The sequence below is a fragment of the Streptomyces sp. NPDC100445 genome, from assembly GCF_044759735.1.
Lineage (GTDB): Bacteria > Actinomycetota > Actinomycetes > Streptomycetales > Streptomycetaceae > Streptomyces.
In genome coordinates this window covers 259,774-314,789 of the sequence record NZ_JBIVZV010000005.1, presented here as the reverse complement: position 1 = coordinate 314,789, position 55,016 = coordinate 259,774, and the positions used below count along the sequence as shown (strand labels likewise).

56 protein-coding genes, 2 tRNA genes and 1 pseudogene (1 of these 59 running past the window's edge) are annotated in these 55,016 nt (G+C 72.4%); 28 read left to right on the top strand and 31 right to left on the bottom strand.

The genetic code is table 11. The features are described 5' to 3' along the window. Positions 1–472: the end of a S41 family peptidase gene (locus tag ACIQVT_RS15575; RefSeq protein WP_403752572.1), read on the top strand. The gene continues 2,819 nt to the left of window position 1, outside the view; 472 of the gene's 3,291 nt are visible here — the last part of the coding sequence; its start codon lies beyond the left edge, outside the window; it ends in the stop codon at positions 470–472. A gap of 85 nt (positions 473–557) precedes the next feature. On the opposite strand, the gene ACIQVT_RS15570 is transcribed toward ACIQVT_RS15575, so the two are convergent. The 4 genes from ACIQVT_RS15570 to ACIQVT_RS15555 all read right to left on the bottom strand — a co-directional run bounded on the left by ACIQVT_RS15570 (position 558) and on the right by ACIQVT_RS15555 (position 4,243). Then, positions 558–761, bottom strand: coding sequence for a hypothetical protein (locus tag ACIQVT_RS15570; RefSeq protein ID WP_403752569.1), 204 nt, complete (start codon positions 759–761; stop codon positions 558–560). Between the two features lie 88 nt (positions 762–849). Next, positions 850–1,734: an SDR family oxidoreductase gene (locus ACIQVT_RS15565; RefSeq protein ID WP_403752566.1), complete on the bottom strand. Its 885-nt coding sequence runs from the start codon at positions 1,732–1,734 to the stop codon at positions 850–852. Beyond that, positions 1,731–2,711 (bottom strand): alpha/beta fold hydrolase, encoded by a 981-nt coding sequence (locus tag ACIQVT_RS15560; protein ID WP_403752563.1) that lies wholly within the window; start codon positions 2,709–2,711, stop codon positions 1,731–1,733. The genes ACIQVT_RS15565 and ACIQVT_RS15560 overlap by 4 nt, the downstream gene beginning before the upstream one ends. Further along, entirely contained in the window at positions 2,708–4,243 is a 1,536-nt protein-coding gene (locus tag ACIQVT_RS15555; protein WP_403752560.1) for a flavin-containing monooxygenase, read from the bottom strand. Before ACIQVT_RS15555 ends, ACIQVT_RS15560 begins: the two co-directional genes overlap by 4 nt. Before the next feature lie 132 nt (positions 4,244–4,375). On the opposite strand from ACIQVT_RS15555, the gene ACIQVT_RS15550 reads away from it, so the two are divergent. Then, complete coding sequence (locus tag ACIQVT_RS15550; protein ID WP_403752557.1) at positions 4,376–5,089, top strand: MerR family transcriptional regulator; 714 nt, start codon at positions 4,376–4,378, stop codon at positions 5,087–5,089. Here ACIQVT_RS15550 and ACIQVT_RS15545 read toward each other — a convergent pair. Further along, positions 5,086–5,889, bottom strand: a complete 804-nt coding sequence (locus tag ACIQVT_RS15545) for an exodeoxyribonuclease III (RefSeq protein ID WP_403752554.1) — start codon at positions 5,887–5,889, stop codon at positions 5,086–5,088. The two genes, ACIQVT_RS15550 and ACIQVT_RS15545, sit on opposite strands and share 4 nt — an antisense overlap. Before the next feature lie 81 nt (positions 5,890–5,970). On the opposite strand from ACIQVT_RS15545, the gene ACIQVT_RS15540 reads away from it, so the two are divergent. Continuing rightward, on the top strand, positions 5,971–6,447 hold the full coding sequence (locus ACIQVT_RS15540) for a GNAT family N-acetyltransferase (RefSeq protein ID WP_403752551.1): 477 nt from the start codon (positions 5,971–5,973) through the stop codon (positions 6,445–6,447). Positions 6,448–6,617: 170 nt separating this feature from the next. On the opposite strand, the gene ACIQVT_RS15535 is transcribed toward ACIQVT_RS15540, so the two are convergent. The 8 genes from ACIQVT_RS15535 to galU form a co-directional block, all read right to left on the bottom strand. Continuing rightward, positions 6,618–7,022: a hypothetical protein gene (locus ACIQVT_RS15535; protein WP_403752548.1), complete on the bottom strand. Its 405-nt coding sequence runs from the start codon at positions 7,020–7,022 to the stop codon at positions 6,618–6,620. A 110-nt stretch (positions 7,023–7,132) separates the two neighbouring features. After that, a tRNA-Ala gene (locus ACIQVT_RS15530) sits at positions 7,133–7,206 on the bottom strand. 97 nt (positions 7,207–7,303) lie between these two features. Then, entirely contained in the window at positions 7,304–8,542 is a 1,239-nt protein-coding gene (glpR, locus tag ACIQVT_RS15525; protein ID WP_403752545.1) for a gephyrin-like molybdotransferase receptor GlpR, read from the bottom strand. Positions 8,543–8,715: 173 nt separating this feature from the next. Further along, on the bottom strand, positions 8,716–9,369 hold the full coding sequence (locus ACIQVT_RS15520; RefSeq protein ID WP_403752542.1) for a GNAT family N-acetyltransferase: 654 nt from the start codon (positions 9,367–9,369) through the stop codon (positions 8,716–8,718). 20 nt (positions 9,370–9,389) lie between these two features. Continuing rightward, entirely contained in the window at positions 9,390–9,929 is a 540-nt protein-coding gene (locus ACIQVT_RS15515; RefSeq protein WP_403752539.1) for a molybdenum cofactor biosynthesis protein B, read from the bottom strand. Next, positions 9,926–10,438 carry a cyclic pyranopterin monophosphate synthase MoaC gene (gene moaC, locus ACIQVT_RS15510; RefSeq protein WP_403752536.1) on the bottom strand — a complete coding sequence of 171 codons (513 nt, stop codon included), beginning with the start codon at positions 10,436–10,438 and terminating at the stop codon, positions 9,926–9,928. Before moaC ends, ACIQVT_RS15515 begins: the two co-directional genes overlap by 4 nt. A gap of 124 nt (positions 10,439–10,562) precedes the next feature. Continuing rightward, positions 10,563–11,885, bottom strand: a complete 1,323-nt coding sequence (glp, locus tag ACIQVT_RS15505; protein ID WP_403752533.1) for a gephyrin-like molybdotransferase Glp — start codon at positions 11,883–11,885, stop codon at positions 10,563–10,565. After that, positions 11,882–12,793 carry a UTP--glucose-1-phosphate uridylyltransferase GalU gene (galU, locus tag ACIQVT_RS15500; protein ID WP_403752530.1) on the bottom strand — a complete coding sequence of 304 codons (912 nt, stop codon included), beginning with the start codon at positions 12,791–12,793 and terminating at the stop codon, positions 11,882–11,884. Before galU ends, glp begins: the two co-directional genes overlap by 4 nt. Positions 12,794–12,890: 97 nt before the next feature. Between galU and ACIQVT_RS15495 the strand changes: the two genes are divergently transcribed. Beyond that, positions 12,891–13,511: a 5-formyltetrahydrofolate cyclo-ligase gene (locus ACIQVT_RS15495; RefSeq protein WP_403752527.1), complete on the top strand. Its 621-nt coding sequence runs from the start codon at positions 12,891–12,893 to the stop codon at positions 13,509–13,511. Positions 13,512–13,605: 94 nt separating this feature from the next. Here the strand turns inward: ACIQVT_RS15495 and ACIQVT_RS15490 are convergent, their stop codons facing one another. Then, the gene (locus ACIQVT_RS15490; RefSeq protein WP_403752524.1) at positions 13,606–16,518 is read right to left on the bottom strand and encodes a penicillin acylase family protein; all 2,913 of its coding nucleotides are present in this window, start codon (positions 16,516–16,518) and stop codon (positions 13,606–13,608) included. A 192-nt stretch (positions 16,519–16,710) separates the two neighbouring features. Here ACIQVT_RS15490 and ACIQVT_RS15485 point away from each other — a divergent pair, with 192 nt between their 5' ends. The 6 genes from ACIQVT_RS15485 (at position 16,711) to mscL (ending at position 22,743) form a co-directional block, all read left to right on the top strand. Further along, positions 16,711–18,237, top strand: coding sequence for a potassium/proton antiporter (locus ACIQVT_RS15485; RefSeq protein ID WP_403752995.1), 1,527 nt, complete (start codon positions 16,711–16,713; stop codon positions 18,235–18,237). A gap of 308 nt (positions 18,238–18,545) precedes the next feature. Continuing rightward, positions 18,546–19,841, top strand: a complete 1,296-nt coding sequence (locus ACIQVT_RS15480; protein WP_403752521.1) for an MFS transporter — start codon at positions 18,546–18,548, stop codon at positions 19,839–19,841. Positions 19,842–19,908: 67 nt separating this feature from the next. Further along, positions 19,909–20,241: an FmdB family zinc ribbon protein gene (locus ACIQVT_RS15475; RefSeq protein ID WP_403752517.1), complete on the top strand. Its 333-nt coding sequence runs from the start codon at positions 19,909–19,911 to the stop codon at positions 20,239–20,241. 100 nt (positions 20,242–20,341) lie between these two features. Further along, positions 20,342–21,175, top strand: a complete 834-nt coding sequence (locus ACIQVT_RS15470; RefSeq protein ID WP_403752514.1) for an S-methyl-5'-thioadenosine phosphorylase — start codon at positions 20,342–20,344, stop codon at positions 21,173–21,175. A gap of 470 nt (positions 21,176–21,645) precedes the next feature. Continuing rightward, the gene (locus ACIQVT_RS15465; RefSeq protein ID WP_403752511.1) at positions 21,646–22,104 is read left to right on the top strand and encodes a hypothetical protein; all 459 of its coding nucleotides are present in this window, start codon (positions 21,646–21,648) and stop codon (positions 22,102–22,104) included. A gap of 162 nt (positions 22,105–22,266) precedes the next feature. After that, positions 22,267–22,743 carry a large conductance mechanosensitive channel protein MscL gene (mscL, locus tag ACIQVT_RS15460; RefSeq protein WP_403752508.1) on the top strand — a complete coding sequence of 159 codons (477 nt, stop codon included), beginning with the start codon at positions 22,267–22,269 and terminating at the stop codon, positions 22,741–22,743. An 18-nt stretch (positions 22,744–22,761) separates the two neighbouring features. On the opposite strand, the gene ACIQVT_RS15455 is transcribed toward mscL, so the two are convergent. Next, positions 22,762–22,938, bottom strand: coding sequence for a hypothetical protein (locus ACIQVT_RS15455; RefSeq protein WP_403752505.1), 177 nt, complete (start codon positions 22,936–22,938; stop codon positions 22,762–22,764). Positions 22,939–23,096: 158 nt separating this feature from the next. Here ACIQVT_RS15455 and ACIQVT_RS15450 point away from each other — a divergent pair, with 158 nt between their 5' ends. The 3 genes from ACIQVT_RS15450 (at position 23,097) to ACIQVT_RS15440 (ending at position 26,439) form a co-directional block, all read left to right on the top strand. Continuing rightward, a complete protein-coding gene (locus tag ACIQVT_RS15450; protein WP_403752502.1) occupies positions 23,097–24,122 on the top strand; it encodes a P1 family peptidase in 1,026 nt (341 codons plus the stop codon). 189 nt (positions 24,123–24,311) lie between these two features. After that, positions 24,312–25,535, top strand: a complete 1,224-nt coding sequence (locus ACIQVT_RS15445) for an Ig-like domain-containing protein (protein ID WP_403752499.1) — start codon at positions 24,312–24,314, stop codon at positions 25,533–25,535. A gap of 157 nt (positions 25,536–25,692) precedes the next feature. Then, positions 25,693–26,439 (top strand): DUF6227 family protein, encoded by a 747-nt coding sequence (locus ACIQVT_RS15440; protein WP_403752496.1) that lies wholly within the window; start codon positions 25,693–25,695, stop codon positions 26,437–26,439. Between the two features lie 26 nt (positions 26,440–26,465). Here ACIQVT_RS15440 and ACIQVT_RS15435 read toward each other — a convergent pair whose 3' ends face one another. The 5 genes from ACIQVT_RS15435 to ACIQVT_RS15415 all read right to left on the bottom strand — a co-directional run bounded on the left by ACIQVT_RS15435 (position 26,466) and on the right by ACIQVT_RS15415 (position 32,761). Beyond that, a complete protein-coding gene (locus ACIQVT_RS15435; RefSeq protein ID WP_403752493.1) occupies positions 26,466–26,741 on the bottom strand; it encodes a hypothetical protein in 276 nt (91 codons plus the stop codon). A gap of 175 nt (positions 26,742–26,916) precedes the next feature. Continuing rightward, positions 26,917–29,085, bottom strand: coding sequence for a fructose-specific PTS transporter subunit EIIC (locus ACIQVT_RS15430; RefSeq protein ID WP_403752490.1), 2,169 nt, complete (start codon positions 29,083–29,085; stop codon positions 26,917–26,919). A 102-nt stretch (positions 29,086–29,187) separates the two neighbouring features. Further along, positions 29,188–30,135 (bottom strand): 1-phosphofructokinase, encoded by a 948-nt coding sequence (pfkB, locus tag ACIQVT_RS15425; protein WP_403752487.1) that lies wholly within the window; start codon positions 30,133–30,135, stop codon positions 29,188–29,190. Then, the gene (locus ACIQVT_RS15420; protein WP_403752484.1) at positions 30,132–30,893 is read right to left on the bottom strand and encodes a DeoR/GlpR family DNA-binding transcription regulator; all 762 of its coding nucleotides are present in this window, start codon (positions 30,891–30,893) and stop codon (positions 30,132–30,134) included. Before ACIQVT_RS15420 ends, pfkB begins: the two co-directional genes overlap by 4 nt. Positions 30,894–31,174: 281 nt before the next feature. After that, on the bottom strand, positions 31,175–32,761 hold the full coding sequence (locus ACIQVT_RS15415; RefSeq protein WP_403752481.1) for an MFS transporter: 1,587 nt from the start codon (positions 32,759–32,761) through the stop codon (positions 31,175–31,177). A gap of 61 nt (positions 32,762–32,822) precedes the next feature. Between ACIQVT_RS15415 and ACIQVT_RS15410 the strand changes: the two genes are divergently transcribed. Beyond that, a complete protein-coding gene (locus ACIQVT_RS15410; protein WP_403752478.1) occupies positions 32,823–33,839 on the top strand; it encodes a helix-turn-helix transcriptional regulator in 1,017 nt (338 codons plus the stop codon). Between the two features lie 23 nt (positions 33,840–33,862). Here ACIQVT_RS15410 and ACIQVT_RS15405 read toward each other — a convergent pair whose 3' ends face one another. Both ACIQVT_RS15405 and ACIQVT_RS15400 read right to left on the bottom strand, forming a co-directional pair. Beyond that, a complete protein-coding gene (locus ACIQVT_RS15405) occupies positions 33,863–34,609 on the bottom strand; it encodes a TetR/AcrR family transcriptional regulator (protein ID WP_403752475.1) in 747 nt (248 codons plus the stop codon). A 653-nt stretch (positions 34,610–35,262) separates the two neighbouring features. After that, positions 35,263–36,261 carry an RNA polymerase sigma factor RpoD/SigA gene (locus tag ACIQVT_RS15400; protein ID WP_403752472.1) on the bottom strand — a complete coding sequence of 333 codons (999 nt, stop codon included), beginning with the start codon at positions 36,259–36,261 and terminating at the stop codon, positions 35,263–35,265. 193 nt (positions 36,262–36,454) lie between these two features. Here ACIQVT_RS15400 and ACIQVT_RS15395 point away from each other — a divergent pair, with 193 nt between their 5' ends. After that, complete coding sequence (locus ACIQVT_RS15395; RefSeq protein WP_403752469.1) at positions 36,455–36,991, top strand: GNAT family N-acetyltransferase; 537 nt, start codon at positions 36,455–36,457, stop codon at positions 36,989–36,991. A 35-nt stretch (positions 36,992–37,026) separates the two neighbouring features. On the opposite strand, the gene ACIQVT_RS15390 is transcribed toward ACIQVT_RS15395, so the two are convergent. After that, positions 37,027–37,818: a dioxygenase gene (locus tag ACIQVT_RS15390; RefSeq protein WP_403752466.1), complete on the bottom strand. Its 792-nt coding sequence runs from the start codon at positions 37,816–37,818 to the stop codon at positions 37,027–37,029. Between the two features lie 152 nt (positions 37,819–37,970). Between ACIQVT_RS15390 and ACIQVT_RS15385 the strand changes: the two genes are divergently transcribed. Continuing rightward, positions 37,971–38,480 carry a MarR family winged helix-turn-helix transcriptional regulator gene (locus ACIQVT_RS15385; protein ID WP_403752463.1) on the top strand — a complete coding sequence of 170 codons (510 nt, stop codon included), beginning with the start codon at positions 37,971–37,973 and terminating at the stop codon, positions 38,478–38,480. A gap of 89 nt (positions 38,481–38,569) precedes the next feature. Here the strand turns inward: ACIQVT_RS15385 and ACIQVT_RS15380 are convergent, their stop codons facing one another. Further along, a complete protein-coding gene (locus ACIQVT_RS15380) occupies positions 38,570–40,108 on the bottom strand; it encodes an MFS transporter (protein ID WP_403752459.1) in 1,539 nt (512 codons plus the stop codon). A 186-nt stretch (positions 40,109–40,294) separates the two neighbouring features. Further along, the gene (locus ACIQVT_RS15375; protein WP_403752456.1) at positions 40,295–40,963 is read right to left on the bottom strand and encodes a TetR/AcrR family transcriptional regulator; all 669 of its coding nucleotides are present in this window, start codon (positions 40,961–40,963) and stop codon (positions 40,295–40,297) included. 388 nt (positions 40,964–41,351) lie between these two features. Here ACIQVT_RS15375 and ACIQVT_RS15370 point away from each other — a divergent pair, with 388 nt between their 5' ends. The 4 genes from ACIQVT_RS15370 (at position 41,352) to ACIQVT_RS15355 (ending at position 43,831) form a co-directional block, all read left to right on the top strand. Further along, on the top strand, positions 41,352–42,629 hold the full coding sequence (locus ACIQVT_RS15370) for a M6 family metalloprotease domain-containing protein (RefSeq protein ID WP_403752453.1): 1,278 nt from the start codon (positions 41,352–41,354) through the stop codon (positions 42,627–42,629). Between the two features lie 137 nt (positions 42,630–42,766). Next, positions 42,767–42,839: transfer RNA gene (locus ACIQVT_RS15365), tRNA-Arg, on the top strand. A gap of 282 nt (positions 42,840–43,121) precedes the next feature. Then, positions 43,122–43,388: a hypothetical protein gene (locus ACIQVT_RS15360; RefSeq protein ID WP_403752450.1), complete on the top strand. Its 267-nt coding sequence runs from the start codon at positions 43,122–43,124 to the stop codon at positions 43,386–43,388. Further along, entirely contained in the window at positions 43,385–43,831 is a 447-nt protein-coding gene (locus ACIQVT_RS15355) for a hypothetical protein (RefSeq protein WP_403752447.1), read from the top strand. The genes ACIQVT_RS15360 and ACIQVT_RS15355 overlap by 4 nt, the downstream gene beginning before the upstream one ends. 229 nt (positions 43,832–44,060) lie before the next feature. On the opposite strand, the gene ACIQVT_RS15350 is transcribed toward ACIQVT_RS15355, so the two are convergent. Beyond that, on the bottom strand, positions 44,061–44,222 hold the full coding sequence (locus tag ACIQVT_RS15350; protein WP_403752444.1) for a transcriptional regulator: 162 nt from the start codon (positions 44,220–44,222) through the stop codon (positions 44,061–44,063). 57 nt (positions 44,223–44,279) lie between these two features. Between ACIQVT_RS15350 and ACIQVT_RS15345 the strand changes: the two genes are divergently transcribed. Then, a complete protein-coding gene (locus tag ACIQVT_RS15345) occupies positions 44,280–44,504 on the top strand; it encodes a cold-shock protein (RefSeq protein ID WP_403752441.1) in 225 nt (74 codons plus the stop codon). 331 nt (positions 44,505–44,835) lie between these two features. Here ACIQVT_RS15345 and ACIQVT_RS15340 read toward each other — a convergent pair whose 3' ends face one another. Then, on the bottom strand, positions 44,836–45,678 hold the full coding sequence (locus ACIQVT_RS15340) for a hypothetical protein (RefSeq protein ID WP_403752438.1): 843 nt from the start codon (positions 45,676–45,678) through the stop codon (positions 44,836–44,838). Positions 45,679–46,347: 669 nt separating this feature from the next. On the opposite strand from ACIQVT_RS15340, the gene ACIQVT_RS15335 reads away from it, so the two are divergent. Both ACIQVT_RS15335 and ACIQVT_RS15330 read left to right on the top strand, forming a co-directional pair. Next, positions 46,348–46,599, top strand: coding sequence for a hypothetical protein (locus ACIQVT_RS15335; RefSeq protein WP_403752435.1), 252 nt, complete (start codon positions 46,348–46,350; stop codon positions 46,597–46,599). A gap of 11 nt (positions 46,600–46,610) precedes the next feature. Beyond that, the gene (locus ACIQVT_RS15330) at positions 46,611–47,795 is read left to right on the top strand and encodes an SPFH domain-containing protein (protein ID WP_403752432.1); all 1,185 of its coding nucleotides are present in this window, start codon (positions 46,611–46,613) and stop codon (positions 47,793–47,795) included. Between the two features lie 153 nt (positions 47,796–47,948). Here ACIQVT_RS15330 and ACIQVT_RS15325 read toward each other — a convergent pair whose 3' ends face one another. Beyond that, the gene (locus ACIQVT_RS15325) at positions 47,949–49,088 is read right to left on the bottom strand and encodes a glutathione-independent formaldehyde dehydrogenase (protein ID WP_403752429.1); all 1,140 of its coding nucleotides are present in this window, start codon (positions 49,086–49,088) and stop codon (positions 47,949–47,951) included. Between the two features lie 214 nt (positions 49,089–49,302). On the opposite strand from ACIQVT_RS15325, the gene ACIQVT_RS15320 reads away from it, so the two are divergent. The 4 genes from ACIQVT_RS15320 to ACIQVT_RS15305 all read left to right on the top strand — a co-directional run bounded on the left by ACIQVT_RS15320 (position 49,303) and on the right by ACIQVT_RS15305 (position 51,260). Next, a complete protein-coding gene (locus ACIQVT_RS15320) occupies positions 49,303–49,491 on the top strand; it encodes a hypothetical protein (protein ID WP_403752426.1) in 189 nt (62 codons plus the stop codon). Positions 49,492–49,597: 106 nt separating this feature from the next. Beyond that, on the top strand, positions 49,598–50,503 hold the full coding sequence (locus tag ACIQVT_RS15315) for a slipin family protein (RefSeq protein WP_403752423.1): 906 nt from the start codon (positions 49,598–49,600) through the stop codon (positions 50,501–50,503). A gap of 21 nt (positions 50,504–50,524) precedes the next feature. Next, the gene (locus ACIQVT_RS15310) at positions 50,525–51,031 is read left to right on the top strand and encodes a glutathione peroxidase (protein ID WP_403752421.1); all 507 of its coding nucleotides are present in this window, start codon (positions 50,525–50,527) and stop codon (positions 51,029–51,031) included. Between the two features lie 88 nt (positions 51,032–51,119). After that, positions 51,120–51,260 carry a hypothetical protein gene (locus ACIQVT_RS15305; RefSeq protein WP_403752418.1) on the top strand — a complete coding sequence of 47 codons (141 nt, stop codon included), beginning with the start codon at positions 51,120–51,122 and terminating at the stop codon, positions 51,258–51,260. Between the two features lie 86 nt (positions 51,261–51,346). Here ACIQVT_RS15305 and ACIQVT_RS15300 read toward each other — a convergent pair whose 3' ends face one another. The 3 genes from ACIQVT_RS15300 to ACIQVT_RS15290 form a co-directional block, all read right to left on the bottom strand. Beyond that, entirely contained in the window at positions 51,347–51,538 is a 192-nt protein-coding gene (locus tag ACIQVT_RS15300; RefSeq protein WP_121788261.1) for a DUF397 domain-containing protein, read from the bottom strand. Positions 51,539–51,730: 192 nt separating this feature from the next. After that, positions 51,731–52,588: a helix-turn-helix domain-containing protein gene (locus ACIQVT_RS15295; RefSeq protein ID WP_403752414.1), complete on the bottom strand. Its 858-nt coding sequence runs from the start codon at positions 52,586–52,588 to the stop codon at positions 51,731–51,733. A 228-nt stretch (positions 52,589–52,816) separates the two neighbouring features. Then, positions 52,817–53,572 (bottom strand): GPP34 family phosphoprotein, encoded by a 756-nt coding sequence (locus tag ACIQVT_RS15290; RefSeq protein ID WP_403752411.1) that lies wholly within the window; start codon positions 53,570–53,572, stop codon positions 52,817–52,819. 336 nt (positions 53,573–53,908) lie between these two features. On the opposite strand from ACIQVT_RS15290, the pseudogene ACIQVT_RS15285 reads away from it, so the two are divergent. After that, a pseudogene (locus ACIQVT_RS15285) lies at positions 53,909–55,016 on the top strand (hypothetical protein); the annotation flags it as partial.

Genomic DNA, 55,016 nt, shown 5'->3' with positions numbered 1-55,016 from the left:
GATCCTCGGCTGGGACCTGACCCGGGACGCGCAGCCGGTGTCGTACACCTCGAACGCCCCCCGGGGTCCGGTGGTGGCCCTGGCCGACGAGTCGACATCCTCCGACGGGGACATGATCACGGCGGCCTTCAAGCTGCTGGGGCTCGGCCCGGTGGTCGGCAAGCGCACCTGGGGCGGGGTAGTCGGCATGACCGGCCGGCACCGGCTGGGCGACGGCACGGTCATCACCGTCCCGATGAACGCGGCCTGGTTCGACGCCTACGGCTGGTCCGTCGAGAACCACGGCGTCGCCCCGGACCTCGACATCACCCGCACCCCGCTGGACTGGGCCGAGGGCCGCCACGCCCAGCTCGCCGACGCCGTCGCACTGGCGCTGGACCTGCTGGCGGCCTCCCCCGCGGCGACACCGCCGGGCCTGCGCGACGTCCCCGACCGGTCCCGCCCCGAACTGCCGCCCCGGACGGCACCCTGACGAACCCTCTCCCCGCACAGCGGCGCGGGGCGCCCCTCCGGAGAGGGACACCCCACGTCGGTCCGGCCGGGGCCGGACTCGTCGACTAGGCGTCGTAGTCCTGGTCGAAACGGTCCTGCTGCTCCGTGTCGGGGATGTCACGGTGCTCGCGGCCGGTCCGCTCGGGCTGCTGTCCCGGGCGCTCCTGCGGACCGCGCCGGCCGGTCCTCTCACGGGGCTGACCGGCCTTCTCCTCGGTCTGCCCCGGCCGCCGGCCCGACTTCTCCTGGAACTGGTCCTTCATACCCATGTGGGTTCACTCCCGTGGTGGGTGGGGATTCGGCCCCTCGGTGGGGCCTCGACCAGATTCACACGGGCGAACACGGAGTGCATGTCGATCAGTTACGGTGCGTGGCGCGCGCCGTCTCGTCGGCCGCCCCACCTGCGCCGACGAGCCCGGAACGCATGCCCTGGAGCCGCGGCCCGAACCGCTTCATCTCGCGCTGGCCGACCGTGCCGATGAGCGCCGGCAGGTAGCCGCGCACGCCCTGCATGCCGCGCAGCCACCACTGTCCGTACACGTGCGCCGAGCGCCGCTCGATCCCGGCGACCAGCCGGTCCACGGCGGGGCCCAGCGGGTAGGTCTTGTTCGACGGCCACGGCAGCCGCTGGCGCAACTCGCGCATCACGTCGTCCTGGTCCGCGCCGCGGACCATGTCGGTGTCGGTCCAGGACAGGTAGGCGACGCCCACCCGCACGCCCTGGTGGCCCACCTCGGCGCGCAGGCTGTGCGCGTACGCCTCCACGCCCGACTTGGACGCGCAGTACGCCGTCATCATCGGCGCCGGCGTGATCGCGGCGAGCGAGGCGATCTGGAGCAGGTAGCCGCGGCTCTCGGCCAGCACCGGCAGGAACGCCCGGGCGGTCACCGCCGACCCGATGAGGTTCACCTCGATGACCCGCCGCCACGCCTGGGGGTCGGAGTCGGCGAACGGACCGCCGGTCGCCACACCGGCGTTGGCGACCACGATGTCGACCTTCCCGAAGCGCTCCTTCACCTCCCGCGCCACCCGGCTCATCGCCTCGTGGTCGGTGACGTCGGCGTACCAGTGGCCGCTCTCGCCGTGCATGCGCCCGGCGACCTCCTTGAGCACCTCCTCCTCCAGCCCGACCAGCGCGACCTTCGCCCCGCGGGCGGAGAGCCTGCGCGCCAGCAGCTCACCGACGCCGCGCGCCGCTCCGGTGACGACCGCGACCTGTCCTTCGAGGCTGACCCTGCTCATGCGCCCTCCTTGACCTGCTGCACGGATGTGGCAGGGGAACCTGCCGGGGACTGCGGGGAGTCGGTGCCGGTGACGTACGCGCCGACCAGTTCCCGGATGCGGCCGGTCACCGCTCCGGGCGCCTCGATCGGGGTCATGTGGCCGATGCCGGGCAGCTCGGTGAGGCCGGCGCAGTGCGGCAGCGCGGCGACCAGCGCGCGGGCGTGCGACGGCGGCGTGAGCCGGTCGGACCCGCCGTGCAGGACGGCGGTCGGCACGCGCAACTCCCGTACGCCGTGGTCGAGGTCGAGGGCGCCCAGCACCCCGGCCCAGGCGTGGCGCACGGCGCGCGGGCAGCCGTGCACGATGTGCGCGCACGCCTCCACCATGTGCCGGGCCGCGCCGGCGCCCATGGTCCCGTACTTGAGGACGCGCAGGGCGAGAGGGGTGACCGGCCCGAGGGGCGCGCGCGAGCCGAGGACGCGCCCGGTGAGCCAGGTGCGCACGCGTCCGGCGCGCATCGGCACCACCCGCGACTCGGCGATCAGGCGTGAACTGCCGGTGCTGCACAGCAGGACGGCGGCGGCGTGTTCGTGGAAGCGGGGGCGTCCGGCGGCGGCCATGACGGTCATGCCGCCCATGGAGTGGCCGACGACGAGCGCCCGTTCGCCGCGGGCGAGGGTCCGCGCGAGCACCGCCTCCAGGTCGTCCGCGAGCGCGTCGGTGGTGCAGGCGGGGCTCGACGGACTGCGCCCGTGGCCCCGCTGGTCGTAGGCGATGACCCGGTGGTCGGCCGCCAGGTCGCGTATCTGGGCCGCCCAGAACGCTGTCGAGCAGGTCCAGCCGTGGGAGAGGACGACCGGGGGCGCGTCCTGCGGGCCGTGCACCTCGACGTGCAGCCGGGCGCCGTCGGCGGAGGTGACGGTGAGGGTGCGGGCGGGGACCGGCGGGGCGTACGGGCCGGAGGTCACGGAGGTGACCCGGGCGCGGCGGCTCATGCGGCGGCCTCGCTGCGCCGGGTCCCGTCGGTGTGCGCCGGCGCGGGCCCGTCGGTGGCACGCGCGGCGCGGACCACCTCGTACTCCGCGAGGTCCACCCGCCGGGTCGCGCGCCGGAACTCGGTGGTGGTGCCGGGCCAGATGGTGGTGTTGCGGCCGCTCGCGTCCAGGTACCAGCTGGTGCAACCGCCCGTGTTCCACACCGTCCGCCTCATGCGCTCCTGCACCCGCTCGTTCCAGGCCTCGACGGCGGCGGGCCGGGCGTCCAGGGCGGTGCCGTCGCCGAGGACGTCGAGCTGGCGCAGGTAGTCGGCCAGGTAGTTCAGCTGCGACTCGATCATGAGGATCATCGAGGAGTTGCCGAGCCCGGTGTTGGGACCGATCACCGTCAGGAAGTTGGGGAACCCGGCTGCCGCCGCGCCGCGCAGTGCCCGCATGCCGTTCTTCCAGGACTCGGCGAGCGTGCTGCCGTCGGCGCCGACCACCCGCTCGGCGATGGGCATGTCCGTGACGTGGAAGCCGGTGCCGAAGATGATCGCGTCGACCTCGGCCTCGGTGCCGTCGGCCGCGACGACCGTGGAGCCGCGGACCTCGTCCAGCCCGCTGGCGACGACGTCCACATTGGGCCGGGCGAGCGCCGGGTAGTACGTGCTGGAGAGCAGGATGCGCTTGCAGCCGATGCGGTAGTCGGGGGTGAGCCGGGCGCGCAGGGCCGGGTCCTTGACGGCGCGGGCCATGTTGCGCTTGGCGAGCTGCTCGACGAGGCCGAGTTCGTCGGGGCGCTTGGTGAACGCCTGGACCTGGAGCTCGCGGATGCCCCACAGCAGCCCGCGGCGGACCTGGGCGGTGACGGGCAGCCGGCGGTGCAGCCAGCGCTCGGGGCCGCTGATGGCCCGGTCGACGCGGGGCATCACCCACGGCGGGGTGCGCTGGAAGAGGGTGAGCCGGCCGACCTGGGGCTGGATGGCGGGCACGATCTGGATGGCGGAGGCGCCGGTGCCGACCATGGCGACCCGCTTGCCGCGCAGGTCGTAGTCGTGGTCCCAGCGCGCGGAGTGGAAGACCTTGCCCGGGAAGGACTCCAGGCCCGGGATCCGGGGGATCTTGGGGTCGGACAGGGGGCCGGTGGCGGAGACGACGACGTCGGCGGTGAGCGTGCCGCGGGTCGTCTCGACGGTCCACCGCAGCTTCTCGGTGTCCCAGGTCATCAGCTTCACCTCGGAGCCGAGGCGCAGGTGCGGGCGCAGTCCGAACAGGTCGGTGACGTGCTCCAGGTAGGCGCGGATGTGCCGCTGCCCGGAGAAGGTGCGCGGCCAGTCGGGGTGCGGCGCGAAGGAGAAGGAGTACAGGTGGGAGGGCACGTCGCAGGCGCACCCGGGGTAACTGTTGTCCCGCCAGGTGCCACCGACGCTGTCGGCCCGTTCCAGGACGACGAAGTCGGTGATCCCTTCGCGGCGCAGCCGCACGGCGGCCCCGAGACCGCCGAAGCCGGACCCGATCACCGCCACCCGTACATGCTCGTGCTCGGCCATCCCGAAGCCTCCACGCATCACCTAGGAACTCTGCCAGTGAACACTGGCGCAATGGGACTGTAGAACAGCTCCGTACCGAGCGGTAGGGGGCGGAGGAAGGAAGTTACCGGCGGTACGCCATAGGCTGCGGTCGTGGCTGAGGACGCAGAGCACTTCGAGGCCGGCCCCGGGGCGGCACACCCGCCGGCGCCGCGCGAGTACCGCACGCAGGAGCTGGCCGGGCTGGCCGGCATCACCGTGCGCACCCTGCGCTTCTACCGCGAGCGCAGACTGCTGCCACCGCCCCGCCGCGAGGGCCGCATCGCCTGGTACGACGACCACCACCTGGCCCGGCTGCGCACCATCGCGGCCCTCCTGGAGCGCGGCCACACCCTGAACGGCATCGCGGAGCTGGCCGAGGCCTTCGACCACGGACGCGACGTCGCCGACCTGCTCGGCGTCGGCACCCCCAGCGAGGAGGAGCCGGTCCGCCTCACCCCCGAGGAACTCGCCGCCCGCTTCGAGGGCGAGGTCACCCCCGACAACCTCGCCGCCGCCATGGAACTGGGCTACCTCGGCACCGACGGCGACGAGATCGTGCACATCAGCCGGCGCCTGCTCGACGTCTCCTCCGCCCTGGTCCGCGAGGGCATACCCCTCGCCGAGGTGCTGGCGGCCGGCGCCCGCGTCCGCGAACACGCCGACACCCTGGCCGCCCTCTTCACCGACCTGATCCTGCGCCACGCCCCCGAGGAGGACCTCCAGCGCCTGCGCCCGCTGGCCCGCAGCGTCGTGGAGGCGGAACTCTCCCTGGCCCTGGACCGCCGCATCGACCAGCGGACCGAGGACGGCGGACAGTCTTCCTAGAGGTCGTACACCACGGTGACCGGCGCGTGGTCCGACCACCGCTCGGCGTGCGTGGCGGCGCGCTCGACGAAGCCCTTGACCGCCCGTCCGGCCAGCCCCGGGGTGGCGACGTGGTAGTCGATGCGCCAGCCCGTGTCGTTGTCGAAGGCGCGCCCCCGGTACGACCACCAGGAGTAGGGGCCCTCGGTGTCCGGGTGGAGGGCGCGGACGACGTCGACGTAACCGCCGTCCGCCGGCTCCAGGACCCGGCCGAGCCACTCCCGCTCCTCGGGCAGGAAGCCGGAGTTCTTGGTGTTGCCGCGCCAGTTCCGCAGGTCGGCCGGGTGGTGGGCGATGTTCCAGTCGCCGCAGACCAGCACCTCGCGCCCGTCGGCGGCGGCCCGCACCCGCAGCTCCTTCAGGTGGGCGAGGAACGCGTCCATGAAGCGGACCTTCTCGTCCTGCCGTTCGGTGCCGGCCTCGCCGGAGGGCAGGTAGAGGGAGGCGACGGTGACGCCGGGCAGGTCCGCCTCGACGTAGCGGCCGGAGCCGTCGAACTCGGCCGAGCCGAAGCCGACCCGGACCCGGTCGGGTTCGCGGCGCGTGTAGAGGGAGACGCCCGCGCGGCCCTTGGCGGCGGCCGGGGCGTGGGTGACGTGCCAGCCGTCGGGGCCGCGGACCTCCTCGGGCAGCTGGTGCGGCTCGGCGCGGACCTCCTGGAGGCAGACGACGTCCGCCCCGGTTCCGGCGAGCCACTCCACGAAGCCCTTCTTGGCGGCGGCACGCAGCCCGTTCACGTTCACGGAGGTCACAGTCAGCACCCGGGCACCTTACCGGCACACTGGTCGGGGTCCGCAAAACCCGGGCCCCTGCCGCCGACCGCACAGAATCCGATACCCAGAATGAATCTAAGACGCGTACGGTTCGACCACCCCGACGCCACCAAGCTCAACGACGAGGTCCAGGCCGAGTACCACCTGCGCTACGGCGACGGCGGCGACGCCACCACCCTCGACCCCGCCGACTTCGACCCGCCCCGGGGCCTGTACCTGATCGCGTACGACGAGCACGACCGCCCCGTGGCCACCGGCGGCTGGCGCAGCCAGGACCGCAACGAGGAGGGCAACGAGGACGGCGACGCCGAACTCAAGCGGATGTACGTCGTCGAGGACATGCGGGGCCGGGGTCTGGCCCGACGCATCCTCGCCGACCTGGAGGCGGACGCCCGCGCGGCCGGCCGGCTGCGCATGGTCCTGGAGACGGGCACCAAGCAGCCCGAGGCCATCGGCCTGTACACCTCCACCGGCTACGCGCCGTGCGTGAAGTTCGGCTACTACCGCGACTACGAGGACAGCCGCTGCTACGCCAAGCGGCTCTGAGACCACGCGCCGGGTCCCGCCCCGCGCCGCTCCCCCGGCGGCGCGCACACCCCGGGAACGACGAAGATCCCGTCCGATCGAGATGATCGGACAGGATCTCCGTCACCGGCCCCGAGCTGACTCGGGGACAGTTGTGCGGGTCTGCGGGGCAGGTGAACCCGTCAGCCACTTCAGTCCGAGGTGACCGAGCAGTTCTGGGACGGGATCATGAGGAGTTCACAGGCGGCGGCATCCTCCTCCGCCTCAGCACCCTCCGCGTCCGTGGACCGGGGTCTTTGTGGATACGCCGCTGCCGCACGAACCGCGCCACCGAAACAGGTCGGATTCTGCGCGACGATCAAGCCGACGATGTGCACCTGCGCCGACTCCGCATGCCAGTTCATGGAGTTGGTGTAGTCCTCGCCGTGGGCTTCGCGCTCCTTCTGCTTCCGGAGCCGACTGGCTCGCTTCCCGAAGTCGTTGCCGGCCTGCCTGCACACGGCGGACTGCTCGGACGCGCTGTCGTGCCGCGTCGCCCCGACGGCGTACCCGCCTGCGGCGAGGGTGACTGCACCTGCGCCGACCAGCGCGATCATGGATCGTTTCCTGGCTGGGGATCGTATAAGTGCGCGTGAAACTGCACTTCGCTGCTGTACAACACGTCAGAGCCCCTGTCAGTGATCACTGACAGGGGCTCTGAGCTGCGTGGACCTGAGGGGATTCGAACCCCTGGCCCCCTCGATGCGAACGAGGTGCGCTACCGGACTGCGCCACAGGCCCTTGCAACGAGTGAAACTCTAGCATCCCGATCGCGGTGCCCGGAAATCCGCTCCCTGACTGGTCAGGACGGCCCTCAGGGGGGTGCGGGCGGGCGGGGTCACTCGTTGGCCGCGCGCGGGCGCCCGCCCTCCTCGTACTGGTCGAAGAGCGGGGTGCGGCCGCGTTCGCGCGCCCGGCGCGCGGAGGCCGCACGGCGTGCGTCGCTGCGGCCGGCCACCGGCTTCTCCTCCGGCTCGGCGGCCTCCTCCTCCGGCTCCTCCGGCGGCGCGGGGTCCGCCGCGCGCTGCGGGGCGACCGTGCTGGACCGTGCCGAGCTCCAGGTGTCCGGCGCTCCCAGGTCCACGTCGGAGGTGGCGCGGGGAGCGACCGGCGCGGTCACGTACGTCGGCAGGGGCACCGGCACCGGGTCCCAGCTGTCCCCGTGGCCGGGCCTGCGCTGCCGTTCCCGCTGCTGGTCGACCCACTCGGCGTGGTCGGTCTGCTCGACCAGGGCGCGCCGGTCCGCGGCGAGCGCGGACAGGCCGGTGTCCGTGCCGCCGTCCGGGCCCTCCTCGGGGTCGTCCGCGCCGGGGTCCGCGTCGGACGGGGTCCGGCGGCGCGGCTGACGCTCGCGCAGCCGCTGGGCGGCGACCTCGGCCCGCCGGCGGTCCATCTGGTAGGCGAACCGGCGGCGTTCCTGCGTGCGCAGGTAGGCGATGTAGCCGCTGAGCGTCAGGGCCGGCACGGCGGGCACCCACAGGAAGGCCAGTCCGCCGACGGCGGCGACGATCGCGCCGAGGCTGAAGGCGAGGAAGAGCATCACGGTGGTGCGCCGCCGGCGCGCGAGCACCTTCGAGCGCCGGGCACGTGCCTCGGCCGCCTGGGCGGCCTGGGCCGCCTGGGCGGCCTGGGCCGCCTGCGCCGGGGTCTCGCGGCGCGGGGCCGGTTCGCGCTGGGGCGGGAGCGTCACCCCGGGCGGGTGGCCGGCTCCCGGCCCGGCCGCCTGCCCGGCGGCCCGGTCGCGTTCCGGTCCGGCGTCGGCGGGTGCCCCGGGCTCGGCGGCGGGGGTGGCCTGCCGGCGGGTCGGAGGCACGGCGAAGGCCCGGACGTCCACCGAGTCGGTGACCGCGTCCGGATCGCCGGCGTCGGGCTCCCCCTCCTCGGTGGAGCGCGCCCGCAGGTCCCTGGCGTACCGGCGCTCCATCCCCGCCCGTCCGGACAGCAGCCGGATGGCGGTGCTGAAGCGTTCCGTCGGACGGGCCTCGTTCAGCTCGTCCTGCCTACGGAGCCACATCGGCACCAAGTAGGCGGCCCAGGCCCCGACAATGACTGCGTAGATGAGGCCGCTGCTGCTCACGCCTCACACGGTAGAGGGGTTTGCGTGAGGCCATCCGCCAATTGGGCCGGTGTGTCGCACGATCCGGCTGATATTTCCAGCTTTTTTTGGGACCGATGCGATCACCGGACCGACGTAGGCGCGAAATATGCGCTTCCCGAACGGTCGCCATCCGATCAATTTCGAACACTTATTCAATTTCCGGGACGCTCGGCCGGATTCGCCGGGGCCCCGGCCGGCCCGCCGGCGCGCCGGGCCTCGCGGGAGCGCGCCCGGTGCCAGCGCGCGAGCAGCCCGTCGGGCGCCTCCTCCGCGGTGAGCGCGAAGACGAGGTGGTCGCGCCAGGCGCCGTCGATGTGCAGATAACGCGGCCGGATCCCCTCCTCGCGGAATCCGAGTTTCTCCACGACCCGGCGGCTCGGCCGGTTCTCGGGGCGAATGCAGACCTCGACGCGGTGCAGTCCGACGGTGCGGAAACAGTGGTCCACCGCGAGCGCGACGGCCGTCGGCATCACCCCGCGGCCGGCCACCCCCTCGTCCACCCAGTAGCCGACGTGGCCGGAACACATCGATCCCCAGGTGATCCCGGCGACCGTCAGCTGGCCGACGAGCCGCCCCTGGTACTCGATGACGAACGGCAGCATCCGGCCCGCGCCGGCCTCCGCCCGCAGGTGGCGGACCATCTGCCGGTAGGTCGGCCGGTGTGCGACCGGACCGCTCGGCGTGGGCGGCGGGATCGTCGCCTCCCAGGGGCGCAGCCAGTCACGGTTGCGCCGGTTCACCTCGCGCCAGGCCCGCTGGTCGCGCAGCTTTATCGGCCGGAGGACGACCTCGCCGTCCGCCAGCACGACGGGCCAGGAGGGGCTGTTCAGCTCGCACCCCCACCGCTGCCGGGCCGGGGGTGGTCACCGCCGCGGATCTGGTCGACGGCGTGGACCAGGAGCGGTTCGAGCACCGCGAGGCCGTCCCGCACCCCTCCGGTGGACCCGGGCAGGTTGACGATCAGCGTGCCGCCGGCCACCCCCGCCAGCCCCCGGGACAGCGCCGCGGTCGGCACCTTGTCCCGCCCGTACGCGCGGATGGCCTCCGCGATGCCCGGCACCTCGCGGTCGAGGACCGCGCGGGTCGCCTCGGGGGTGCGGTCGGTGGGCGAGACGCCCGTGCCGCCGGTGGTGACGACCAGGTCGTAGCCGGCCGCCACGGCCTCCCGCAGCGCCTCCTCGACCGGGGCGCCGTCGGGCACCACGCGCGGCCCGTCCACGGCGAAGCCGCAGCTCTCCAGGCCGCGCACGACCAGCGGGCCGCCCCGGTCCTCGTAGACCCCGGCGGCCGCCCGGTTGGACGCCGTGACGACCAGCGCCGCGTACGGTGCCGGGAGCGCGCCGCCGGTCGTGCCGTCGTCGCTCATGCCCGGCTCCAGTCGCCCGACGCCCCGCCCGTCTTCTCGTCCACCCGTACGTCCGTGATGACCGCTCCCTTGTCGACCGCCTTGACCATGTCGATCACGGTGAGCGCGGCGACCGTCACCGCGGTGAGGGCCTCCATCTCGACGCCCGTGCGGTCCGTCGTCCTCACGGCGGCCCGGATCTCGACGGCGTCGTCCGCGACCGACAGATCCAGTCTCACACCGGACACCGACAACGGGTGGCACAGCGGGATGAGATCCGGGGTGCGCTTGGCGCCCATGATTCCCGCGATGCGGGCGGTGGCGAGGGCGTCCCCCTTGGGCATCCCCTCACCGCGCAGCAGTTCCACCACGCGCGGTGAGACGAGGACCCGGCCGCTGGCGCGGGCGGTGCGCGCGGTCACGTCCTTCCCGGAGACGTCGACCATGCGGGCGGCGCCCGCCTCGTCGATGTGCGTCAGTCGGTCCTGCGCAGGGCGTCCGGGGGTGTCCCCCCGGGAAGGCACGGTCATGGTGTGGCGCTCCCGGTCCGGGCCCGGCGCGGTGCGGTGCGCGGGCCTGCTGTGCGCGACACGCTACCGCCAAGCGTGAGCGCGCAGCGGAGGAGGACCGCCCCGCGGACGGGACGCGCGCGCGTCAGCCGAGGAGCACGACCTCCACCTCGGTGCCGGGCTCCACCGACTCCACGTCCTCGGGGACGACGATCAGCGCGTTCGCCCGCGCGAGCGCCGCGATCAGGTGGGAGCCCGCGCCGCCCACCGGGGTGACCTTCCCGTCGGCGTGGACGCCGCGCAGGAACTGGCGGCGCCCGCCGGGCGAGCGCAGCGCCGCGTCCGCCGCGAGGGCGGCCCGCGCGCGGGGCCGGTGGACGTCCGTGAGGCCCGACAGGGTGCGGATGGCGGGGCGGACGAACAGCTCGAAGGAGACGTACGAGGACACCGGGTTGCCGGGCAGGGCCAGCAGCGGGATGTGGTCGGGGCCGATGGAGCCGAAGCCCTGGGGCTTGCCCGGCTGCATGGCGATCCGGCGGAACTCCACGCCGCTGCCCGCCTCGTCCGCGTCACCGGCGTACGACAGCGCCTCCTTGACGACGTCGTACGCCCCGACGCTCACCCCGCCCGTCGTCACCAGCAGGTCCGCGCGGATGAGCTGGTCCTCGATGGTGGAGCGGAGGGTCTCGGCGTCGTCGGCGACGGCACCGACCCGGTAGGCGATGGCGCCCGCGTCCCGCGCGGCGGCGGTGAGCGCGAAGCTGTTGGAGTCGTGGATCTGGCCCGGGCCCAGCTCCTCGCCGGGCTGGACGAGTTCGCTGCCGGTGGACAGGACGACCACGCGCGGGCGCGGGCGCACCCGGACGGTGCCGCGTCCGATCGCGGCGAGCAGCGCGAGCTGCGGCGGACCGAGGACCGTGCCGGCCTCCAGGGCCAGGTCGCCGGCCTTCACGTCGCTGCCCCTGGCGCGCACGTGCGCGCGTGCCTCGGCGGACCGGTACACGCGCACCTGTCCCTCGGCGCCCTGCGGGGCGAGACCGCGGGCGCGCATCCCGCTCACCGGGCCCTCGCCGAGCCCCCCGTCGGTCCACTCGACGGGGACGACGGTCTCGGCGCCGGGCGGCAGCGGCGCGCCGGTCATGATGCGCGCGGCCTGCCCGGGGCCGACCCGGACCGGGTCGGCCGCGCCCGCCGCGACGTCCCCGACGACCTCCAGGGCGGCGGGGAACTCCTCGCTCGCGCCCGCGACGTCCGCGACCCGCACCGCGTAACCGTCCATGGAGCTGTTGTCGAACGGCGGCAGGGACACCGGCACCATGACGTCCTCGACCAGCACGCAGCCCTGGGCGTCGAGCAGTTGGAGCTCGATGGGTTCCAGGGGGCGGACGGTCGAGAGGATGTCCTCCAGGTGCTCGTCCACCGACCACAGGTCGTCCGGGCCGGCGGGGCGGGTCGCGGCACTGGTCAAGGCTGGTGCATCTCCTCGGCTACGTAACTGCGGAGCCAGGTCCGGAAGTCCGGGCCCAGGTCCTCACGTTCGCACGCCAGCCGGACAATGGCACGCAGGTAGTCGCCCCGGTCGCCGGTGTCATAGCGGCGGCCCTGGAAGACGACGCCGTGCACGGGGCCGCCGGTCTTCTCGTCCTGGGCGAGCTGCTGGAGGGCGTCGGTCAGCTGGATCTCGCCGCCGCGGCCCGGCTCGGTGGTGCGCAGTATGCCGAAGATGTGCGGGTCGAGCACGTAGCGGCCGATGACCGCGTAGTTCGAGGGGGCGTCCGCCGGGTCGGGCTTCTCCACCAGGCCGGTCACCTTGACCACGTCGCCGTCGGCGGTGGCCTCCACGGCCGCGCAGCCGTAGAGGTGCATCTGCTCGGGCGCGACCTCCATGAGGGCGATCACACTGCCGCCGTGCCGTTCCTGGATCTCGATCATGCGCTGGAGCAGCGGATCGCGCGGGTCGATGAGGTCGTCGCCGAGGAGGACGGCGAACGGCTCGTTGCCCACGTGCGGGGCGGCGCAGAGCACGGCGTGGCCGAGCCCCCGGGGGTCGCCCTGGCGCACGTAGTGCATGGTGGCCAGGTCGCTGGACTCCTGCACCTTCGCGAGCCGCTCGGCGTCGCCCTTCTTGCCGAGCGCCGACTCCAGCTCGTAGTTGCGGTCGAAGTGGTCCTCCAGGGGACGCTTGTTGCGTCCGGTGACCATGAGGACGTCGTCGAGCCCCGCCGCCACGGCCTCCTCGACCACGTACTGGATCGCGGGCTTGTCCACGACCGGCAGCATCTCCTTGGGAGTGGCCTTGGTCGCCGGCAGGAACCGGGTGCCGAGGCCTGCCGCGGGGATGACAGCCTTACTGATCCTGGGGTGGGACTGAGTCATGCCCGCAACCATATCCGGTGCCTTTGTGGGAGATCTGTGGCTCCGGTTGGTTGACCCTTATATCGCCTGCATTAAGAGAACGGTGCGAGGACGACCGGTGGAACACGGTGGACGTACGGACGAGCCTGACAAGGGCACCTTGCGGCGAGGGATCCTCGCGGTGAGGAACAGGTTGACTGCGAACGACGTCCGGGAGGCGGGCCGCGCGCTGGCCGAACGGGCGCTGGAGCTGCCCGAGCTGGCGGGCGGGCGCACGGTGGCGGCGTACGTCTCCATGGGCGGCGAACCGGGCACGTCGGCGCTGCTGGACGCGCTGCGCGCCCGGGGGGTGCGGGTGCTGCTGCCCGTGCTGCTGCCCGACAACGACCTGGACTGGGGCGAGTACACCGGCCCGGAGTCCCTGGCGCGGGTCCGGCACGGCGGCAGGATGACGCTGGCCGAGCCGTCCGGCGCGCGGCTCGGCCCGGGCGCCGTGACGGGCGCGGACGTCGTCCTGCTGCCGGGGCTCGCGGTGGACGGGCGCGGGATGCGCCTGGGGCGCGGCGGAGGCTCCTACGACCGGGTGCTGGCCCGGCTGGAGCGGGCGGGCGCGCGCCCCCGGCTGGTGGTGCTGCTGTACGACGCGGAGGTGGTCGGGCGGGTGCCGGCCGAGGCGCACGACAGACCGGTGCACGCGGCGGTGACGCCGGGCGGCGTGCACCGTTTCGGGCCCGCCTGACCGGCGCCCGGGCTTCCACTGGGCCGGGGACGCGTGAGAAGGCCCTCCACGCGCGCGTGGAGGGCCTTCTCACGGATGGTGCGCCGTCAGTGGCTCACGGCTTGAGGACGAGGGTGTCGCTCGTGCTCCTGCCGACCGCCTTGTCCGAGAACGACCAGGGCAGCAGCTCGCCCTTGGCCCACAGGCCCGTCTGGTCCGTGTAGTGCGCGCTGAAGGCGTGCCCGGAGGCGCCCGTCAGGTTGATCCACCTGGACTTGTCGAGGTCGGCGAGGTTGACCACCATCCGCATGGACGGCACCCACACGACGTTGTAGCCGCCGGCGGCGTTCCAGCCGGACGCGTTGACCGCCGCCTCGCCGCCGCTGAGCTTCCAGGGGCCGCGGTTCAGGAGGTACTGGACGACGTCGGGGCCCTCGGTGCCCAGCGTCTGGTTCTTCAGGAACAGGCGGTGCAGCCGGCCCCAGCTCCAGGTGTCGATGTCCTTGCCCAGCTTGGCGGTCAGCTCCCAGCGGGCGTCGATCATCGCGCGGGCGAACAGCTGGTCGCGGTCGGAGGCGCTCGGCCGGGTGCCCGACTTGGGCGTCTTCCACCAGTCGCTGTGCGGCTTGTCCATCAGGGTGCGCACGACCTCGAACCAGCGGTCGCCGCCGTCCGGCTGGGCCTGGTCGGCGTCGCGCTCGCCGCACTCGCGGACCTTGGTGTCGTCGTCCACCGGGCCGGTGCTGTCGATCTTGTCGACCCACAGGCACTGTCCCTTGACGCGCAGCTCCTTGGGAAGCTTGTTGCCGAAGGCCAGCTTGAGGATGTTGCGCCACACCGAGTTGAAGTAGGCGGCCGCGGCGGAGTCGGCGTCCTGGGTGTAGTCCCAGCCCTCCAGCAGCTTCTGGGCCTCGCGGACGTCCGGGTCGTCCAGGTCGATCTTCAGCAGCTTGGGCACCAGGAGCTTGGCGATCTCGCTGCTGTTGTCCAGCTGCATCTGCCGCATGTCCTCGGTGGAGATCTTGCCGCCGTCCTTGATCTTGGACTCGATCAGGTCGGTGATGCGCTGGCTGCGGGCGCCGTAGCCCCAATCGGTGGTGAGCGTGTACGGGTACGCGTCCTTGCCGACGACGGCCTGGTTGGCGGTGACGATGTAGCCGCGCGCCGGGTCGTACTCGTAGGGCAGCTCGTCCTGCTTGATGAAGCCGGTCCAGCGGTACTTCGACTCCCAGCCCGGCGCCGGGACGGAACCGTCGTCCGCGGCGGAGCGCGTGGGGATCTTGCCGGGCAGCGTGTAGCCGATGTGGTCGTCCGTGTCGGCGTAGACCAGGTTCTGCGAGGGCACGTCGAACAGGGCCGCCGCCGAGCGGAACTCGGTGAAGTCCGAGGCCCGGTCGAGGGCGAACACCGCGTCCATGGTGGTGCCCGCGTCGAGCGCGGTCCACCTCAGAGCGATGCCGTAGCCGTCGCCGCGGTCGGGGGCGGCGGTGTCGACGGCGGCCTTCCGGCCGACCTGGACGAGTTCGTCGTCCCGGTCGGACAGCAGCGGCATGCCGTCCTGGGTCTGCCGGACGACGATCTTCTTGGACTCGCCGCCGGCGACCTCGATGGTCTCCTCGCGGGTCTTGAAGGGCCGTACCTTGCCGTCGTACAGGTAACCGTTGGCGGTGACCTTCTCCAGATACAGGTCGGTGACGTCGACACCGGAGTTGGTCAGGCCCCAGGCGATCTTCGCGTTGTGGCCGATGACCACACCGGGCATGCCGGCGAACGTGTAGCCGGCGACGTCGTAACCGCACTTGGCGGACACGGTCCGGCAGTGCAGGCCCATCTGGTACCAGACCGAGGGCAGGGACGCCGACAGGTGCGGGTCGTTGGCGAGGAGCGGCTTCTTGCTGACGGTGTACTTCCCGGAGACGACCCAGGAGTTCGAGCCGATGCCCTGGCCGTTCACGCCGACGGCCGTGGGGACGTCGTCCAGGACGTTGTAGAGGCCGCCGAGCTGGCTCGTGAGGCCGGAACCGCTCGCGCCGGCGGTGGTGCCGCCGGTGGTGCCGGTGGTGGTGCCGGTGGTGCCCGTGGTGCCGGTGGTGCCCGTGGTTCCCGTCGTACCCGTGGTGCCGGTGGTTCCCGTCGTACCCGTGGTGCCCGTCGTCCCGGTCGTGCCGCTCGTCCCGGTCGTGCCCGTGCCGCCGGTGGTGCCAGTCGTGCCAGTCGTGCCCGAGGTGCCCGTGCCGCCGCTCTGCCGGAAGCTCTTGCCCAGCTCGTCGTACTGGCCCTCCTGCACGATCGGCTTGTGCCGGCCGTACGGGTACTGCGGGTAGAGGTCCTGGATCTGCTGCGGGCCGAGGCGGCTGGTCATCAGGGCGCGGTCGATCTCGTCCTGCATGTTGCCGCGCAGGTCCCACGCCATGGCCTTCAGCCAGGCCACGGAGTCGACCGGGGTCCACTTCTCCGGCTTGTAGTCGTTGGTCAGGCCCAGGGCCGCGTACTCCAGGGAGAGGTCCGCGCCGTCCTTGCCCTTCAGGTAGGCGTTGACTCCCTCGGCGTAGGCCCGCAGGTACTTCTTCGTGGCGGGCGACAGCTTCGTGTCGTACTCCCGCTGGGCGATCCGGTGCCAGCCGAGGGTGCGCAGGAACTCGTCGTTCTTGACCTGGCCCTTGCCGAACATCTCCGACAGGCGGCCGGCGGTCATGTGCCGGCGCACATCCATCTCGTAGAACCGGTCCTGCGCCTGGACGTAGCCCTGCGCCATGAACAGGTCCTCGTCGGAGGAGGCGTAGACCTGCGGGATGCCGTTGCCGTCCCGCTTGACGTCGACCGGCCCGGACAGGCCGTCGAGCCTTATGGAACCGGTGGTCTGCGGGAAGGAGGCGCGGACGGTGCTGATCGTCCAGTACGCCCCGTAGGCGATGCCTCCGATGAGGGCCAGAACCAGCACGAGCACGACGAGTCGGGCTTTGCGCCCCTTCTTCCTGCCGGACTTGGCGGGCTTGTCACCCGTTGTGGCGGTGGTGTTGGGGGGCATCGCTGTCCTTGCTGTCCTAACGCGAGCGGCAGGTCGGGCTGTGACTTTGAATGAGCGCTGGAGCAACCATAGGCGCAGGGTCCCGCGCCGCTTGACGCGGAGTGGGGAACCAGCCTGCACGAGCGTTCGATCTTGCCCTGCGAAACGTCAAGAAAGCGTCAAGAGTTAGGTAAGGTAACGAAGTAACCGGCCATTCCGGAGGAGGAACGCCCGCTGACTGTTCACCACCTCAACCAGCTCCTGCTCGTCTGCTCCGTCGTCCTGCTGGTCGCCGTCGCGGCTGTCCGGATCTCGTCGCGCAGCGGGCTCCCCAGCCTGCTCGTCTACCTGGGCATCGGCGTCCTCATGGGCCAGGACGGCATCGGCGACATCCACTTCAACAGCGCCGAGGTCACCCAGGTCATGGGGTACGCGGCCCTGGTCGTGATCCTCGCCGAGGGCGGCCTGGGCACGAAGTGGAAGGAGGTCCGGCCCGTCCTCCCGTCCGCCTCCGTCCTGGCCACGGTCGGGGTCGCGATCAGCGTGGGGGTCACCGCGGCGGGCGCGCACTACCTGGTCGGGCTGGAATGGCGGCAGGCGCTCATCATCGGAGCGGTGGTGTCGTCGACGGACGCGGCGGCGGTCTTCTCGGTGCTGCGGCGCATCCCGCTCCCCGCGCGCGTGACCGGCACGCTGGAGGCGGAGTCCGGCTTCAACGACGCCCCGGTGGTCATCCTGGTCGTCGCCTTCTCCACCGCCGGCCCGGTCGACCACTGGTACGTGCTGCTGGCCGAGATCGTCCTGGAGCTGGCCATCGGCGCGGCCCTGGGGCTCGCGGTCGGCTGGTTCGGCTCCTGGGGACTCAAGCACGTGGCCCTGCCCGCCTCCGGCCTCTACCCGATCGCCGTGCTGGCGATCGCCGTCACCGCGTACGCCGCCGGCGCCCTGGCGCACGGCAGTGGCTTCCTCGCCGTCTACCTGGCCTCCATGGTGCTCGGCAACGCCAAGCTCCCCCACTGGCCCGCCACCCGGGGCTTCGCCGAGGGGCTCGGCTGGATCGCCCAGATCGGCATGTTCGTCGTGCTCGGCCTGCTGGTCACCCCGCACGAGCTGGGCGACGACGTCTGGCCGGCGCTGGTCATCGGGCTGGCCCTGACCATGGTGGCCCGGCCGCTGAGCGTGGTGGCCAGCCTCGCCCCGTTCCGGGTGCCGTGGCAGGAGCAGGTACTGATGTCGTGGGCCGGACTGCGCGGCGCCGTGCCCATCATCCTGGCGACCATCCCCATGGTGAACGGGGTCACCGGCAGCCGCCGCATCTTCAACATCGTCTTCGTGCTGGTCGTCGTCTACACCCTCGTCCAGGGACCGACCCTGCCGTGGCTGGCGCGCACCCTGCGCCTGGGCGAGCAGGGCGAGGCGTCCGACCTCGGCATCGAGTCGGCTCCGCTGGAGCGGCTGCGCGGGCACCTGCTGTCCGTCTCCATCCCCGCGGGCTCGCGGATGCACGGCGTGGAGGTCAACGAGCTGCGGCTGCCGGCCGGTGCCGCGGTCACGCTGGTGGTCCGCGCGGACGAGTCGTTCGTGCCGCTGCCCACGACGGTGCTGAGACGGGGCGACGAACTGCTGGTCGTCGCCACCGACCCGGTCCGCGACGCGGCGGAACGCCGGCTGCGCGCGGTCGCCCGCGGCGGCAAGCTGGCCAGCTGGCTGGGCACCGGCGGGGCGGACGGCGGACGGTGAGGAAGCCGTGACGCGTGGGCGGCGCCGCCGCGCGTCACGGCCGTGTTCCCCAGGCCTCACACCGGCGCGGATCGCAGGCGGACACGCCCGGCGGTGCTCATCTTCACAGGGGCGCACCGGCGTGATCCCTGTAGGATAAAGGCGCACTAGATCGAACCAACTCTGCCTGATGCAGAGCTGGCGCGACCGTATGGCGGCCGGAAACGCCCTTTCGCTGAGGCCCCGGTATCTACCGCAGTTCCGCGCAAGAGGACAGCTCTCGGCGCCCCCGCACGGGCGCGCTACCAGGCGGAAGAAAGGCACGGGCCGTGGCGTCCACGGTCACCAACGAGCCGGCGGAGACCCCGCAGGCGTCGTCCCGCCCGGGATACGGACAGCTGCTGCGCACCCGCGGCGCCTGGACGTTCCTGGCCCCCGGCTTCGCGGCGCGTCAGCCGTTCGCGATGCTCACCATCTCCATCGTGCTGCTCGTGCAGCACACCACCGGCTCGTACGGCGCGGCGGGCGCCGTCGCGGCCGCCACCGGCGTCTCCATGGCCCTGTTCGCGCCCTACAGCGGCCGGCTGGCCGACCGCCACGGGCAGCGCGCCGTACTGGTCCCCGGCGTCCTGGTGCACACCGTCGCCGGCCTGACGCTGACGGCGCTCGCCCTCGGGCACGCGCCGCTGTGGGCCCTGTTCCTCGCGGCCGTCCCGACGGGCGCCTCGGTGCCGCAGGTCGGCCCGATGGTGCGGGCCCGCTGGGGCGTCAAGCTCCAGGGCTCGCCCCTGATGACCACCGCCGCGGCGTTCGAGTCGGTCACCGACGAGCTGACCTTCGTCTTCGGCCCCCTGCTGGCGACCGCGCTGTGCACCGCCGTGGCACCGGCGGCGGGCCTGGTCACCGAGGCCGCGCTGACCCTCGTCGGCGGCCTGCTGTTCGCCGCGAGCAAGAGCACCCAGCCGCCGGTGACCGGCGACGACGGGCACGCGCACGAACGGCACGCCTCCGCCCTGCGCGTCCCCGGCGTGCGGGTGCTGGTGGTGACCTTCCTCGGCATCGGCTCGGTCTTCGGCGGCATGCAGGTGTCGCTCGCGGCGTTCACCGAGTCGATCGGCGAGCCCGGGCTGAACGGCGTCCTCTACGGCACCTTCGCCGCCGGCAACATGCTGTCCGGCATCGTCTGCGGCGCGATCGCCTGGAAGGTGGCCCCCCACAGGCGCCTGGTCGTCGGTTACACCGCGCTCGCGCTGGCCGCGTCCGCCCTGTGGACGGCACACTCGGTACTGCTGCTCGCCGCGCTCGGCCTGCTGGTCGGCATGTGCATCGCGCCCGCGCTGATCACGGGCTACACGCTGGTCGAGGGCCTGGTCCCGGCCGGTGCCCGCACGGAGGCCTTCACCTGGCTGACCGGTGCGGTCGCGCTCGGCCAGGCAGCCGCCGTGACGGTCGCCGGACAGCTGGAGGACCGGCTGTGGGACGGCGCGGGATTCCTGGTCCCGATGGGCGGCACCGTGCTCGCGCTGCTCACCCTGCTGGCGCTGCGTTCGCGGCTGGTGGTGCGGCCCCGCAACCGCACGGTCGCGCGTGGCGTCGGTCACCGCGTGCCGGTCACGGTGGACTGATCCCCGGGAATGCGTCACTATGGACCGTCGTTAGCACTCAATGAGTGAGAGTGCCAGGAGGAAGACAGTGCCGACCTACCAGTACCAGTGCACCGAGTGCGGCGAGGGCCTCGAGGCGGTGCAGAAGTTCACGGATGACGCTCTGACCGAGTGCCCCAACTGCAAGGGCCGCCTGAAGAAGGTGTTCTCCGCGGTCGGCATCGTCTTCAAGGGCTCCGGCTTCTACCGCAACGACTCGCGCGGCTCCTCGTCGAGCAGCGCGCCGGCGTCCAAGCCGTCGTCGGGCTCTACGTCGGGTTCGTCCTCGACGTCGTCGTCCGACTCGAAGGCGTCCTCGTCCACGACCTCGTCGTCGGGCACCTCCGCCTCGGGCTCCGGCTCCGCCAGCTCCGCCGCCTGACACCTCTCACCCCGGACCCCGCCGTCGTACGAAGGCGGGGTCCTCGGCGCTCTCCGGCACCCGCCGCCCCCCGCGATCGCCGCCCGCTAGTGTGCTGGTCATGGCGAACGCAGAGATCGGTGTAATCGGCGGCTCGGGCTTCTACTCGTTCCTCGACGACGTGACCGAGGTCCGGGTCGACACCCCCTACGGGGCGCCCAGCGACTCCCTCTTCCTCGGCGAGATCGACGGCCGGCGGGTCGCCTTCCTGCCCCGGCACGGCCGGGGCCACCACCTGCCGCCGCACCGCATCAACTACCGCGCCAACCTGTGGGCCCTGCGCTCGGTGGGTGTCCGGCAGGTCCTCGCCCCCTGCGCGGTGGGCGGCCTGCGCCCCGAGTACGGCCCCGGCACCCTGCTGGTGCCGGACCAGTTCGTGGACCGTACGAAGTCCAGGGCGCAGACGTACTTCGACGGGCTGCCGCTGCCCGACGGCACCGTGCCGAACGTCGTGCACGTCTCCATGGCCGACCCGTACTGCCCGACCGGGCGCGCGGCCGCGCTGAAGGCGGCCCGCGGCCGCGACTGGGAGGCGGTGGACGGCGGCACGCTGGTGGTGGTCGAGGGGCCGCGCTTCTCCTCACGTGCGGAATCGTTGTGGCACCGGGCGCAGGGCTGGTCGGTGGTGGGCATGACGGGGCACCCCGAGGCGGCGCTCGCCCGGGAACTGGAGCTGTGCTACGCGTCGCTGACCCTGGTCACCGACCTCGACGCGGGCGCCGAGAGCGGCGAGGGCGTCTCCCACGAGGAGGTGCTGCGGGTGTTCGCGGCCAACGTCGACCGGTTGCGCGGTGTCCTGTTCGACGCGGTGGCGGCGCTGCCGGAGACCGGGGCGCGGGACTGCCTGTGCGGGAACGCGCTCGGGGGGATGGACCCGGGGTTCGAACTGCCGTGACGGTGACCGGCCCGGCGGCCGGCGGCCCGGCGGCTCGCGGCTCGGCGGCTCGGCGGCTCGGCGGCTCGGCGGCTCGGCGGCTCGGCGGAACTGTCCGTTCGGGTGAGTGAGTTGTCCACAGTCGGCCGGTGATCCACCGGCTCCGACGGGATCCGCCGCGAGACGCCATCGTGGCAGGGCAGGCCGAATCCCTCGTCGCAGGCGGTGACCCCATGCCCTCGCCCACCCCGTACCCATCGACCCCGTCCACCGCGTACCCGCCGGTCCCGTCCAAGCCGTACCCGCCGGTCCGGTCCGTGCCGTGCGCGCCGAATTCCTCCACGCCATGGGCGCCCACCCCGTACCCGCCGCCCGCGTCCATCCGGCTTCCGCCGGCGAGGCAGGGTCCGCCGGCCTCGCTGCGGCCTCCGCGTCCGCTCGGCACGGACGCCCCGGCGCCCCGTGGGGTGCCGTCGTTCGATCCGGTGCGCGTGCGCGGCGGCCGGTACCGGCTGGAGCGGCTCGTGCGGCACCGCAGGCGGGCGGTCGCGGCCGGCCTCGCGGTCACCGCGGCGGCACTCGTGGCCGCCGGGGGCCGGGCGGGGCCGGAACCGCACGGCGCCGACCGCGCCCACGGTCACCGACTGGCGCGACCCGTTCGACCGCACCCGGTGGTGGACATGGTGGCGGCACCGGTGCGGATCGCCGACGCCGCCACGGTGCGGCTCCTGCGGCCCGGTGACCGCGTCGACGTCATCGCCGCGCAGGACCCGTCGGCCGGGAGCGGCGCGCGGGTGCTCGCCCGCGCCGTGCGGGTGAGGGAGGTGCCGGAACCGCTGGACGGTACGGCCGGGAGCGGGGCCCTGGTCGTACTGACGGCGCCGCGGGCCACGGCGGCACGGCTGGTCGGCGCGAGCCCCACGGCCCGGCTTGCGGTGACGCTGTGCTGACCCGGCTCGTCCGCGTGCTGAGCGCCCTCCTGCCGAGGACGGTGGGCGGCCTCCTGCCGAGGACTTCGGACCGGCCGCCGAACTGGACACCATGGCCACAGCGTGCCGTAGGTTGCGGAGCGTTTTGTTCCACACCCTCTGCACGCGAGGAGAGTCCCCGAGGTGAGCGCGAAGAAGGAACCGAGCGTCTGGAACGGCTTCAAGGCATTCCTGATGCGCGGCAACGTCGTCGATCTGGCGGTGGCGGTGGTGATCGGCGCGGCCTTCACCAACATCGTCAACGCGGTGGTGAAGGGCATCATCAACCCTCTGGTCGGAGCGATCGGCACCCAGAACCTCGACAACTACAGCTCCTGCCTGAAAGACCCCTGCGAGGTCAGCGCCAACGGCACGGTCAAGAGCGGCGTGCCGATCCTGTGGGGTTCGGTCCTCGGGGCCACGCTCACCTTCGTGATCACCGCCGCGGTCGTCTACTTCCTGATGGTGCTGCCCATGTCGAAGTACCTCGCGCGCCAGGCGGCCCGCAAGGCGGCGCGGGAGGGCACGAAGGAGGTCGTGCAGGTGACCGAGCTGGAGGTGCTCAAGGAGATCCGCGACGCGCTGGTCGCGCAACGCGGCTCCGGCGGCTACCAGCGCTAGCGGCGCCGCCGGGTCGGCTCAGAGGTGGTGGGGCGGCTTCTCGTCGAGGAAGCGCCTCAGGTCGGCGGCGCTGTCACCGTCCGCGCGCTCGCCCCAACCGCGGTCGGTGTCGTCCGAGGACTGCTGCTCCAGCGGGTCGTCGAAGACCAGGGCGGGCTTCGGGTCGCGCGGCGCGGGTTCGGGGGCGGTGCTCATGCCACCAGGGTACGGCTCCCGCCGTCGGGACCGACCGGACCGCTGCTCGGCCCGGCCGGGCGGTTGCTCGGGACCGGCCGGGCGCTGCCGGCGCCGCCCGCGTGACCGCTGTGGCCCACTGGATCTTTCGCGGGTCGCGCTGGGCCAGACTGGCGTCCATGACAGTTGACGCACTGACCGACGTCGCCGGGCTGCGGGTCGGGCACACGACCCGCACCGGTGACGGCTGGCTCACCGGCACCACGGTCGTCCTCGCACCCGAGGGCGGTGCCGTCGCCGCCGTGGACGTACGCGGCGGTGGCCCCGGCACCAAGGAGACCGACGCGCTGGACCCGCGCAACGTGGTGCGGACGGTCGACGCCGTCGTGCTGACCGGAGGCAGCGCGTACGGGCTGGACGCGGCGTCCGGGGTGATGGCCTGGCTGGAGGAGCGGCGGCGCGGGGTGCCGGTGGGGACGGATCCCGCGCACGTCGTGCCGGTGGTGCCCGCCGCGTGCGTCTTCGACCTGGGACGCGGCGGGGACTTCCGGGCGCGTCCGGACGCGGCGACCGGGCGCGCGGCGGTGGAGGCCGCGGCGGCGTGTCCGCCCGGTGCCCGGGTCCCGGAGGGATGCGTGGGCGCCGGCACGGGCGCCGTGGCAGGACGGTTCAAGGGCGGGGTGGGCACCACGAGCACGGTGCTCGGCTCGGGCATCACCGTGGCGGCCCTGGTGGTCGTGAACGCGGCCGGATCGGTCGCGGACCCCGACACGGGCGTGCTGTACGGGGAGATGTTCCAGGGCCGGGTGCGGTATCCGGAGCGGCGTGTGCACGAGGCGGCGTGCCGGCGTCTCGACGCGGTCGCCGACCGGAACGCGCCACCGCCGCTCAACACGACGCTGGCGGTGGTCGCGACGGACGCGGACCTCTCCAAGGCGCAGGCGCAGAAGCTCGCGGGCACGGCGCACGACGGGATCGCGCGCGCGGTGCGGCCGGTGCACCTCCTGCACGACGGGGACACGGTGTTCGCGCTGGCGACCGGCGTCCGCGAGCTGGGCACGCACCCCCTGGCGCTCAACGACATCTTGGCCGCCGGCGCCGACCTGGTGACGCGCGCGATCGTACGGGCGGTGCGCGCCGCCGGGTCGGTCGACGGGCCGGGCGGGGTGTGGCCGTCGTACGGGGAGTTGTACGGGCAGGGGTGAGGCACGGGGGTCCACCGGCACCTGCGGTCGCCCCGGCGGGACCGGCCGTCCCGGTGCCGGGCTGGTTTGTCGCGGTTCTGTCACGTGATGGCCTTCCGACGGAGACGGAGGGAACCTCGACCGGCGCCGGTTCCCTCTTTCTCCACGCACTGGAACGGACCACGCACATCACATGAACTGGAGCAGCCCGTGACAACGCCGGACATTGCAGCGCGGCGCGTACTCGGGGCCTGTGCCGCCCTCATGGTCGGCGCCCTGACCCTGACCGCCTGCGGGGGCGGCTCGGACGACGGCCACGACGACGGCAAGGGGAGCGGCAAGGGCTCGTCCACGACGTCGTCGGCGGAGATAGCGATATCGGCCAAGGACGGCTCGACCGGCGCGTCCATCAACGCCACCGGAGTGAAGGTCAGCGACGGCAGGCTGACCGACGTGAAGATGACCGTGGCCGGGTCGGGGCGGACCGTGCCGGGGGCGATATCGACGGACGGCGGGAGCTGGAAGCCGAAGGAGCGCCTGGAGCGCGGGACCAAGTACGAGATAGCGGCGACCGCGAAGGACACGCGGGGCCGCACGGCGGCGGCGAACTCCATCTTCACCACCGTCAGCACGTCGAACAGCTTCATCGGCACCTACACGCCGGACGACGGCACGACGGTCGGTGTGGGCATGCCGGTGTCGTTCACCTTCGACAAGGCGATCACGGACAAGAAGGCCGTGCAGTCGCACATCACGGTGAACTCCAGCAGCGGCCGGCAGGTGGTCGGGCACTGGTTCGGGAACCAGCGGCTGGACTTCCGGCCGCAGGAGTACTGGAAGGCCGGCTCCAAGGTCACCATGAAGGTCGACCTGGACGGCGTCGAGGGCGCCAAGGGCGTCTACGGGGTGCAGAAGAAGAACGTCTCCTTCACGGTCGGACGGTCGCAGGTCTCCACGGTCGACGCGCACACGCAGACCATGACGGTGGTGCGGGACGGCCACACCCTCAAGTCGGTGCCGATCTCGGCGGGCAGCGCGCAGCACACGACGTACAACGGGCAGATGGTGGTCTCCGAGAAGTTCGTGCAGACCCGTATGAACGGCTCGACGGTCGGGTTCGGCGGGGAGTACGACATCGCGGACGTGCCGCACGCGATGCGGCTGACGTCGTCGGGGACGTTCATCCACGGCAACTACTGGTACAACCGGGGCAACCCGCCCTTCGGCCGGGAGGGCACCAGCCACGGCTGCGTGGGGCTCGCGGACGTGCAGGGGGCGCAGGGCGCCACGTCGGCCAAGTGGTTCTACGACAACACGCTCGTCGGGGACGTGGTGATCGTCAAGAACTCCCCCGACTCCACGGTCGCCCCCGACAACGGCCTCAACGGCTGGAACATGTCATGGAGCGCCTGGACCGCCGGAAGTGCGGTCTGACCGGCGGGTTTTGACGGTACGACGGGCCGCGCGGGAACATTTCGCGCGGCCCGCGCGTTTTCCGGGCGTACGTTTTCCCGGTTCCCGGGCATGATGTCCGAGCGAGGGGCTACGGTATGCACCCACAAGGTGACATGCAGCAACGCCGGGAGATGCCTTGAGCGTTCCGTACGAGACCGCAGCGTACGAACCAGCCGAGTCGCCCGAGTCTCCTGAGGAGCATCTCGAGCGACTCCTCGGCCGTGCCCTGAACTCCTTCGAGCTGCCGGACAAGGTGATCAGACGGCTGGACTGCGCGCTGGCGTACGACAGTTCGCTGCACTCCGCGTACCACAGCGCCGGGTTGCACCGGGAGACGTACCGGCACACCTGGCTGCTCGCCGACGGGGCGGCGGTGACGCTGTGGGAGCTGGTGCACAACCCCATGCCCGGCAGCCCCGCCGAGCACGAGGTGTACGCCGACGAGGAGGAGCTTCAGACCGCCACGGCACGGCTCGGGCTGCCGCCGGACACCCGGGAGTTCGAGCTGCCCGCGCTGATGCGGCTGTGGGCGGTTCCCGAGCCCCGGCACGTGTTCGCCTCCGGTGACTCGGCGGACCACGTGCGCCGGCTCCTGCGCCGCGCGGAGAACGCCGACCGGCCCGGTGCTAAGACCGCGGCGCTGCTGGCGACCGCGACCGCGCACGAGATCACCCAGGCCCTCGGGCGCCCCGGACGGGCCGGACGCGCCGGGCTGAACTACACGCTGTACGAGCACGCCTTCCTGCTGCCGGACGGCACCGAGACGTCCCTGTGGGAGGTCGAGCACACGGCGACCCCCGACGGACGGCACATGTGCGAGGTGTACATGTCGGAGGACGCGGCCCGCGAGGCCATGGAGAGGCGCGCGGCTCGGCAGGGCTGACGGCGGGACGGGGCGAGCCGCCGGGGTCAGCCTCCGGCGAGCTGCCGCACCAGGCCGGCGAACGCGTCCTGTTCGGCGGGCGTCAGCTCGACGGCCTCCAGCGGGGGTCCGACCCGGTTCTGCCGCGGCAGCGCCGGGAGCCGCGCGGCGGGGCGCCGGACATTGCGCCCACGCCCGGTGCCCGCGCGGCCGGTGCGGCGCAACAGGCGGAGCAGACGCACGAGGACGACGGTCCAGGCGACGGCCGCCACCGCGAGGGCGGCCACGCCGATCAGCTGGAGGGTCGGGGCGTGGTCGGGCATGCGCTCCAGTACACACCACGGTCCGGGACTTCGGCCCCGGACCGTGACGTATCTCGCAGGTGCCGTGAACAACTCACAGCGAACTAAAGGGACAAGGCGCCGCCGTGCGAGCCGGCACGCCGGGCGATGCGTCGGGAGGCGCGCCCGGATGGTGTGCCCGGGTGGTGTGCGGCGGTCAGGCCGCTATCGGCTGCCTGGTGCCCTCCGGCTCGATGGCCGCGTCCTTCGCGGCGGGGTCACCGGCCGGGGACTCGGGAGCCTGCTTGCGCATGCCCTTGAGGAGGACCACCAGCCCCGTGGAGACACAGACGCCGGCCGCGATGGCCACCAGGTACAGGAACGGGTTGCCGATCAGCGGGACGACGAAGATGCCACCGTGCGGGGCGCGCAGCGTCGCGCCGAAGGCCATCGACAGGGCGCCGGTGAGCGCGCCACCCACCATGGCGGACGGGATGACCCGCAGCGGGTCGGCCGCCGCGAACGGGATCGCGCCCTCGGAGATGAACGAGGCGCCCAGCACCCAGGCGGCCTTGCCGTTCTCGCGTTCGGTCCTGGTGAACAGGCTGCCGCGCACGGTGGTGGCCAGGGCCATCGCCAGCGGCGGGACCATGCCGGCCGCCATCACCGCGGCCATGATCTGCATGGCGGAGCCGCTGGGGTTGGCGACGGCGATACCGGCGGTGGCGAAGGTGTAGGCGACCTTGTTGACAGGGCCGCCCAGGTCGAAGCACATCATCAGACCGAGCAGGGCGCCGAGCAGGATGGCGTTGGTGCCGGTGAGACCGCTCAGCCAGTCGGTCATGGCCTTCTGGGCCGACGCGATGGGCTTGCCGATCACGACGAACATCAGGAAGCCGACGATCGCCGTGGAGATCAGCGGGATCACCACCACCGGCATGATGCCGCGCAACGCCGCCGGCACGTCGAACCGCTGGATCGCCATCACCACGCCGCCGGCGAGGAGACCGGCCGCCAGGCCGCCCAGGAAACCGGCGTTGATGGTCGAGGCGATCATGCCGCCGACGAAGCCGGGGACCAGGCCGGGGCGGTCCGCCATGCCGTAGGCGATGTAGCCCGCGAGCACCGGGACCAGGAAGCCGAAGGCCACACCGCCGATCTGGAACAACAGCGCGCCCCAGCTGTCCGCCTGGCCCCACACGAAGTGGTCCATGACCGAGGGCGCGTTCTTGATGTCGTAGCCGCCGATCGCGAAGCCCAGGGCGATGAGGAGACCGCCCGCCGCGACGAACGGCACCATGTAGCTGACGCCGGACATCAGCCACTTGCGGAGCTTGGTGCCGTATCCCTCGGTGGAGTCGCCGGCGCGCTCGACCGGCGTGCCGGCCGACCCGTGCGCCGGGGCACCGACGACCTCACCGCGCGCCGCCTTCTCGCGGGCCTCGGCGATGAGTGCGTCCGGGCGGTTGATGCCCGCCTTCACGCCCACGTCGACGGTCGGCTTGCCCGCGAAGCGGTCCTTGTCGCGTACGGGGACGTCGTGGGCGAAGATCACGCCGTCGGCCGCCGCGATCACCGCCGGGTCCAGCCGGGTGAAGCCGGCCGAGCCCTGCGTCTCCACGACCAGTTCCACGCCGGCCGCACGGCCCGCGTTCTCCAGCGATTCGGCCGCCATGTAGGTGTGGGCGATGCCGGTGGGGCAGGAGGTGACGGCGACGATACGGAAGGGACGCCCGGCGTCGGGGCCGGCGGAAGGGGCGGCCGGCGTGTCGCTGCCCGCCACGGCGTCGGCGGAGGCCGCCGCCGACGCCGCGGCGGTGTCTGTGGAGGCGCCCCCGGCGTCCTGACCGGCGGTGCTCTCGGTGCCCTTGGTGCTCGCGGTGCTTTCGGTGCCCTCGGTGCTGTCGGTGCCCTGGGGGTCCTTCTCCGCCTCCGCCGACGGCGCTTCGTCCCCCCGGATCAGCGCGGCGGCCGTCTCCGCGTCGTCCGCCGTCCGCAGGGCGCCGGTGAACTCGGCGTTCATCAGCTGGCGGGCGAGGGAGGAGAGGATCGTCAGGTGGGCGTCGTCGGCCCCGGCGGGCGCCGCGATCAGGAAGATGAGGTCGGCGGGGCCGTCCGCGGCACCGAAGTCGACGCCGGCGGCGCTGCGGCCGAAGGCGAGGGACGGCTCGGTGACGTGGCTGCTGCGGCAGTGCGGGATGCCGATGCCGCCGTCGAGGCCGGTCGGCATCTGGGCCTCACGGGCGGCGACGTCGGCGAGGAAGCCCTCCAGGTCGGTCACCCGGCCCTGGGCGACCATGCGCTCGGCGAGGGCACGGGCCGCCGCTTCCTTGGTGTCGGCGGACAGGTCGAGGTCGACCAGGTCCGCGGTGATCATGTCGCTCATCGCGGGCTCCTCTGCACGCGTACCGCCCGGGGAGCGGGTGGGCGGTGGTGGGGACGGGGGTGGTGTGGGGGGAGCGGGGCGGGCCGGCCGCGGGGAGGGCGGTCATGGCACCGGCTCCGTCAGTTCACGGTCGAGGGGCAGGTCGGCCGTGACCGTGACGGCCGTCGGGTCCAGGTCGGCGGGGCCCGGCATCACGCTGCCGGGGAGCCGGACCGCGGCGGCGCCGTGGGCGACGGCGGAGGCGAGGGCGCGGGGCCCGATGCCGCCGGCGATGAGGAAACCGGCGAGGGAGGCGTCGCCGGCGCCGACGTTGCTGCGGACGGCGGCCACACGCGCGCTGCCGAACCAGGCTCCGTCGTCGGACACCAGGAGCTGGCCGTCGGCGCCCAGGCTCGCGAGGACGGCGCCCGCGCCCATCGCGCGCACCTCCTCGGCGGCCTTGAGGGCGTCACCCACGGTCGCGAGGGGGCGTGCGACCGCTTCCGCGAGTTCCTCGGCGTTCGGCTTCACCACGTCGGGCCGCGCGCGCAGCGCCTCCAGCAGCGCGCGCCCGGAGGTGTCCAGGGCGATCCGCGCGCCACCTGCGTGCGCCCGCGTGACGACGTCGGCGTACCAGGCGGGGGTGAGCCCCCGCGGCAGGCTGCCGCAGCAGGCGATCCAGTCGGCGTCGCGCGACTGGGCGCGGACGGTGTCCAGGAGCAGTTCCTGCTCCGCCGCCGACAGCTCCGGGCCCGGCGCGTTGATCTTCGTGAGGACGCCGTTGTCCTCGGCAAGCGCGATGTTGGAGCGGGTGGCGCCGGCGACCGGGACCGGCGCGACCTCGATGCCCTGCGCGTCGAGCAGTTCCGCGACGAGCGCGCCGGGCGCGCCTCCCAGGGGCAGGACCGCGACGGTGCGCCGGCCGGCCGCGGCGACGGCGCGCGAGACGTTCACGCCCTTGCCGCCGGGGTCCATGCGTTCGCCGGTGGCCCGGATGACCTCGCCGCGTTCCAGGGAGGGCACCTCGTAGGTGCGGTCGAGGGACGGGTTGGGGGTGACGGTGAGGATCATGCGCGCACCACTTCCGTGCCGCCGCGCTCGACGACGGCGGTGTCCTCGGGGCTCAGCCCGCTGTCGGTGATCAACAGGTCCACGTCGTCCAGGCCCCCGAAGCGGGCGAAGTGCTCCTGGCCGTGCTTGGCGGAGTCGGCGAGCAGCACCACGCGCCGGGCGGCGGCGATCGCGGCGCGCTTGACGGCGGCCTCGGCGAGGTCGGGGGTGGTCAGGCCGTGTTCGGCGGAGAAGCCGTTGGCGGCGACGAACAGCACGTCGGCGCGGATCTCGCCGTACGCGCGCAGCGCCCAGGCGTCCACGGCGGCGCGCGTACGGTGCCGCACGCGCCCCCCGATGAGATGCAGCTGGAGGCCGGGGTGGTCGGCGAGGCGCGCCGCGATGGGCAGGGAGTGGGTGACGACGGTGAGGTCGGCCTCCAGCGGGAGGGCGGCGGCCAGGCGGGCGACCGTCGTCCCCGCGTCGAGGATCACCGTGCCCGCGGCCGGCAGTTCGGCGAGGGCGGCCTTGGCGATGCGGTCCTTCTCGTCGGCGGCGGTGGTCTCGCGCTCGGCGAGGTCCGGCTCGAAGTCGAGACGCCCGGCCGGGATGGCACCGCCGTGCACCCGGCGGACGAGGCCGGCGCGGTCGAGGGCCTTCAGGTCACGGCGGATGGTCTCCGCGGTCACCTGGAACTCCTCGGCCAGCGACAGCACGTCGACCCGGCCGCCGTCACGGGCGAGCCGCAGGATCTCCTGCTGCCGCTCCGGTGCGTACATCTCCGTATGCCTCCGCCTCGATGTCCGGCCACTTCCGATGCATGCCCGAACGTGTGGTTTCAAGGCGAGGTTACGCCCGGGAACCCGGGATGTAAACAGATTCGGGCATGACTCGGACGCGGACGGACATCAGCGGGGCACCCTGGCGGAGGTACGGCGGACACCACGAAGCCCGGCACCTGTCGGTACCGGGCCCGCGATCGGTCGTACAGCGAATGAGCGTGCACCTCACCGGGCTGGCGGAGGAGGCCCGGCGCGCCCGGCTCGCACGGTGCGCGTGCTCACGGCACCAGTTCGGGCTCCGTCACCGGCGCCTGTCCCGCGCCGCCCTCGACGGCGTCCTCCTCGGCACCCTCCAGGTGCTGCGCCGGGCGCTTGGGGAGGGCGGACATCAGCAGGAAGATCGCGCCCATGATCCCGGCGACCCACCACAGGGCATGCTGGAAGGCGTGGACGAAGGCCGGGCCGACCTGGTCCAGGGGCAACCGGTCGCCGATCTCCCCGAAGAAGACGACCGACACGAGACCCAGTCCGAGCGCGTTGCCCATCTGCTGCACGGTGTTGATCAGCCCGGACGCGGAACCGGCGTGCTCACGCGGCACCTCCGAGAGCACCGCGTCGGTCAGCGGGGCGACGATCAGCCCCATGCCGGCGCCCATCACGACCAGCGGCAGGGCCATCTGCCAGGACGCGATGGCCAGGCCGTAGTGGTGGGCCTCCCACAGGTAGAGCAGCACGCCCGCGCCCATCAGCAGCGCGCCGGCCTGGAGGACCCCCCGTCCGAACCGCGGGACGAGCTGCTGCACCGACAGCCCGGCCGCCACCGACACGGCGATGGAGAACGGCACCCCGGTCAACCCGGCCCGCAGCGGGCTCCAGCCCAGGCCGATCTGCATGTAGAGCGTCCAGACCAGGAAGAAGATGCCGAGCGCGACACCGAAGACGGTCTGCACGGCGATGCCGGCGGCGAAGCTCTTCACGCGGAACAGCGACAGCTCGATCAGCGGGGAACCGTCCCGGGCCGCCTTGCGCCGCTCGTAGGCCACCAGACCGGCGAAGACGACGAGCGCGCCCGCCATGCACAGGTACCCCCACAGCGGCCAGCCCAGCTCGCGCCCGCGGGTGAGCGGATAGAGCAGCATCAGCAGGCCCAGGGTGACCAGGGCGACACCGACGAGGTCGACTTTCAGGGCCTTCGGGGCGCGCGACTCGGTGATGAAGCGGCGGCCGAGGAGGAAGGAGACGATGCCGACCGGCAGGTTGATGAGGAAGATGGGCCGCCACTCCAGGCCGAACAGGTTCCATTCCGTCAGCAGCGCGCCCAGCAGCGGACCGGAGACCGCGCCGAGACCGACGATCGCGCCGAACAGGCCGAAGACCTTGCCGCGTTCGTGGGCCGGGAAGGTGGCGTGCACGATCGACAGCACCTGCGGCACCATCAGCGCCGCCATGCCGCCCTGGAGGATCCGGGAGGCGACCAGCATCTCCGGGTTCGCGGCGAAGCCGCACAGGGCGGAGGCGAGGGTGAAGCCGCCGACGCCGATCAGGAACAGCCGCTTGCGGCCGTGGATGTCGCCGAGCCGGCCGCCGGTGATCAGGCCGGCGGCGAACGCGAGGGCGTAGCCGGCGGTTATCCACTGGATCTGGCTGACCGAGGCGTGGGCGGTGCGCTGGATGGACGGGATGGCGATGTTGACGATCGTCACGTCGACCAGGTCCATGAAGGCCGCGGTCATGACGATGGCCAGGGCCAGCCAGCGGGTCCTGTCACCGGCCACCGCGGGCGTGCGTGGGAGCGGGCCGGTGCCGGGGCCGGTTGCGGTACCGGTGCCGCGGGTCTTGTCGGCGTTGCGGTCGATCGAGGTCATGCGAGCAGGCTAGAGCCCCAGTAGGTCAGATCGTGTCCTATATCCACGGCATCCTGTTCCCATGACGACCGACACCCCGGCCCGCCTGCTCCAGCTCCTCTCCCTCCTCCAGACGCCCCGCGAGTGGCCCGGCGGTGAGCTGGCCGAGCGGCTCGGGGTGTCCCGGCGCACCGTGCGGCGGGACGTCGACCGGCTGCGCGAACTGGGGTACCCGGTACAGGCCACCAAGGGCGCGGACGGGGGGTACCGGCTGGTCGCGGGCAAGGCCATGCCGCCGCTGGTGCTGGACGACGAGGAGGCGGTCGCCATCGCCGTGGGCCTGCGGGCGGGCGCCGGGCACGCCGTGGAAGGGGTGGACGAGGCGTCGGTACGGGCCATGGCCAAGCTCGAACAGGTGCTGCCGGCCCGGCTGCGCCACCGGGTGTCCACGCTCCAGGCCGCGACGACGCTGCTGACCAGCGGGGACGGGCCGAGCATCGCGCCGGAGACGCTCACCGCGCTGGCGTCGACCGTGGCGGGCCGGGAACGACTGCGGTTCGCCTACCGCGACAAGGACGGCAGCGCCTCCCATCGGCTGACCGAGCCGCACCGGCTGGTGTCCACCGGGCGCCGCTGGTACCTGGTCGCCTACGACCTCGACCGGGGCGACTGGCGGACGTTCCGCGTCGACCGGGTCAGCCGGCCGTTCTCGACCGGGGCCCGGTTCGCGCCCAGGGAGTTGCCGGCGGGGAGTGCCGCCGAGTATCTGCGGCAGTCCATCCACGGGCACCAGGAGACGTACGCGTTCGACGTGCGGTTCGCCGCCCCGGCGGAGCTGGTCGGCGCGCGGATCCCGGCGTGGGCCGGGACGCCCGAGGACGACGGCGCGGGCGGCTGCGTCCTGCGCGGCACCACCGGCGGCCCGGTCGAGTGGCTGGCGGTGCGGCTGGCCATGGTCGGGTGCGAGTTCACGGTGCGGGGCCCGGCGGAACTGGTGGAGCGGACACGTGAGCTGGCCGGACGCCTCAGCCGGGCCACGGACGGAACCCCGCACGAGACTCCGGGCGAAACCCCGAGCGGAACCCTGAACGGTCCCTGAGGCACCGCCCCTCCGCCCCCACCTCAGCCGGCCGCCCCCGCGTCGCCGCCGCGATCCCCGGCCCCCTCCTCCCCGCCCCAGCCGAAGCCCCGTACCGCCGCCAGGTGGCGCAGGGCCAGGGCTGCCGGGCCCTGCGGGCCGCCGGGTCCGGCACCCGTGGCCGCCCAGCACTCCACGGCGACGCGGACGGCGGAACCGGCCACGGCCGCGGCGAACCGGAGGTCCGGGGTGACCGCCACCGGACCCTCCGCATCCGGCGCCGGTTCGGCGGGTGTCCCCCGGGCCGGTGCGCGGCAGGTGAGGATCTCGGCCAGCGCCCGCTCCGACGCCTGGCAGACCTCGGCCCAGACCTTGCGCAGGGCCGGGCTGGTGTCGGCCAGGCGGATGAGGGTGCGGACCCATTCCCAGGACGCGGCCGAGACGCCGGCGCCGGGGGTGAGGGTGTGCCGGACGGCGTGTTCCAGGGCGTCCGGGAGGCCGAGGTCGGCCGGGGCCGTGCGGACCGCCTCGGTCCAGCGCTGGGCGCCGGCCGCGTACAGCGGGGCCACCGCCTCCTCCTTGGTGGCGAAGTAGCGGTAGAACGTACGCGGTGCGACACCGGCGGCCTGGGCGATGTCCTCGGCGCGGGTCGCGCGCAGACCCCGCTGGACGAAGAGGGCCGCCGCCGCCCGGGCGATCTCCATCCGGGTCTCGGCCTTGCGGCGTTCGACGAGCGACACCGGCGGGGAGGCGGAAAACGGCTGGTGGGCGGGGGTGGGGGTGGTGCTCATCCCGGCAGGCTATGCCCGTGTGACAGAATCTGCCATCCGGCGGTCCACCCCGGTGTTCAGGTACGGGGTGGGCCGCCGTTCCAGTGCCCGGGCGCCCGGTACGGCAGTCGACGGGCGCGGCGACGAGGCGTTCCGACCGCCGTCGTACGGCACCCGTCCGGCGCCTGTCCGGCACCCCGCGCGGCATCCGCCCGGTACGAGCACGGCACCCCGCGCGACATCCCAGGGCGCCCGTCGGATCACGGTAGAGAGGCGCGAAAAAGCCGGGCTCCGGACGCCCGGGGGGGGAGGGCGCCGGAGCCCGGCGGGGAAGTCCCGGCGCCGGGGGGGGATTGCGTCGGGACGTGGTTCACGTGGCGCCGGCCGGGATCAGCCGGGCGAGCGGTGCCGTGGGGGTGGGGAGTGCGGTCCTGAGGCCCGTTGGAGGGCCCGCATGGGTTGTTCCCTCGGGCTCCGTGGTTGAAGCGATCGGACTACGCCATGTTTGCGCCGTCTTTCGCCACGGGCGTGCGCGCCGCGCGGGAGGCGTACGTCCGGTACGCCGTTTTCGCCGTGTCGGCGTACGCCCGGGCACGCACCCCACCGCACCCGGCCGTACCCGGCACCTCACCGCGCCGTACGTCCGGCGGACCCCGTCCCCGCCTCCGGCCGCGCTACGCCGCCGCGTCGAAGCCCGTGTCGCGGGCCAACTTCTTCAGTTCGAGGAGAGCGTGCTTCTCGATCTGGCGGATCCGCTCGCGGGTCAGGCCGTGCTCCTTGCCGACCTCGGTCAGGGTGCGCTCGCGGCCGTCCTCGATGCCGTACCGCATCTTGATGATGGAGGCCGTGCGCTGGTCGAGGCGGCCGATCAGGTCGTCGAGCTCCTCGCTGCGCAGCAGGGTCATGACGGACTGCTCGGGGGAGACCGCCGAGGTGTCCTCCAGCAGGTCGCCGAACTGGGTCTCACCCTCGTCGTCCACCGACATGTTCAGCGAGACCGGGTCGCGGGCCCAGTCGAGGACGTCGATGACGCGCTCGGGCGTCGAGCCCAGCTCCGCGGCGATCTCGGCCGGCTCCGGGTCACGGCCGTTCTCGCGGTTGAACTCGCGCTGGACGCGGCGGATGCGGCCCAGCTCCTCCACGAGGTGGACGGGGAGCCGGATCGTGCGGGACTGGTCGGCTATCGAGCGGGTGATCGCCTGGCGGATCCACCAGGTGGCGTACGTCGAGAACTTGAAACCCTTGCGGTAGTCGAACTTCTCCACGGCGCGCACCAGGCCGGCGTTGCCCTCCTGGACCAGGTCCAGCAGGGGCAGGCCGCTGCGCGGGTAGCGCCGGGCGACGGCGACGACCAGCCGAAGGTTGGAACGGATGAAGACGTCCTTGGCCCGCTCGCCCTCGGCGACCAGCGTCTCCAGCTCCTCGCGGCTGGCTTTCGCCTTCGTCTGCTCGTAGCCGTCGAGGACCTGCCTCGCGAACACACCCGCCTCGATGGTCTGCGAGAGATCGACTTCCTTGGCGGCGTCGAGCAGCGGTGTGCGCGCGATCTCGTCGAGGTACATGCCGACCAGGTCGCGGTCTGCGATCTCGCCGCCATGAGCGCGAACACTGCTTGCCGAGTCGGCCGTCTCGCCGGTGGCGGACTTACGACGGGCGACGGCACGGGTTGCCATGCGTGCTCCCTTGCGGTGGTGGGCTGGCGGGTGGTCCTGGTGAACGCTCAGCACTCCGGGGACTGTCTCTGGGACTCTCTCCGAGTGCCCTGCATCCGTGGGAAACAACGACTGGAATCCGGACAGAATTCCCAACCCGCCCCCCGATTTTTCTGATCATGCAGTACCCTGTGCCACCACGCGAGGAGGCGAGATGCCGTCGGAGTCCGCCGAGGTGCAGGTCAGGACGGGGATCGAGAGGGATCTCGAGAGCCTCACGGCGATCTACAACCACTACGTGCGTGAGACGGCGATCACATTCGACACCGTGCCCCTCACGCCCAAGGAGCGCCTCCCCTGGCTGCTCTCCCACCCGGAAGACGGCCCGCACCGGCTGATGGTTGCCACGGACGCGGACTCGCGGCGGGTCCTGGGGTACGCCACGTCCGGCCCGCACCGGCCCAAGCCGGCCTACGCGACGTCCGTGGAGACCTCGGTGTACCTCGCCCCCGACGCCGTCAAGGGGGGCTCCCTGGGCCGGCGCGGGATCGGCACCCTGCTCTACGACGCCCTGTTCGCGGCCCTCGCCGGGCAGGACGTGCACCGCGCCTACGCGGGCATCGCCCAGCCCAACGAGGCGTCCACCCGGCTCCACGAGCGCTTCGGTTTCCGGCGCGTCGGGACCTTCCATGAGGTCGGGCGCAAGTTCGGCCGCTACTGGGACGTGGCCTGGTACGAGAAACGGCTGTAGCCGGGCCGGGGGAACCGGCCGCCCCGCCGTCCCCCTCAGCCGAACTGCACGGACCGCTTCGCCATTCCCATCCAGAACCCGTCGATCACCGACCGCTGCGTGTCCAGCTCGCCGTCCGCCTCCGCCGCGCCCATGGTGACGAAGAGCGGGGCGAAGTGTTCGGTGCGCGGGTGGGCGTAACGGCCGGCCGGGGCCTTGTCCAGGAAGTCGAGGAGGGCGTCCCAGTCGCGGGCCTCCAGGGCACGCCGGCCCCAGTCGTCGAACTCGGACGACCAGCTCGGCACGCCCGGGCCGGTGTGGCGCAGGGCGGCGAGGTTGTGGGTGAAGAACCCGGAGCCGACGATCAGCACGCCCTCGTCGCGCAGCGGGGCGAGCCGGCGGCCGATGTCCATCAGGCGGACCGGGTCCAGGGTGGGCAGGGAGATCTGGAGGACGGGCACGTCGGCGTCCGGGAACATCTCGACCAGGGGGACGTAGGCGCCGTGGTCGAGGCCGCGGTCGGGGACGTCCTGCACCGGGATGCCGGGGGCGCGCAGCAGCTTGCGGACGGAGTCGGCGAGCGCGGGGGCGCCCGGGGCGTCGTACCGCACCCGGTAGTAGTGCTCCGGGAAGCCCCAGAAGTCGTGGACGAGGGGGACGGTCTCGACGGCGCCGAGGGCGAGCGGGGCCTCCTCCCAGTGGGCGGAGACCATGAGGACGGCCCGGGGGCGCGGGAGGGCGGCGGACCATGCGGCGAGCTGGCCGGGCCAGACGGGGTCGTCGGCGAGCGGCGGGGCGCCGTGGCTGAGGTACAGGGCGGGCATGCGCCCCGGGGCGGTGACGGACATGTCGGCGGCTCCGGTCGGTCCAGGGGCTGCGGGTGCGGAAGCCGGACGCGGCCGCGGACCCCCGAGCCCAGTTACTTTAACTCTCAAGCTCTAGGGCCGACCATACGCCCGACTTGTTTAAGTTTCAAGAAGCCGACTCGTACAGTGGACCCATGAACACGGCACCGGACACCGCCGCACCGACCCGCTGGCTCACCGACGAGGAACAGCGCGTCTGGCGCGCGTACCTGCACGCCACCACCCTGCTGGAGGACCACCTCGACCGGCAGCTCCAGCGCGACGCGGGCATGCCGCACATCTACTACGGCCTCCTCGTCGGCCTCGCCGAGGCCCCGCGCCGCCGGCTGCGGATGACCGAGCTGGCCATGCAGGCCAAGATCACCCGTTCCCGCCTCTCGCACGCCATCGCCCGGCTGGAGAAGAACGGCTGGGTCCGGCGCGAGGACTGCCCCTCCGACAAGCGCGGCCAGTTCGCCGTGCTCACCGACGAGGGCCAGGAAGTGCTGCGGCGCACCGCGCCGGGCCATGTGGCCGCCGTACGGCAGGCGTTGTTCGAGCGGCTCTCGCCGGCACAGCAGAAGGCCCTCGGCGAGATCATGGAGATCGTCGCCGAGGGCCTCCAGCCCGACGAGGCGGGTGCGGACCTGCCCTGGCTCCGCTGACCCGACCCCCCGGTCGGCGGGGCGCAGCGAGCGCGGGCCCGCCCCGCCCCGCCGGCACGCGTACCGGAGCGGGGCGGGCGGCGGGACCGTCAGTGGGCGATCACCGGCACCGGCAGCTCGTCCTCGACGCCCTCACCGGAGGCCACCGTGGTGGTACCCGGACGACCCGCGTTGACGAAGGTGAACGCGATCAGGGACGCCAGGCCCAGGATGCCGACGGCGAACCAGATCGCCGTGCTGTAGCCGTGCACCATGCCCTGGAGCTTCACCAGCTCGACCTGCGGCTTGGCGGAGGCACCGGCGATGTGGTCCCTGACGTACGAGGTGGTCGCCGAGGCGGCGATCGTGTTCAGCAGGGCGGTGCCGATCGCGCCGCCCACCTGCTGCGAGGTGTTGACCATCGCGGAGGCCACACCGGCGTCCCGGGGCTGGACGCCCTGGGTGGCCAGGGACATCGCCGGCATGAACGCCGTACCCATGCCGAGACCGAGCAGCGCGATCGCCGGCAGCAGCAGACCGGCGTACGAGGAACCGATCTCCAGCTGGGTCAGCAGCAGCATGCCGAGACCGGCGACCAGGAAGCCCGGGCCCATCAGCAGGCGGGCCGGGACGCGGGTCATCAGCCGGGTGCCGATCTGCGTCGAGCCGGTGATCATGCCGGCGACCATCGGCAGGAACGCGAAGCCCGTCTTGACCGGCGAGTAGCCCTTCACGATCTGGAGGTAGTAGGTCAGGAAGAGGAACAGGCCGAACATGCCGATGATGGCCAGGCCGAGGGAGAGGTAGATGCCGCCGCGGTTGCGGTCGGTCACCACGCGCAGCGGCAGCAGCGGGGCCTTGACCCGGGCCTCGACGATCACGAACGTCACCAGCAGCACCGCGGACGCCACGAACATGGCGACGGTCACGCTGTCGCCCCAGCCGTCGGAGGCGGCGCGGGTGAAGCCGTAGACCAGGGCGACCAGGCCGAGCGTGGACAGGATCACGCCGGGGATGTCGAGCGGGGAGCGGTTGCGGCCGCCCTCCGGCTCACGGATCACGAAGTAGGCGCCGGCCGCGGCCACGACGGCGAACGGGACGTTCACGAAGAAGGTCCAGCGCCAGTCCAGGTACTCGGTGAGGAAACCGCCGAGGATCAGGCCGACGGCACCGCCGCCGCCCGCGATGGCGCCGTAGATGCCGAACGCCTTGGCGCGCTCCTTGGCGTCGGTGAACATCACCGCCAGCAGGGAGAGCGCGGCCGGGGCGAGCAGCGCGCCGAACGCACCCTGGAGGGCGCGGGCGCCGAACATCATGGCGCCGGTGGTGGCGGCGCCGCCCAGCGCGGAGGCGGCGGCGAACCCGCCCAGCCCGAGCACGAACGCGCGCTTGCGGCCCCACAGGTCGGCGATGCGGCCGCCGAAGAGCAGCAGACCGCCGAAGGCGAGCGCGTACGCCGTGACGACCCACTGCCGGTTGCCGTCGGATATGCCGAGGTCCTGCTGGGCGGAGGGCAGCGCGATGTTCACGATGGTGGCGTCCAGGACGACCATCAGCTGGGCGAGCGCGATGAACACGAGCGCCTTCCAGCGGTTGGCATCACCGTGTGGCACGGCGATGCCGGGAGCCTTGAGGGCTGTTTCTGACATGGGGATACCCACTTCGGTACTTCGTGACGGAAAAAGACGGGTCCAACGGAAAAATGGCGAGAAAACGTGACCAGGAGGAGAAAAACGGGAGTCGGCGGCGGAGGCGTCGGCTGAACGGTGGCAGCGCTGCCACCGTCGGGAAGCTGCTTCAGTCCGGCCGGGCGGCCGGGTGGAGCGGCGGCGGCGTCAGCAGCCGCGCAGTTCGGTGATGCTCACGACCGGGCCGGGCAGGACGGAGTGGGCGGGGGCCCGAAGGCCGTCCAGGAACAGTTGCAGGTGACGGTGGACGAAGCGGTCGCCACGGACGCAGTCCGTGCCGGCCGGGGGCCGGCTCAGCTGGGCCACGACGATCAGCAGGTCCCCCACCCCCACGTCGGACCGGAGCTGCCCGGCCGCCACGGCCCGGCCCATGACCTCCTCGACGAGCTGCTCGATGCGCTTGCGGGAGGCCTCCAGGTCGGGATGGTGCTGGTCGAAGGTGCTGGACACCATGGGGCACAGCGCACTGATCCGCTCGTCGGCGGCGGTGTGCACGAAGTGCTCCAGGGCGGCGAAGGCGTCCCCCGACTCCGCGAGGGCCCGCTCGGCCGCCTCGGCCGTACGGTCCATCACGGTGCAGACGACCTCGCGGACGAGGGCGTCCCGGTCGGGGAAGTTCCGGTACACCGTGGCGTTGCCGACGCCGGCCCGGCGGGCGATCTCGTCGAGCGGCACGTCCGGCCCGTGCTCGACGAACATCTCCTGGGCGGCGGTGACGATCCGCTCCCGGTTGCGCAGGGCGTCGGCCCGGGGCCGGGTCACCTTGCGCGCGGTGGAGGCGGTCGTGGCCGTCACGGTGTATTCCTCTGGGTCCATGGGGCGCGGGGCCCGATCGGTGGTACTGCGATGGTGCGGTGCTGTTGCTGCTGTCGTGCCGTGCCGTACGGGCGGTCATGCCGTGCCGTGCTGTCGGTCTCACGGGCCGTGCTGTTGCTCTCGCAGGGCCGTGGCGGCCGATCCGGGGAGCCGCTCCCCGTTTCGCTCAGACACAGGACTAAACGGGGAGGGCCTCCCCGGTTATTTCCCGCCTTCCCGAAAATTCCTGTGACCTGAGCCACACTCACCCTCCGCCCGGGTTTCACCCCTCCGCGGCCCGGCATTCCCCCGCTCGGCTCCTCCAACGCGCGCCCGGCCCACCACCGCCCCAGGGTGATCGCAAGGGAGCAGCCGGAGACCGGGGCTGCCGTGGAGCGGAGGTCCCTGTATGCAGCCGCAGCCACCCCGCCGGCGCATACGCCGGCGCCGTACGGCCGCCCTCGCCGTGGTGACCGTGCTGACCCTCGCGGTCAGCACCTCGGCGGGGACCGGACACCTGACGGCGCCCACCACCGCCGGACCGATCGGCCTGGCCCGCACCTCCGCGCTCCTGCCGTGCATGGTCCACGGCGGCCTGGGGGTGCAGATGACCGAGGGCCTGCCCACCCCGCCCGGCTACTCCCGCTCCACCGGCACGGTCCGCGCCCTGACCCTGATGATCGACTTCCCCGACGCACCCGGCCAGGGCAGCGCCATGGACCGCTACCACGAGTTCTTCCCGCAGACCCAGGAGTGGTTCCGCACCTCCTCGTACGGCCGCCTCGACTACCGCCCCGAGACCCCCGTCACCGGCTGGCTGAGGATGCCGAAGACCTTCCGGGCGTACGGCATAGAGCGCGGCGCCCCCTTCGACCCCGGCTACCGGCGCCTGGTCCAGGACATCGTGGCCGCCGCCGACCCCACGGTCGACTTCCGCGACTACGACCTCCTCAACGTGCTCGTCACCCCGAACGCCGGCCCCTCCGCCCTGGACACCGTGCTGTCCGTGACCTTCGCCGGGAACAGCGACGCCCCGATCGCCGACGGCGTCCGCGTCGCCAACGCGTCCTTCGTCTACTCCCGCCAGGACGACGGCTCCGGCTCCTACGGCCGCACCGGCTTCCGGGTGCTCCCGCACGAGAACGGCCACACCTTCGGCCTGCCCGACCTGTACACCCAGGAGGGCGGCGGCGCGGTCGGCCACTGGGACATCATGAGCGAGGACTGGGGCGCCGACAACGACCTGCTCGGCTGGCACAAGTGGAAACTCGGCTGGCTCGACGGCGGCCAGGTCGGCTGCGCGGCGGCCCGAGGCAGCGTCGACTACACCCTGTCCCCGCTCTACAAGACCGGCGGCGGCAAACTCATCCTGGTCCCCGTCACCGCGCGCAGCGCCTACGCCCTGGAGATACGCGCCCAGGGCGGCAACGACGAGGTGGTGTGCCGCCCGGGCCTGCTGATCTACAAGGTCGACGCGACGGTCGACACCGGCCGCGGCCCGGTCACCGTCTACGACAGCCACCGTGCCAGCGGCGGCTGCACCCGCAGCCCCAACGTCCACGCGGAACTCTCCGACGCCCCCTTCGCCCCGGGCGAGACCTTCAAGGACCCCCGCCACCGGATAACCGTCCAGGTCCTGAACAGGGACGAGGAGGGCGACTACCGGATACGGATAACCCGGGGGTGAGCGCATGTCCTTCCGGACGCATGCCGGCGCCGGACGCGGATCATCCGGAACCCCGCCCCACCGATCAACCACCCCCACCCCAACCGGCCCCGATCCGGTACCCTGTGGACCGAGCGCCCACCAGGACGCCCACCCACGCCTTCGTAGCTCAGGGGATAGAGCACCGCTCTCCTAAAGCGGGTGTCGCAGGTTCGAATCCTGCCGGGGGCACGAACGAAAAGGCCGGCCCGGAAGAGCTTCTCTCCGGAGTCGGCCCTTCGTCATTTCGGGCGCCGTGCCGGACGACTGTCGCCACGTCGTCCACGGGTACGCGCCCGAGCGTCAGGAGTGGAGCAGGGGCCGGCCTTCATCGGATCACCCGGAGTACCGGATACCTCTGACCGCCTGGCGATGACCGAAGCCGGTGGCCCTGGACGAGGACGCCGACGGACTTCCGGTCCGGGTCGCGGAGGAAGCCGGGCCGCGCCATCCGGAACCCGGCATACTCAAAGTATGGCAACTCGGAAGATCACCATCACCGTGCCGGAAGAACTCGTCGAATCGATCAAGGAGCGTGTCGACTCGCGAGGGGTGTCCGGCTACATCGCGGCCGCCGCCGCCCACCAGGACGCCATGGACAGGCTGCGCGAGTTGGCCGAACGCCTTGAGGAAGAGCACGGGCCGGTGACGGACGACGAGCAGCAGGCAGCGCTGGACCGCATCGCCGCCATCGACGGCTGGCACGACGAGCACCGATCGCGTCCCGGTGCGGCCGCGTGAGCCGCACCGCCCGAGCAAAGCTGCACCAGCCGCGACAACGTGTCTTCGTCTTCGGCTCCGAAGCCCTTTCCAAGGCGGTTCAGGGGGATCGGGAGATGGCCTCGCTGGTCAAAACGGCTCCACGGCTCGACATCCCCATCGTCACCTCGGCGCTCGCCACCTTGGAGGCATGGGATCCCCGCGACACGTCGAGGCAGGCACTGTGGAACTGGACGCTGTCCCGGATCCGCATCGTGCACACGGATGACCAGGTGATCGCCACCGCACGGGAGATGCTGAAGACCGCCGGCCTGCACGGGCACAAGTACGCCATCGACGCCGTTCTGGCGGCCGTGGCCGCACGGGAAGCCGCGCAGGGAGCCCAGGCAACCGTCTTCACCTCGGACACCGACGACCTGCATCGACTTCTCACGGGCCGCTCCGTGCGAGTCGAGAAGGTCTGACGAGACGCGCACCCGGCACCCCGCTCCGCACCGCTCTTGTTCGCCATAGGCCTCCCCACCCATGAGCCCGAGTCCGAGGCACCACGTACGGCCGTGCCGCTTTCGTGCCAGAACGGAGGGGACTCACGGGGAACCCTGGCCCGCGGGGGAGAGCCCGCCAGGCTCTGTCCAAGCCAGGGCATCCGGAGGTCACGCCTATGATCGGCCATCCTCGCCCCTGAAGCGGTGATCACGTGTCGCGTGTGGCGGGCATGGGACGGGGCGCCTCAAGGTGTAGCACGAGTGCGCTTAGGGCACGGAGTTCGGCGTCCAAGGCTTGCGCGCCTTCGCGGGTGAGGGTTACCCACGTTCGGGGGCGACGACCGGCGTAGCCCTTCTCCACGATGATCATTCTTCCCAAGCTGAGGTACCAGGCGCGTGGGCGAAGGGGGGCCGTAGGGTGCCGTCTATGGTGACTGCCACTGTCCGCGAGTGGGACGACGAGGAAGGGTGGGGCGTTCTCGACTCCCCCGATACCCCCGGCGGCTGCTTCGGCCATTACTCCGACATCCAGGCGGCCGGCTTCCGCACGCTGTCGCCCGGACAGCAGGTCGACCTCACGTGGGAAGCCCCTGGCTTCAAGCAGGACGGGTACGACTACCGCGCGGTGAGCATCGTGCCTCGCCCTGCGTGACATCCACAGCTGACATCAACGACGGCGTACGCCCACGGTCCCCAGCGGCCCGCTACGCCACCGCACCCTTTACCGCAGCACGCTGTAGCGCCCGGTTGATCGAACTCCTCATGCGGGTGGCGCAGGTTCGAATCCTGCCGGGGGCACAGAGAAACACCTCTTCAGAGGCCCTTCCCTCCGGTGGACGGGAAGGCCTTCGCCATCGCAGCACGCATATGGCACACACGGGCGACGGGCACAGTGGGGAGCTGTGTGATGTGCCCACGAAGGACGAGCCGGCCCGGCGCCGGTACGAGAGGGCTGTTGCTCGGCACCACCTCGCCCATCAGGGCTATGGGTGTTCGCCGAGTTGGAGGAGGCCGCCGAGGGAGAAACACAGGGCGCCGGTGAGAGTGCCGCAGTCGGCAATGCCGGCGTTGACCAGGCTGCCGGTGGCGGGGCGGGTGAAGGCGGCGAGCGCTGAGATCATGAACAGGACGGAGCCGAGCTGGTTGACGGCGACGATCCACCAGCCGAGGTTGCGCGGGCGGACGCAGGGCCGGCCGTGGCAGATCTCGACGACGGCCAGGTGGCCGGAGACCAGGAAGAGGACGCAGCCGATCACGTCGGGCGCCCAGACCAGCCGGTTGACCTGCTGGACGGTCAAACCCCGCAGGAAGGAGTCCAGCAGGTTGACGGCGAAGACCAGCGTGCCCGTGAAGAGGACGAACGTACTCAGCCAGTCCAGTCGCGTCGGCTCGTAGGCCCACCATCGCCATCGGCGGGTGACCAGCCGACCCTCGCCGCCGGTGACGTGACGGGGTGCGTTGATCACCTGGAGCAGCGAGACGTACCCGCCGGTGTTGAAGAACAGGCCGCCCGCGAAGTAGATCGAGGCGCACTCGGTGGCGTCGCCGGAGCCGAACTGGGCGACGGCTGCGCCGGCTGCGAAGAGGGCCCCGCCGAAGACGAAGGCGGTCGCGGCGATGACGTTGAGTCTGCGCAGCCGGGTGAGGGCAACGGCGTCCGCACGGGTGTGCCGGGTGGCCGTCGCACCGAGGGGACGGACGGCGAGCACTCCGCGCCGCCGGGCGAGCCGGGACTCCCACACGGCGGTGCCGCCGCCGGGAAGGCGCCAGGTGAGCCGGGTGGTGAACGGTCCCGCGCCCTCGGCGCGCTGCTCGGGCTGCTCCACGGACCGAGCCTAGAGCCCGGGCAGGAACGGAATGCGGACGCGCCGTCCTGCCGAGCCGTTGCCTCAGCCTGGATGGAGTACGCCGGCTGTCGGGCGCCGGCGCCCACCCGTAGCCTCCGAGCGCCACACGACGCGGGGCCGCCGTCTGATGGACATGTACCTCGACAGGCGGGACCGAGACGCCGTGGGCTGCGATACCGACGGCTCCAGCGAGGCCGCCATGCTCTGTGGCCACGCATTGAGGTGCAGGTGGCGCCACCGCCGACGCGCCGCCGGACTGCCGACCGGCCGGCAGAACCAGGTGTGCGGGCCAGTGCGGGTGCGCTGGATGACACCGAACCGAGCGGGGCCCCAGGAGCGTCGTCGTCTTGGTCGTGGTGGGTGCCGCAGCGGCAGAGGCGGCCGTCGGTATTGCGGGGCCGAAGCCAGAGCGCTGAAGGTAGCGAAGACGCGGGGGTGTGCGGCGACGCGTCCGGGAGTGCCTCTGCTGCCGCGCGATCCGGTGGTGATCAAGTGCGGTGTCGGTGCCTCTGGTGGGCGGATCGCGGGGTGATCGTGCGTCGCCGGGGGGGCCGGTCGCGGGGAGTGTGGGGGCTCCTGGCCATTGGGTCGGGGGCGGGGTGGGGCTATCGTCGGAATCATGGGCCAGGGCGAGGAGGACGGCCGGTGATGCCGCAGGACGAGGCCGTGATCGGCTGCACGGGCAAGGTGCTCATCGGGACGCGCGGGTCCGCGGGTCCCGGCGAGGTCCTGGTGCGGGTCCGGGGTGGGTCCGAGACTTTCCTCGCCTGGTCGGAGGACCCCCTGGCGGTGGGCGCGACGGTGCTCGTGATCGAATCGCGTGGATGCCGTGAGGTAGGCGTCATCGAGTGGGTGGATCCATTGGACGCGCTCGGCGAGAACACCGCCGGCGCCGGCTGAGGAGTACAGGCATGTTCGGATACCGCGTCCCCGCCCCCGACGAGGCGATGTTGATCTCGGGAGGCAGGCGGGGTCTGGGGGGTGCGCCGTTCCGGGTGGTGACGGGGCACGGGAAGTTCGTGCTCCCGGTCTTCCGCAAGGTTCGTTTCCTCACCCTGTCCATGTGTGAGTCCGAGGTCACCGAGACGTGTGTGACCAGACAGGGCATCGCGTTGCACGTCCGCGCGGTCATCGCCTTCAAGGTCGGCAACGACCACGAGAGCATCATCAACGCCGGCCAGCGGTTCCTCTCCGACCAGGAGCAGATGTCCGTGCTCACCGGCCGGATCTTCGCCGGTCATCTGCGGGCCATCATCGGCTCGATGACCGTCGAGGAGATCGTCACCGAGCGGCAGAAGCTCGCCGCGGAGGTGCTCGACACCTCGAAGACGGAGATGGCGAAGATCGGTCTGACCGTCGACTCCCTCCAGATCCAGTCGATCGACGACGGCGACACCGGTTACATCGACGCCATGTCCGCGCCGCACAAGGCCGCCATCCAGCGGCAGGCCCAGATCGCGCAGGCGCAGGCCACCCAGGCCGCGGCCCAGGCGGAGCAGGCGGCGGCGCGCGAGCAGGCCGAGTACGCCCGGCAGACCGCCATCGTCAAGGCCGAGTACTCGGCCGAGGTGGACCGCGCCCAGGCGAAGGCCTCGCAGGCCGGACCGCTGGCCCAGGCGGACGCCCAGCAGGAGGTGCTCGCCGCCCAGACGGAGCTCGCCCAGCGCCAGGCCCAGCTGCGTCAGCAGCAGTTGGTGGCGGAGATCGTGAAGCCCGCCGAGGCCGAGGCCGAGCGGGTCAGGATCCTCGCGGCCGCCGAGGCGCAGCGGATGAAGATCCAGGCGGAGGCGGCGGCCTCGTACGACCGGGTCGCGCTCGACCGGATGCTGATCGACCAGCTCCCGCAGATCGTCAAGGAGGCCGCCGGCGGCCTCGCCGGCGCCAACGTCAACGTCCTGAACGGCGCGGACGGCCTCGGTGAGATCGCCGCCGGTCTGGTCTCCCAGGGGCTGACCATCCTCGACTCGGTCCGGCAGAACCTGAACGGTCCGGGCTCCGAGGGCCGTCGCGGCGAGGCCAACCAGGACGGCGGCCTGCTCCAGCTGGCTTCCAACAAGCAGCAGAAGCCGAAGGACGGCCGGGTCGACGTCGACTGACGGTGATCCTGGCTCCGCACCGGGAGCAGCGGGCGAGGTGAGTCAGGGCCGGTTCCAGGAGGGGTTTCCTCCCGGGACCGGCCCTTCGGCGTTCCCGGTGCCGTGCCGTTCGTGTGTGCCTGGCCCGGCGAGCCGGGTCGTGTCACGGCGCGCTCACGCCTGCGGGTGGAGAACGACCTTGGTGTAGCCCTCGACCCTCTTGTCGAACTTCTCGTACGCCGTCGGTGCCTCTTCGAGTGGCAGTTCGTGGGAGACGACGAAGCTGGGCCGTGCGCGGTCCTCGATGATCAGGTCGCGCAGTTGCCGGTTGTAGCGCTTGACGTTGCACTGGCCGGTGCCCACGCGCAGGCCCTTCTCGAAGAGCCGCCCGATGGCGACCATCAGCATGCCCTGCTTGGACTGCTCGTCCGGTCCGCCCGGGTCACGCGGGACGTACAGGCCCGGCACGCCCAGGGCGCCCGTCGGCCGGACCGTCTCCACCAGCGAGTTCAGTACGGTCGCCGGCTCCTCGCGTCCTTCGCCGCCCGCCTGGGCCTGGTAGCCGACGGCGTCGATGCCCTTGTCCGTGCCCTCGCCGCCGGTCTGTTCCCGGATCTGCTCGACCGGGTTCGCCTGCGTGAAGTCGACCGGTACGGCGCCGATCTCCTCGGCCTTCTGGAGCCGCTCGGCCACCCGGTCGACGACGAACACCTTGCCGGCGCCTCGCAGGATCGCCGAGTACGCGGCCATCAGGCCGACCGGGCCGCCGCCGTAGACGGCGACGCTCTCGCCGGGGCGCACGTCGGCCAGTTCGTTGCCGTGGTAGCCGGTGGGGAAGATGTCGGCGAGCAGGACGAAGTCGGTCTCCTTCCCGGTGCCCTCGGGCAGCTTCAGGCAGTTGAAGTCGGCGTAGGGCACCCGCACGTACTCCGCTTGTCCGCCCACGTAGGGGCCCATGGCCACGTAGCCGTAGGCGCCACCGGCGAAGCCCGGGTTCACGGTCAGGCAGAAGCCGGTGAGGCCCGCCACGCAGTTCTTGCAGAAGCCGCAGGCGACGTTGAACGGCATGACGACCCGGTCGCCGCGGCTGAGCGCCGTCACCCCCTCGCCGACCTCCTCGACGACCCCGAGGTTCTCGTGGCCGAAGACGATCCCGGCCTCGGCGGCGGTACGCCCCTCGTACATGTGCAGGTCCGAGCCGCAGATGGCGGTCGACGTGACGCGCACGATCACGTCGTTCGGATGCTGTATGCGGGGGTCTTCCACTTGTTCGACCGCTACTTCGAACGGTCCCTTGTACACGACAGCCCTCATCGTCGAGCGCCTCCACTGAGTGTGTCTGCTCGATCACGCCTGGGAACGGTGGCTGCGGAAAGCTCGCCCTCCATCGCGGAAACGGGCTCGGTGGGCGCAGCGCGACCGACCTTCTGTGCGTTTCCTCATATTCCAGACTGGCGCATGATGAAATGATTTGCACCTAAGGGCTGCGAAGTCCTGTTTCCCTACCCTTCGGAAAGGATCAAGGACCTTGACTCGACGTCTCGGCAAGCTGCTCGTCCCGGTGTCAGGACTGTCCGGCACCAGCTATCCGGTGGGCACCGCGGTGACCATACGGGGCACCGGAGGCTCCGTCGACGGTTTCGTCGACGGGGACTGGCTGCCGCTGGCCTGGTGGGAGTTCGCCGACACCGAGCCGGAGGACACCTCCCGGACGTGAGGACCCGTCCGGCCTTCTTGACGATTCCCTGACGCGTGGGCCGCATCCACCGGCCCCGTCACGGTGTCCTCCCTGTTGTCAGGGACGCGTCGGAGAGGGGAGTGCCATGGACGGCACCGTCGTGGCAGTGGTGGCCGTGGTCGGGATTCTGCTGCTCGTGCTGAAGGGCGGGATGCGGGTCGTCAACCAGGTGGAGCGCGGGGTGGTGTTCCGGTGGGGGAAGGCGCTGCCGAGCCACCGGCAGCCGGGCATCACCTTCCTGATCCCGTTCGCCGACCGGATGCGCAAGGTGAACGTGCAGATCGTGACGATGCCGGTGCCGACGCAGGAGGGCATCACCCGGGACAACGTGTCGGTGAAGGTCGACGCCGTCGTCTACTTCCGGGTCACCGATCCGGTGCGCGCGGCGATCGAGGTGCAGGACTACGTCTTCGCGGTGGGACAGGTGGCGCAGTCCTCCCTGCGGTCCATCATCGGCAAGAGCGACCTGGACGACCTGCTCAGCGACCGGGAGCGGCTGCACGAGGGGCTGGCCCTGATGATCGACAGTCCGGCCGCGGGCTGGGGTGTCCACATCGACCGCGTCGAGATCAAGGACGTACAGCTGCCCGAGTCGCTCAAGCGGTCCATGTCGCGGCAGGCCGAGGCCGAACGGGAGCGGCGGGCCCGGGTCATCACGGCGGACGGCGAGTTCCAGGCGGCGCAGCAGCTCGCCAACGCCTCCCGGATCATGTCGGACACTCCGGAGGCGATGCAGCTGCGGCTGCTCCAGACCGTCGTCGAGGTGGCCGCCGAGAAGAACTCGACGCTCGTGATGCCGTTCCCGGTTGAACTGCTGCGGTACTTCGACCGGGCCGCACAGAAGATGGGCGGCGCCGGTCACGAGGTGCCGGCGCAGTCCGGGGAGGAGCGTCCCCCGGCCCCGGGGCCGGTCCCGACCGCGGCCACGCCCTCGGCTTCTGCCGAAGTCCCGGCTCCCGCGCCGGTGCCCGACGGTGAGGGGCGGTTGTAGGGCAGGGGCTAGCATCCGCTCATGACGACTACTGACCACAACGGTTCCGTGCTGGATGTCGAGATCGGGGCCCTCCAGGGTGCCTCCGCCGAGTTGCCGCGGTTCGAGGGCAAGGCCGTGCTCATCGTGAACGTGGCCTCGAAGTGCGGGCTGACCCCGCAGTACACGGGGCTGGAGAAGCTCCACGAGCGGTATGCCGAGCGGGGCTTCACCGTGCTGGGCGTGCCCTGCAACCAGTTCCTCGGGCAGGAGCCCGGCAGCGCCGAGGAGATCGCGGAGTTCTGCTCGGCGACGTACGGCGTGACGTTCCCGCTGACCGAGAAGGTGGAGGTGAACGGCGCGGGCCGGCACCCGCTGTACGAGCGGCTGGTCGGTTTCGCCGACGCCGAAGGGCACAGCGGGGACATCCGCTGGAACTTCGAGAAGTTCCTGGTCGGGCGGGACGGACAGGTCGTCGCGCGGTTCTCGCCGCAGACCGAGCCGGAGTCGGACGAGGTGACCGCCGCCATCGAGGCGCAGCTCGGCTGAGCCGAGCGTGTGACGGCCGCTGGGCCCCGGCACCGGTCCCGGTGCCCTGCCGGTGAGCCGGTGAGTCGGTGACCGAGGGGGCCGCGCCGTGAGTGAGGGACTGCCCGGCATCGGCGCGTTCGCCGCTCGGGCCCGGCTGTCGCGCGAGGCGCTGTGGCTGTACGACCGGCTGGGAGCGGGGCTTCCGTATCGGCTGCCGCGCTCCGCGGGGAACGGGGGTGGGGCGTGAGCCCTCTCGGCTAGGACGGCGACTGGTCGAGAGGGCTCTTCCGGTGGTGCGTGTGCGGTGGTCGGACAAGGGTCAGGGGGAGCCCCTCACGCCTTGACGGAGGCCACGAAGGCGTTCCACGCGGTGGCGGGGAAGGCCAGGACCGGGCCCTGGAGGTCCTTGGAGTCGCGGACGGCGAGTTCGGCGGCGGTGGGCGACTTGACCTCGACGCAGGCGCCGTTGCCCGCGGAATAGGAGGACTTCATCCACGTCTCCGAAGCGCCCTGAATCAGTGCCATGTCCACTCCTGTTGTTGCGAGTTGCGGTAGTGCGGTTCACGCCAACCATGTCGGCTGCTTGGCGTGATCGACGCTACCGGGCAACTGCCGCCGCTGGAGGAGCCGTTCACTCGACCGGATGGCATATTCCGGTTGAGTCTTCCACTGGAGTGGACCAGCGGTGTACGATCCGGCGCCCTCACCGCGACCGACTCAGTCGGCGTACGTTTTCGCCACATCCGCGATGTACTGCCGGGAAGCTTCCACATTGAGGGACTGTGCCCGCAGATGTTCGTACATCACGGCGTACTTCTGCACGTCGGGCGCCTTCTCCAGGTACAGGTCGCTGGTGACGCCCTCCAGGTAGACCACGCTGGAGTCGGCCGTGTCGGCGAACTCCAGGATGGCGTACTGGCCGTTGAGGCCCGGATGGGCGCCCACCTCGAAGGGCAGCACCTGCACGGTGACGTGCGGCAGCTGGGACATCTCCATGAGATGCTCCAGCTGCTCCCGCATCACCAGCTTGCTGCCCACGACCCGGCGCAGGGCGGCCTCGTCCAGCACCACCCACAACCGGAGCGGGTTGTTCTCGGCGGTGATGCGTTCCTGTCGCCGCATCCGCACCTCGACGCGCTTCTCGATCTCCGCCGTCGACGTCTCCGGCAACGCGCCCTGCACCAGCGCCTCCGCGTAGGCCCGGGTCTGCAACAGGCCCGTCACCAGCTGGGGTTCGTACACCCGTAGCGACTCCGCGTCGGTCTCCAGGCCGATGTACACGCTGTACGGGATGTCCCCGAAGGTGTGCCACCACCCCTGCTGCCGCGAGTCCCGGGCCATCTCCATCAGCGAGTCGACGATCCGCTGGTCCTCGACCTCGTACACCCCGCACAGATCGCGTACGTCGCGCTGGCTGATGCTCCTGCGGCCGTTCTCCAGCCGACTGATCTTCGACTGCGACACCAGCAGCCGCTCCGCCACCTCTTCGGCCGTCATGCCCTTGAGCTCGCGGAGCCTGCGCAGCTCCTGGCCCAGCCGGCGCCGCCTGACGGTGGGATTGACATTGGACGCCACGGGACGTGCACCTCCGGCTGCGTGCCTGTTGCCTGACTTTCCGTATCTGCTGTTCAGCAGACTGCCACCAAGGCGCTTTCCACCGCTGGGAAACGGTGGATATGCGGCGCGGGGGGTGCCGCCGGGGCACCCGGACGCAGCCGAGCGGGGCGGCGGACCACAAGGGTCTCACCGCCCCGCTCGGACCAGCGGTTCCCGAACCGGGTCCGGGGCAACCGGTGTTGCGGCTCAGTGGGCCACGGCACGCGCCATGGAACCGTGGTGCGGCTGCATCGGAACCCCGTTCGCGGGTTCCGGCGCGGACCGGACGCCGGGCGCGGTCTGTCGGCCGGCCGGGGCCGGGCCTCGGCGTGGCTGCGCGCCCGCACCGTTCTGCACGTCCATCACGGCGTGCGCGACCAGTCCGCCCATGGGGTCGTGGCGGATCAGGTCCCGTAGCCGGGAGCGGGACGAGCGTCCCTCGTTCCCCGGATACAAGTGCTTGCCGAGCCCGACGGCGTGCGCCAGCGCGGCGAGCGCCGCGGTCCGCGGGTCCGGCGGTACGCCGGTGCGGATCGCGGAGTCCAGCCGGGCCCGGATCTCCCGGCTGATCTCGTTGTCGGTCGCCTGATAACGCGTCGTCGGCAGCACCCCGCACATCTGGCCGGCCACGGCATGCACCATGCCGCACCTCTCCAGATGCGAGAGGTAGGTCTGGCGGAGCCCCAGGCGCGGCCCGCCGATCCAGTGGACGGCACGTACCGGAGCGCCACGCCTTCGCAGCAACTCCAACGCGCAGTCCAGAGTCGGATCTCCTGTCGGCCGTGGCACCACCACGGCGATACGATCCCCGTCTGGGGCTATCCGTCCGGCCAGCGCCAGCTCCACTAGCTGTGCACCGGCCAGACCGAGGTCGAGCGACTGCGGCTGCGCAGTGGTACCCGTGGCCGGGTCCAAAGCGAGCAACAGAAGCTCCTCCGGAAGTGTTCTGCGGCTCCTGCCCATCCATGCCTCCCCGCGTGGATGAATGACAGGGTGACCCCTCTCACATTGGTCTGTCGAGGGCGCGTGACCGGTTGGTGAGGGAACCGGCAGGTATGTCGTTCTCGTCTACCGCAGGGGCCAAGCCCTCACACAGGACACTGGTACATGGTTCGGACAGGGCGCGCCCACGGCGCGCGGCGCATGGAGGAGGCATCGGTGGCGGGCGAGTCCCCCGACAGGTCGAAGCAGCGCGAGTCGTCGGCGGAACCGACGTCGGGGAGCACGGGTCCGGTTCCCGAGGCGCGCGATCCGCGCGTGCCGGCCTCCCGGGAAAAGGATTCCTCGGGCGGCGGCCGCGTGGACACGGCGACGAGGGTCCTGTCGGTACGGGGTGCACGGGCCGGCGCGGCCACCGAGCCGGCGGAACCGGCGGAACCGGCGTCCGGGGCCTCCGCGGCCCCGGAGGAGGACACCGAGCTGCGTACGGCGGTGTCGTCCTGGGTGCGCGGGGCCAAGACCCCGAAGCCCGGCCCTGACACGCAGGACGCCCCCGCCTCGCGCGGTGCGGAGGCGAAGGCCGACGCTGGCGCCGACGCGGATGCCGGGACGGACGCGGCGGGTGCGCCGGACGCCGAGGCCGGTGCTGCGGCGGGGACTGCGGCCGGTACTGCGGCGAAGGCCACCCCGAAGCGTGGGGCGGGCGCTCGGCCCGCCTCCAGGGGCCGGGGAGGCGCGCGGACCGGCGCGAAGGCCCGGCCCGGCGCCAAGACGCCGGCCGGCGGGCGCAAGGACGCCCCGACGGGCGAGGCCGGGGGTGCCGGCGCGGCCGACGACGTGGCCGTGGCGGGCAGGCCGGGTACCGAGTCGGTGACCGAGCGGGCAGCCGGCGTCGCCGAGGGCACGTCGAAGGCGGCCGACGGTGCGCAGGACGCCACCGGGACCGCCGACGGCGGGAAGGGCAGCACTTCGAAGGCCACCGGCGCCACGGGCGAGCCCGGGGCCACGGGCGCCCCCAAGGGCGCTGCCGCGGCGGCCGCCACCGACGAGCCCAAGGCCCGCGCCACCAAGGACGCCCCGGTAGCCGGCGCTGCCGAGGACGAGCCCAGCGCCACCGCCGACGAGGACGCCCCGGCTGCCTCCGCCGAGGACGAGCCCGAGGTCGTCACGGCCGAGGACGCCCCGGCGGCCAACCCCGCCGAGGGGCGGGCCGAGGCCGGCGCTCCCAAGAGCGGCCCCAAGGCCACCGCGGCCGCCGCCACGACCGAGGCCACCCCCGCCGAGGACGAGCCCGCAGCCGTCACAGCCGAAGGCACCCCGGCGGCCGACCCCGCCGAGGGGCGGACCGAGGCCGGCGCTCCCAAGAGCGGCCCCAAGGCCACCGCGGCCGCCGCCACGACCGAGGCCACCCCCGCCGAGGACGAGCCCGCAGCCGTCACAGCCGAAGGCACCCCGGCTGCCGACCCCG

Bases quoted from the DNA above. Each gene is read 5' to 3' on its own strand.
- ACIQVT_RS15570 (WP_403752569.1), bottom strand. From the start codon at position 761: ATGGGTATGAAGGACCAGTTCCAGGAGAAGTCGGGCCGGCGGCCGGGG.
- ACIQVT_RS15565 (WP_403752566.1), bottom strand. From the start codon at position 1,734: ATGAGCAGGGTCAGCCTCGAAGGACAGGTCGCGGTCGTCACCGGAGCG.
- ACIQVT_RS15560 (WP_403752563.1), bottom strand. From the start codon at position 2,711: ATGAGCCGCCGCGCCCGGGTCACCTCCGTGACCTCCGGCCCGTACGCC.
- ACIQVT_RS15555 (WP_403752560.1), bottom strand. From the start codon at position 4,243: ATGGCCGAGCACGAGCATGTACGGGTGGCGGTGATCGGGTCCGGCTTC.
- ACIQVT_RS15540 (WP_403752551.1), top strand. From the start codon at position 5,971: ATGAATCTAAGACGCGTACGGTTCGACCACCCCGACGCCACCAAGCTC.
- ACIQVT_RS15535 (WP_403752548.1), bottom strand. From the start codon at position 7,022: ATGATCGCGCTGGTCGGCGCAGGTGCAGTCACCCTCGCCGCAGGCGGG.
- ACIQVT_RS15515 (WP_403752539.1), bottom strand. From the start codon at position 9,929: ATGAGCGACGACGGCACGACCGGCGGCGCGCTCCCGGCACCGTACGCG.
- moaC (WP_403752536.1), bottom strand. From the start codon at position 10,438: ATGACCGTGCCTTCCCGGGGGGACACCCCCGGACGCCCTGCGCAGGAC.
- galU (WP_403752530.1), bottom strand. From the start codon at position 12,793: ATGACTCAGTCCCACCCCAGGATCAGTAAGGCTGTCATCCCCGCGGCA.
- ACIQVT_RS15490 (WP_403752524.1), bottom strand. From the start codon at position 16,518: ATGCCCCCCAACACCACCGCCACAACGGGTGACAAGCCCGCCAAGTCC.
- ACIQVT_RS15470 (WP_403752514.1), top strand. From the start codon at position 20,342: ATGGCGAACGCAGAGATCGGTGTAATCGGCGGCTCGGGCTTCTACTCG.
- ACIQVT_RS15455 (WP_403752505.1), bottom strand. From the start codon at position 22,938: ATGAGCACCGCCCCCGAACCCGCGCCGCGCGACCCGAAGCCCGCCCTG.
- ACIQVT_RS15450 (WP_403752502.1), top strand. From the start codon at position 23,097: ATGACAGTTGACGCACTGACCGACGTCGCCGGGCTGCGGGTCGGGCAC.
- ACIQVT_RS15435 (WP_403752493.1), bottom strand. From the start codon at position 26,741: ATGCCCGACCACGCCCCGACCCTCCAGCTGATCGGCGTGGCCGCCCTC.
- ACIQVT_RS15430 (WP_403752490.1), bottom strand. From the start codon at position 29,085: ATGAGCGACATGATCACCGCGGACCTGGTCGACCTCGACCTGTCCGCC.
- pfkB (WP_403752487.1), bottom strand. From the start codon at position 30,135: ATGATCCTCACCGTCACCCCCAACCCGTCCCTCGACCGCACCTACGAG.
- ACIQVT_RS15420 (WP_403752484.1), bottom strand. From the start codon at position 30,893: ATGTACGCACCGGAGCGGCAGCAGGAGATCCTGCGGCTCGCCCGTGAC.
- ACIQVT_RS15415 (WP_403752481.1), bottom strand. From the start codon at position 32,761: ATGACCTCGATCGACCGCAACGCCGACAAGACCCGCGGCACCGGTACC.
- ACIQVT_RS15410 (WP_403752478.1), top strand. From the start codon at position 32,823: ATGACGACCGACACCCCGGCCCGCCTGCTCCAGCTCCTCTCCCTCCTC.
- ACIQVT_RS15405 (WP_403752475.1), bottom strand. From the start codon at position 34,609: ATGAGCACCACCCCCACCCCCGCCCACCAGCCGTTTTCCGCCTCCCCG.
- ACIQVT_RS15400 (WP_403752472.1), bottom strand. From the start codon at position 36,261: ATGGCAACCCGTGCCGTCGCCCGTCGTAAGTCCGCCACCGGCGAGACG.
- ACIQVT_RS15395 (WP_403752469.1), top strand. From the start codon at position 36,455: ATGCCGTCGGAGTCCGCCGAGGTGCAGGTCAGGACGGGGATCGAGAGG.
- ACIQVT_RS15390 (WP_403752466.1), bottom strand. From the start codon at position 37,818: ATGTCCGTCACCGCCCCGGGGCGCATGCCCGCCCTGTACCTCAGCCAC.
- ACIQVT_RS15385 (WP_403752463.1), top strand. From the start codon at position 37,971: ATGAACACGGCACCGGACACCGCCGCACCGACCCGCTGGCTCACCGAC.
- ACIQVT_RS15380 (WP_403752459.1), bottom strand. From the start codon at position 40,108: ATGTCAGAAACAGCCCTCAAGGCTCCCGGCATCGCCGTGCCACACGGT.
- ACIQVT_RS15375 (WP_403752456.1), bottom strand. From the start codon at position 40,963: ATGGACCCAGAGGAATACACCGTGACGGCCACGACCGCCTCCACCGCG.
- ACIQVT_RS15370 (WP_403752453.1), top strand. From the start codon at position 41,352: ATGCAGCCGCAGCCACCCCGCCGGCGCATACGCCGGCGCCGTACGGCC.
- ACIQVT_RS15360 (WP_403752450.1), top strand. From the start codon at position 43,122: ATGGCAACTCGGAAGATCACCATCACCGTGCCGGAAGAACTCGTCGAA.
- ACIQVT_RS15350 (WP_403752444.1), bottom strand. From the start codon at position 44,222: ATGATCATCGTGGAGAAGGGCTACGCCGGTCGTCGCCCCCGAACGTGG.
- ACIQVT_RS15345 (WP_403752441.1), top strand. From the start codon at position 44,280: ATGGTGACTGCCACTGTCCGCGAGTGGGACGACGAGGAAGGGTGGGGC.
- ACIQVT_RS15335 (WP_403752435.1), top strand. From the start codon at position 46,348: ATGCCGCAGGACGAGGCCGTGATCGGCTGCACGGGCAAGGTGCTCATC.
- ACIQVT_RS15330 (WP_403752432.1), top strand. From the start codon at position 46,611: ATGTTCGGATACCGCGTCCCCGCCCCCGACGAGGCGATGTTGATCTCG.
- ACIQVT_RS15325 (WP_403752429.1), bottom strand. From the start codon at position 49,088: ATGAGGGCTGTCGTGTACAAGGGACCGTTCGAAGTAGCGGTCGAACAA.
- ACIQVT_RS15315 (WP_403752423.1), top strand. From the start codon at position 49,598: ATGGACGGCACCGTCGTGGCAGTGGTGGCCGTGGTCGGGATTCTGCTG.
- ACIQVT_RS15310 (WP_403752421.1), top strand. From the start codon at position 50,525: ATGACGACTACTGACCACAACGGTTCCGTGCTGGATGTCGAGATCGGG.
- ACIQVT_RS15300 (WP_121788261.1), bottom strand. From the start codon at position 51,538: ATGGCACTGATTCAGGGCGCTTCGGAGACGTGGATGAAGTCCTCCTAT.
- ACIQVT_RS15290 (WP_403752411.1), bottom strand. From the start codon at position 53,572: ATGGGCAGGAGCCGCAGAACACTTCCGGAGGAGCTTCTGTTGCTCGCT.